We start from the raw sequence: 44076 nt of genomic DNA, 5'->3' as shown, positions 1-44076 counted from the left end.
GGAAAATCTGGAGGCGAATTCTTCACTCCCCAAGATGTTTCGGAACTGATAGCCCGGCTAACGGTGCTCGGCAAAACTCGGGTGGGCAGGGTTTATGACCCCGCCTGCGGTTCTGGTTCTCTACTGTTGAAGTTTGCGAAAGTATTAGGGCGCGAAAACGTGGAGGAAGGTTTCTTCGGACAAGAAATCAACCTCACCACCTATAACCTGTGCCGGATAAATATGTTTTTGCATGGGGTGAACTTTTCTAAGTTCGATATCGCCCTGGGAGATACGCTCACGGAACCGGCGCATTGGGATGATGAACCTTTCGAGGCGATTGTTTCTAACCCGCCCTATTCCACGAAATGGATAGGGTCGGATTCGCCGACCTTGATGAATGATGAACGTTTTTCGCCTGCCGGGGTATTGGCTCCTAAAGGCAAGGCGGATCTGGCGTTCACGATGCATATTTTGTCTTGGCTGGCCGTTGACGGCACGGCCGCGATTGTCCAGTTCCCCGGGGTGCTTTATCGCGGGGGAGCGGAAAAGAAGATTCGCAAATACCTGGTGGATGGCAACTATGTGGATGCGGTTATCCAGTTGCCGGTGGATTTGTTCTTCGGTACTTCTATCGGCACCTGTGTGCTGGTGTTAAAGAAGTCGAAGAAAGATTCGAACGTGCTGTTCATTGATGCTTCGGAGCTATTTGAACGCTCGGGCACTAAGAACCAGATTACTGAGCCTTTCCGTAACCAGATTCTTGAGGCCTACGAGAAACGAGAGAATCAGGATCATTTCGCGCAGCTGGTTTCAATAGAAGATATTGCCGAGGCCGACTACAACCTTTCGGTATCCAGTTACGTAGAACCCAAGGACACTCGGGAAAAGATTGATATTCACCAGCTCAATAAAGACATTGCCGGCATAGTAGAGCGCCAAGCCAAATTACGGGAAGCCATCGATGCCATCGTCACCGACCTGGAGGGAGCCCCCCGCGAGGTAACGGCATGAGCCAAATAGACGACCTAATCGCGAAATACTGTCCCAACGGGGTGGAGTACAAAGCGGTTTCAGAAGTTGCTGATATTAAGAACGGCAGTGATTACAAGCATCTGAGTGAAGGTTCAATACCTGTTTATGGAAGCGGCGGCATTATGGATGTGTGCGTTTGTGCTGCCGCATATGACAAACCTACTGTTTTACTTCCGCGTAAAGGTTCAATCAGTAACGTTTTTTATGTTGATAAACCGTTTTGGAATATTGACACAGTTTTTTACACCGTGATTGACACAAGCAAGATGACTCCGCGCTATTTTTATCACGTCATGCTTAATGCGCATATAGAGAGATACAGTACCGGGAGCGCTGCAAGGCCTTCACTTACGCAAACCGCGCTCAAAAAGATCAAGATTCCGGTGCCACCACTGGAAGTACAAGATGAAATAGTACGGATTCTAGATTCTTTCACCCAGCTAGAAGCGGAGCTAGAAGCGGAGCTAGAAGCGGAGCTAGAAGCTCGTCGCAAGCAGTACGAGTACTACCGCGCCTCGCTGTTTGACAGTGTGAGACTTTGCGCAGCTTCTACCGAACTTACTCTGGGAGAACTGGGAACCTGGAGTGGGGGTGGCACTCCCAGTAAATCTGTAAGTTCTTATTGGACTGAGGGCTATTTGTGGGTCTCTCCCAAAGATATGAAGCAGACGGTTATCTTCCAGACAGAGGATCAAGTCTCAGAAGAAGCAGTTAAGTCTAGAGGGTTACGGGTATACCCCTCTGAGAGTATCCTGTTAGTTGCGCGTTCGGGAATCTTGAAACATTCGCTTCCGGTAGGAATATTAGAAAAGCAAGCTACGGTTAATCAGGATATTAAAGCCCTCCGAGTTAACAGTAACGTGATGCCAAAGTATAGCCTTTATGCTTTGCAAGACTACTCCCAGGACATTCTGCGTAAGTGCCATAAAGCTGGCGGATCAGTGGATTCTTTAGATATGAAAAAGCTCCTGGCTTTTCAAATTCCTGTGCCGCCTTTGGCGGAGCAGGAACGCATTGTGGCGATTTTGGACAAGTTCGATGCTTTGGTAAATGATCTTTCTTCTGGTTTACCGGCGGAGATTGCGGCTCGGCGTAAACAGTACGAGTATTACCGCGACCGACTCCTAACTTTCACTCCCGCAAAGTAACTGCAAGATTTACACGCAACGCGCGGGGGAGAGATTTTATCCGAGTGGGCGCGGTGGGCATAAGAATTCGGAAAACGACGCTACGTTTTCCGAATTCTTGGGCGGGAGGAAAAATCTCTCTCCCGGGCAAGGCCGAGAGAAGAACTTTAGCCCGTGCGTAACTGCGTGATTCGGGTCGCGGCCGGTAAAAGATACGAGAGGGGATTGACCTGCGCAGCAGGTCATGGGGGCCCCGGAGTGCTTTTACCGAGCCAGACTCGTAACAGGTAGCCCGATAGTAAGGCTTGGCAGGGAGTAACAACTATTACCTCGCGCGGAGCTACTAGAAACCTTGGGCTACCAAAAAACCTTCGGCTAGGTAACCCAAATTTAAAGCACTAGCGCCACTAAGATAGAAACAGTTACCAACTCCAGTTGTTTCCAGGAGGCTTCATGAACACCTATCTACCGATTGCCACCAGTGAAGATGCTACGGTAGTCGCCACCTATGAGCCGGAAGAACGTAAAGAAAAGGCCTATCAAAGCGAAGCCGCCCTCGAGAAAGCGTTAATCGAACAACTCCAGCGGCAAGAATACGAGTATTTACCGATAAAAGATGGCTTCGCCCTCGAAAATAATTTGCGGCGCAGCCTGGAAGCCTTAAATGAGGTTTCTTTTAGTGACCACGAGTGGGAGCGTTTCTTTAAAACGGAATTGGCGAATCCTTCCCGAAGAATTGTAGAAAAAACCGCGATTATCCAGGCTAGCCCCGCGGCCCTGGTTTTAGAGCGGGATGATGGCACCCAAAAGAATATTCACCTGCTGGATAAGGTTAATATTCACCGCAACCGCCTGCAGGTGATTAACCAATACGAAACCGAGGGTACCCACCATAACCGTTATGACGTGACTATTTTGGTAAACGGGTTTCCGCTGGTGCATATCGAGCTAAAACGGCGGGGAGTGCAGCTGCGGGAAGCTTTTAACCAGATTAACCGCTATCAGCGGGACAGTTTTTGGGCGGGCAATGGATTATTCGAGTATGTGCAACTGTTTATCATCTCGAATGGTACCTACACGAAATATTATGCGAACACTACCCGAAAGCAGCATGTTGAAGAGCAGTCCAGATCGGGTAAGCGGGGTGGGGCGGCCAGCTTTGAGTTCACTTCCTGGTGGACTGATGCGCGTAACCGTCACATTACCGAGCTAATGGATTTTGCGAAGACTTTCCTTTCGGGACGCACTTTGCTCAATGTGATCACGAAATATTGTGTGTTTACTACTGAGAAGAACCTGATGGTGTTGCGTCCTTACCAGATTGTGGCAGCGGAGCGGATTATTAACCGGGTGCAGATCGCAACCAACTATAAGAAGCTAGGTACAATTGAGGCTGGCGGCTATATTTGGCACACTACTGGCAGCGGCAAAACTCTCACCAGTTTTAAAACCGCGCAGCTGGTTACCCAGGTGGAAGGGGTAGATAAGGTTCTGTTCGTAGTTGACCGTAAAGACCTGGATCATCAAACAAAGAAAGAATATGAGGCTTTCCAAAAAGGGGCGGTTAACTCTAATCGGTCTACCCGCCAGCTGGCCGCGCAACTAGCGAATGATAAAGCCAAAATCGTGATTACCACCATCCAAAAGCTTTCTAATTTTGTGCGTGCCAATGCCCAACACAAAATCTATGACAGCCATATCGTCATTATTTTCGATGAATGCCACCGCAGCCAGTTTGGCGATATGCATCAGGCGATAAAACGAGCCTTCCGTAACTATCACCTGTTTGGTTTTACCGGTACGCCCCTGTTTAACGAAAATAAGGCTACGGGTTCTTCCCTGGCGATCCGCACCACTGCCCAGGTTTTTGGTGACCGACTGCATTCTTACACCATTACCGACGCGATCAGTGACCAAAACGTGTTGCCGTTTCGTATTGACTATGTGAACACCCTTAAACCTCGGGAGGGGATTAAAGAAGAGGAAGTGCTCGCAATTGCCACCGAGGAGGCTTTGCTGGATCCGCGGAGGATCCGGGAAGTGGTCTCCTATGTGCTGGCGCATTTTGACCAAAAAACTAAACGTAACTCTTACTATTCTTTGAAAGGTAAGCGGGTACGGGGTTTCAACTCTATTTTTGCCGCCGCCTCGGTTAAAGCCACTAAATCCTACTACCTAGAGTTTGCGCGTCAGCAAAGCGAGCTTGCTCCCGATAAGCGCCTGAAGATTGCCACTATTTTCACCTATGCCCCGAACTCAGATGAATATAGCGACGGGCTGCTGCCGGAAGAAGATTTCGATACCGGGGCTTTAGAAATCCCTGACCGCGAATTCCTAGAGGGCGCGATTAGAGACTATAACCAAATGTTTGGGAGCAGTTTCGATACCTCGGCAGATAGTTTCGGTGCCTACTACGAGGACGTATCCGAGAAGATGCGTAACCGCGATCTGGATATGCTGCTGGTGGTCAACATGTTCCTGACCGGTTTTGATGCAAAAACCCTCAACACTTTGTGGGTGGATAAGCATATGCATCACCACGGTCTGCTGCAGGCGTATTCGCGTACTAACCGCATTTTGAACTCGGTGAAAACCTACGGAAATATTGTTTCCTTTAGGAACTTGGAGCAAGAAACTTCCGAGGCCATCGCCCTCTTTGGTAATAAAGAGGCCGAGGGGATCACGGTACTTAAGCCCTTTAAGGTGTATTTTGATGTCTATTTAGAAAAACTAGACCAGTTGTCGCGCTGGGTGCCGGGCGAAATGATTATCGGAGAGGCCGAGCAGGACCTGTTTATACAAACCTTCGGGGAACTGTTGCGACTGCGAAATATCCTCTCTGCGTTTGACGAATTTGAGGAAAAAGATCCGCTCAGCCCGCGTGACCTGCAAGACTATCAGTCAGAATATATTGAGCTTTACCGGCAGCGGCGCGCCGAATCTGAGGGTGAACGTAAACGGATCAACGATGATTTGACCTTTGAAATCGAGTTGATAAAACAGGTCGAAGTAAATGTTGACTACATTTTGATGCTGGTACAAAAATACCGTGACCAATATGAAGAGCAGAGTCGCCAGGAAGTGCGGGAAGATATTCGCCGTACGGTTAAATCCAGTCCTACCCTCCAGAATAAGCTGGATCTGATTGAGCGGTTCGTGGATTCAGTTTCTGCAACTAGCGGCGAGATAAATGAAGAGTGGAAAGCCTTCCTAACTGAACAAAAAGCTCTAGAGCTGGCCGGAATCGTAAAGGAAGAAAACCTGAAACAACCCGAAACCGAACGGTTCATCAACGCCATGTTTAGGCGGGGGCATCTGGAAACTTCCGGATCAGATATTGACCAGATTTTGCCGCGAGGATCGTTGTTTGCTACCGGTGCGGATAGCCGGATTGAACGCAAGAAGCGGGTTATAGAAAAGCTGAAAATCTTCTTTGATCGTTTCCACACCCTCGGATAGTTTCGACCAGATTCTATGCAGAGAAGCGTTGAGCGGCTTGCAATAAATAAAGCGCATCCTCCGGGCAGCGGTAATTGGGATGCGCGCCCGCCTCGCTAGGCGTTAGTAGCTAACGTCCAGCCCGCAAGAGGTATCTGAGCTTATAACCCGGTTGCTGCGATGCTCGTTAATCTTCGGATGAGGAGCATAAGGTCGTATAAAAAGATTTCGCCTCCCGGCATTAACCGGGAGGCGAAATATAGGTTGCTAGTTGGTTACTGGAACCTACGGGCGGTTAGCACACCGCCTGCAAGGAGCAGTAGAGCGGAGATGCCGATTAGGGCAGTGACCTCAGCGCCAGTTGAAGCCAACTTCTTCATAGGCTGAGCCGGCTTGCATGCTGGGGACAATGCAGTATTGTGGCTGTCCCAGGTCCACTTAGTTTGGGCGTTTTCAGCTAGGGCGTAACCGTCCAGCGCGGAGGCCTTAACTTCTACCTTCGAGTTGTACGGGTAGATGTACTTGCCATCCTTGTTAGCCTTCAGCTTAACGCCATTAGAAGTAACGGTGTAGGCAACACCCTCGGTCTGCTTGATTGTCACGTAAGGTTCGACGGTGCAAGAAGCAGGATCATCCGCGGAAGGATTGATCAGCTTCGGAGCAACCGGAGTTGCTAGTTTGCACTGCTTAGGAGCAACATTGAACTCCCACGCGGTTTTGCCCTCAACCACGAACTTGTCCTTGAAATCCTGCTTCAATAGGGCTGCTACCGAAACTTTGGTTCCCTCGGTAACAGTTTCGTAGTCAAAGTACTTGGACTCGGGAAGCTGAACTGTACCCTCAACGCCGCACTTATTAGCCTCTACTAGAGTGGGTGCCTCGGGGGTAATCTTCCGGATAACAGAACTTAGGTTAACTATCCAACCATCGGATTCGTTTCCCTCAACGCTTTCAATACGGAAGAGCTTAGCTTGTTCCGGATCGTCAATGGAAGCAGTCAGTGTGTACTTCTTATAACGACCTACGTAACCAGAGAAGAGATTCAAGTCGTTGCCGATGGAGGCCCGAGTGATGCGAGTATCTTCGCGCTTCGCTCTATCTACTTCAGCGGAAGGTCTATGGCTGGCTCCATCAGCGAAAACATAGCTGTTTACCGCAGGTTTGCTGTCCTTATTTTCAAGAGTGGTGGTCTTACCTTCCTTAGTCAGCTTTAGACCAATGCTCACTTTCGGAGCCTTTCCCTCAGGGATTACCCCAAGGTAGGTTTCTCCATCCCACTCGCCTTCGGTCAACTTAAACTTGAAATCGGTGTTGGCCTGCTGATCCATGGCGAGCTGTTTAACACCATCGCTATAACCAGTTGAAAAAGAGAACTTACTAGGTCCCCACTTCCCGTCGCGATACTGGTAGCAGTCCTCAATGCCGATCTTGTCAACACCCTGGTACTCGGGCTTGTCGAGTTTTATTTTAAGGGGAATTATTTCATCTTTGCCAACAGTGAGTTGGAGCATTGGCCACTCGTAACCAAGCCGGGAACCCGTTTTCTTACCATTTTTAAATTCGTAGACCTCGCAATAAAGGAGCATGTCTACTTTGGAGCCTTTAAGCGCCGGGGCGTACCGATCGACTTTGTCGCTCCAAGTAACCTTGAAGCTCTTAACGTTACTCCCGTCATCTACGCTATTTGCTGCGGTAGCGGTAACAGCGCTCCCCAGTGTCAGAGCCGCCACGCCTGCAAAAGCAACCGTGGTTCGCAACCAATTCTTCATTATTCCTCCCTCAATATGGTGAGATGTTCTTAACGAGTGTATCAAGGAAATTCCCCTACCGGTACCCCTGTTACTGCTAGTCGGGTTGAACGCAAAAAGCGGGTTATAGAAAAGCTGAAAACCTTCTTCGATCGCTTCCACACCCTCGGATAAATCTTTACCTGTAAAGACGGCAAAACTTAGCTATTCCGGAAACTCCCCGCCGCTTTGGGTGGGGCGGGTTTTAGGATTTTGAGTATGTATCATCCATCTTGGGGGCGAAAACTTTGGAAAGATTTGGGGTATAGAACCGGGTTTCGCCCAACCAGGATCCAGATTGCAGACCTCAGGGAGATTAAACGGTGGGCGCTAACCCGGATTCCTCCGGAAAAACAAGACCGCTACTGTATCGATATTGAAGTTTTGAATCAGCACGTGGCGATAACGGAGTATCGTCCCCGTTTTTCGCAGCGAAAGATAAAGCTGCAGGGATCGCAAACTCTAGTTGATGTTTGGGTAGCCGAAAAAGCAAAAAATGGCGCTAGCCAGGTCGAAATTATTGAGCGCTCAGATTGCAACCTTCACTACCATCCCGATCTGGACAAATGGAGTCTTTGCTGTCGGTCTCCGGATAGTAGAACCTGCACGCCCTATTTTTGGGGACCTTACGATCCCGGGTCACTGGCCAAAGCGTTAAAGACAATCGAGGTTGACAAAGCCAGAGATTGGTACGACAGTCTAGGCCATCCCGATTGGACGACGACCCCTCCGCCCACCCTAGAGCAGACGCGGGCGATACTGCTCGGGGCAGCAGTAGGGGAGGCCTACGGGGCGTCAGCAGCAGGTATTCCTACCGCTTCTTGGGGTGTAGATACTGCCAGGGCGGTAGCCATGATGGAGTGTTTTATCCGAAATAGCAGCGACTATTGCGAGTTATATCGCCCAAGAGACGTGGCAAAAAAGTTATTAGCCGCCTCAGAGGGTTTCCAGAGCGGACAGCCGGATCTGAAATCAGCAGACATTCGAGTACGTGACAACGAGGCGCTGCGGCGAACTTTTCCTCTATTGCTCCATATACTGAGTCTGTGACTTGACCGGCGCATAATCTGCGATTGGGGCTGCGAATTAGTCTGCGAGGCTGCGGCATTAACTCACGCCAATGATGTCTCCCAGTTATCTTGCCTCTACTTTTGTGAATTCTTCCGGTTTATTCTTGCTGGTGAAAGTATTGAGCAGGCCTATCGAAAAACTTCGCAAATCCTTTTCCATTATTACCGGCTTGATGACTCGCAGTGGCAAAAAGCCATTTCGATGCATAAACGAATTTTGAGCCCCAACTTCTTAGCGCTAACGCCAGCAGACTTGCATCCCTCTAGCAAGGTGGTGGACACCCTAGAAATCGTCCTCTATTCACTGTTGCACACCACTTCTTTTAGCGAAGCCATCGAAACCGCTGTCAGTTTCGGAGGGGACAGCGCCGCCTACGGCGTTCTAACCGGGACAGTTGCGGGTGTAGCCTACGGAGAAAAGGCGATCCCTGCTGAATGGTTAGCCAAGCTGAAACACCGCGACTACCTAGAAAAAGTAGCCGAACGCTTCCAACAAGTAGATCGCCGCTTCTATCCGTTGTAGACCGATAAGTGCGCTGCCGGTGTCCCCGCCTAGCCCCGCACGGTCTAGTAACACCTGAAACCATATTCTCTGCTTTGAATTTTCCCGTTTACCCATTTGGGTAAACGGGAATCCTGGAGAGAGACTTTATTGCAGTTTTTGGTTCATCTTTTTGACTTCGGCGCGAGCCATTAGCCAATTAAACAGCCAAATCAGCAGATAGATAAGCGCTATTGTGATGATTACTCCGATCATATCGAAGCTAGAGCCCCACCATTTAAGGTAGCTGCCAGCAGCAATCCCGCAGATAAGTATGATCCCGAAATGTATGGCGGTATTGAGGATAAGCGGTCGGGTTTCGTTACGGTAAAGCAACCCCGCGAAGCTACCAATGATGCCGTAGGCTGCATAAATAAGCCGCTCAATTAGTACTGCCACGTTTTCGTTACCAAAAGTATTTAAGAATTCTGGAGCTCCAGGGTAATAGCTAGAGGAGGAAAGAGAAGAGAAAATAAGTTCAATACTGGTGCCGATAATGATCCCAATGCAAGCCCCTACCAGGGTGAGACCAACTATTTTTTTAGTTTTCATGGGTTTTATCCTTTCGTATGAGTTAGAGGTTTTCTGCGGGGGTTAAATCCCGAGTTTGGATTTGAAAGCTGGAAGTTGCCGGCGGGATACGTAATAGCGAGAGCCATCTTTTAGCTGCACACTAATCGTTCCCGAGAAAGAAAGATCAAGTTTCTTGATCGCGGCAATATTGACAATCTCCGATTGCGAAATACGTACGAAATCGCCTGCAGGTAGAGATTCTTCGAGTTCATACATTCGGGCTTTAATTCGCCAATCACCCTTACTGGTGTGGGCATACACCGCCTTCTTTTTAGTAAAAAACGCGAGTATCGCGCGCACTTCCAACACTGTGGCGTCATTCCCACTTGTTCCGATGAGGCGGTGAAGCGGGCGCTCGACTGCGGGGGAGGAGGAACTATCTAGGCTACCGGAAGCAAGCCTTTGAATCGCTTGCACCTCAGCGTCGACCTCCCGCGCCGTTACCGTCACGATAGTTTCGGTTACGGTGGGATCAATCGTGAGCGTGAATTTCATTCCGTTCCAACTCCTTTCTTCTCGCACTTACCGGCGATAATCCGCAAAACGCGAGTGCTTGCGTATCTGGTACTTACAGTTAAAAGCCTCATTGTCGGTAGTACAAGTAATCTGAACTAAGCGGCATAAAACCCGTGCCAAGCGGGAGGGTATCGAGCCTCCCGCACGCCCTCAAAGGCGGGTTTTCCGTGCTAAAAGCACTCCCGGAAAAAGGGGTGACAAATCGGGGGAGGCTCCCTATAATCGAACGTATGTTCGATAAGTTGGCTCAGTTGCAGCGCCTGGAAAAGGCGCGCCAGGTTTTGGGGATGCAGTCTCGCACCCCAAAGCCGCTGGCCAGCGCTTATCAAAAGGTAGCGGGCGGAGCGCAGCTGCTAGAGATGGCCGCCGAAAAAATGGGGGAGAGCGGCTGGGCAGTATTCCTAGATTTTCCCGATCTAGGCTGGCAGCGCGCCTGGCAAATCGGCTTGGACTTAAGGCGGGTAATCACTATTCCCTATACCGGCGGCAGCGCCCTGGCCTGCGCCCAACTTTTCGTCCCCTGCGCGGCAGTGCTGGCTATCGGGATGGTAGATTACGGCCCGCAGCAACAACGGATCTTAACCGCGAAAGCACGCCGCTCCGGCTGCGTAATTCTGTCCGCACCTGCCTGGGCGGGAGCTATCTCCCTAGCAGCTAACGCCCTGCCTGCGACAAGTTCCCTTGGGGTAGCAACCGCCATAAAGGTGAGTGCCTGATGGATGCTCTATGCTCTGCGACCCCGCTACCGGAGTTATTAAGTTTGCGCCTGGTGTTTCGCGTTCTCCTACCTACCCCGATTAAGGCGAGGAGGGCGCGATGAACGATAGATTACTAGCCCTCTATATCCCCGCGTGGCCAGCCCAAGCCGCGAAGCTCCCTCTAGATGAAGCAGTCGCGCTGTGCAGCGGCGGGCGGGTGCAAGCGGTTACTGCTCCCGCGCGCGCCGCCGGAATCAGGCCGCAGATGCGACTAAAGCAAGCGCGCGTCCTCTGTCCCTCCCTCAAAGAAAAACCCTACTCACTGGCAGCTGCGGAACTAGCGTTTCATCCGGTTATCGAGGCCGCAGCCCAGCATCTCTATACCCCTAAATGCTGGTTCCCGGGGCTGGTGACCGCCGCTTTAAGTCGCAGTCAGCGCCGCGCAGAATCTACACTCGCCGAAAAGCTAACCGAAGAATTAGCGCAGGTAGGATACGCGGTGCATATTGGGGTCGCTAGCGGCACTTTAGCGGCGAGCCTAGCTGCCCGCGAGCAGCTGCTGATTGCCGACCCTGGGGTGATGCCTTTTCTGGGCGCAGAGCCCCTAAGTAGCCTGGGATTTTTCTTACGTCCGGGGATAAAAATAAGCGGATTTGATTTCTCCGACCAGTACCTAACAAAAATGACAGACAGTCTAACTCACTTGGGAATCACCAGCTTGGGGCAAATGTGCGCCCTGGGACGTCCGGCGTTGATCCGGCGTTTCGGCATTTTGGGGGCGCTTAGTTACGACTTAGCGAGCGGGGAAAACCTAGAGGACGCTGCCCGGGTGAAAACCGCGCCCGCCTCACCCGGTCTCTACCAATTCTTCACCCCGCCCGCCAGCTCCCTTACCCAACTATTGCTGCCCGCCCGGGCATTAGTGGTGGAAATGTATGCCCGCCTGCGTGTAAACGGGCAGGTGTGCACCCAGGTGCAGTTTATTTGTCGCTGTGAAAACGGAAAAGTGCTTAGTCGCAGCTGGAATCTGGGGGTAGAGGTCAGCAGTAAAGACCTAGTAGAAAGGATAAAACACCAGTTAGAGACGGTTACAGTTGGAGGTAGCGGCAACGAAGCCCTGGGAGCGGTCTCCCAGATAGAGCTGCATCCCTTGCAGGCGGTAGATGCCCGCCAGGCAATGACCCCGCTTTGGGGACGAAACGCCGATCCTCCCCAGGAACTAGATCAGGCAGCCCGCAGTGCCAGCTCTTTATTAGGTAAACGCGGGGTACGCGTACCTCATTTAACCAGCGGATATGATCCGCGTTCGGTGATTGAACTGAAACCTTGGCAAGAACGGGGCAGTCAAAAGCGATCGCCGCGCCCTAGAGTGGGGGCGCTTACCGGGGTGGCACCGGAAATAGTGTTCATGCACCCCAAACCGGCCAGAATTATCGATAGTCGCGGCCGTAAAATCCTGCCCGGACGAGACGGACAGTTAAACGCCCCGGTCAAATGGGTGCAGTTAGCCGGACGGAAAATCAAGGTACAGAAAACCGAAGGCCCCTGGCCGATAAACGGACAGTGGTGGCGTTCCGGGGCGCCCAATCACTTAGGGCCGCGAATTTTCCTGCGAGTCTACGGCGAGCAAGAAACCTTACTACTGGTGTACCGCAAATCCTCCTGGTGGCTAGATGCCTGGGAGGGGCAAAAATGAGCGGCTATATCGAGTTACACGCCCATTCGGCATATTCCTTCGCAGTGGGGGCGTGTTCGCCGCGCGAAATGGTACGCGGGGCGAAAAAGCTGGGGCTATCCGGATTAGCGTTACTCGATTATGACGGAGTTTACGGGTTGATGGAGGCGCGCGCCGCCGCCCGGGAAGCCGGTCTCGCTTTTCTGCCGGGGTGCGAATTTACTTTAGAGGACGAAACCCATCTGCCGGTTATCTGCCGATCTGACCAGGGCTATTCTGCTTTAACTGGGGCAATCAGCGCCCATCATCTAGCTGCTGGTAGGCGGGAGCCAGACCGGCAAAACCTAGACACACTGGCCTCCTGGGCAAACGGGCAGTGGCTAGTATTAACCGGCACCCGCGCCGGACCGTTGCGGCGCGTACTTTACCGCTCCGGAATCGCGGCAGCTGCGCGCTTCCTCGAGCAACTAAAAGAGGCGTTTGGGGCAGAAAACGTTGTGGTAGAGGCCGCCATAGCTGGTTTCGATGGGGAAGAGCGTCTAGCGGCGCAACTAGATCACTTGGCGCGCAAAACCAAGCTACCCTTAGTAGCCACCAGCGCTGCCCGCTGCGCAGACCCCGCCAGTCAGCGCCTGGCAGACGTAATGACTGCCACCCGCCACCGCCTGCCCCTAGATAAAGTCCAAGACCACCTCCCCGCCTCCCACGCCATGTTGCGGTCTCCAGAACAACTGCGCCGTATCTACCAGCAGATTCCCCACGCCCTCGAAAATGCTGCCGCAATCGGAAAAGATCTGATTTTTGATTTTTCTACCCCCGAGCCGCATCTGCCTTTAGCCCGGGTGCCGCCCGGCTATAGCGCCGATTCCTACCTAGAGCAGCTTTCCTGGCAGGGGGCGCGCAGTCGCTATGGGGATCCGGTGCCGGAAAAAGCCGCAGAGACAATTCGCCAAGAATTGAAAGTGATTTTCCAAAAAGGATTCTCCGGGTACTTCCTAATCGTGAAAGAAATAGTTGACTACTGTTTTTCCTCCGGTATCTATGTGCAAGGACGCGGCTCCGCCGCCAATTCAGCGGTCTGTTACTGCCTGGGAATCACCGCGGTAGATGCAGTGCGCCACCAGATGCTATTCGACCGTTTCCTAACCCCCGACCGTAAAGATCTGCCCGATATCGACCTAGATATCGAATCTAATCAACGCGAAAAAGTGCTGCAGCATGTCTATAACAAATATGGCCGGGAAAACGCTGCTCAAGTGGCTAATGTGATTAGCTATCGTCCGCGAGCCGCGCTAAAAGACGCCTCCCGCGCCCTCGGCTATGACGCCAAGACCGCCGCGAAATGGGCGCGTCTAGACCGAAATGCTTTACCGGAAAACGTGCGAAATATAGCTAGGCAGTTACAAAAACTTCCGCGTCACCTGGGGATCCACTGTGGAGGCATGGTGTTATCCGATAAGCCGCTTACCGAAGTGGCTGCGATTAACTGGGCAAATATGCCGGGGCGAACCGTGGTGCAATGGGATAAAGATAGCTGCGCCGAAGCCGGGTTAGTGAAAATCGATTTACTCTCCCTGGGGATGATGGGTGCGCTGCGTACTGCTTTTGAAACTCTGCAGGCTCATGGCGAAAAATCACCCTCCGGCGAGCCCTGGCGCCTGCATAACCTTCCCCCGGAAGATCCCCGCGTCTACCAGCTTTTACAAGCAGCCGATACCGTCGGAGTTTTCCAGGTAGAGTCCCGTGCTCAAATGTCCACTCTGCCGCGCCTGAAACCAAAATGTTTCTATGACCTGGTAGTCGAAGTGGCTTTGATTCGTCCCGGCCCCATCCAAGGGCAAGCCGTAAACCCTTATCTGGCACGCCGCCTAGGGCGTGAAAAAGTTACCTACCTGCATCCGCTACTAAAACCCGCGCTGGAACGCACCTTGGGGGTGCCACTTTTCCAAGAACAACTAATGCGAATCGCCAAAGACGCCGCCGGGTTTAACGGTTCCCAATCAGATAACCTACGCCGGGCGATGGGACGCAAAAACCCGGGAGAACACCTAGCCGACTTGCGTACCGAGTTTTTTCAAGGCATGGAAAAGAACCAGATTCCGCCGCCGGTACAAGAAAAAATCTGGGAACAAATGTCCGGTTTCGCCGAATTCGGTTTCCCGGAATCCCACGCTTTTTCCTTCGCCTACCTGGTGTATGCCTCCGCCTGGCTAAAAGCCTATTATCCCGCGGTTTTCTACGCTGCGATCCTTGCTAACCAACCGATGGGATTTTATTCCCCGCAATCATTAATCTCTGATGCGCGCCGCCACGGCATAAAGATCATGCGTCCAGACGTGAATACCTCCCAGAAAGATTCCGTTCCCGGGGAGGGACTGACCTCCCTAAACCTGGGGTTAGCGGAGATCCGCGGGATGCGCCCGGTATGGATAGAAAGCATCCTAGCTGCCCGCGCAGCCGGGTCCTTTAAAACCCTGGAGGACTTTACTTCCCGCGTCCGCTTGCCCACTGCGGCGCTAGAACTTCTGGCTGGCTCCGGTGCGCTATCTTCCCTGGGGATCACCCGCCGGGAAGGACTCTGGCGCGCGCCCCTGCTATCTGCCCCGCAAAACCAGTTCTACCAGCCGGAACTACCGGGATTAGCTCTCACCGAAACTACCCCGTCTTTCGCGCCCTTAAGCACCGGGGAGCAGGTAGAGTGGGACAGCTCTGCCCTGGGAATTAGCCTGTGGGGATATCCCACAAAACTGCTGCGACCAGAGCTTACCCGGCGCGGAATCCTCCCGGCAGCGCAGCTACGCCCAGCTTTAGCCGGCAAACGTATCCGGTGCGCGGGGATAGTTACGCACCGCCAACGCCCCCACACTGCTAAAGGGGTAGTGTTCCTATCTTTGGAGGACGAAACCGGGCTAGTCAACGTGATCTGCCAAGTTGGTTGCTGGCAGCGTTACCGCAGCCTCGCCCTCAGTCAAAACGCCCTCATCGTGCGGGGAGTGCTGCAAGCTAAAGACGGAGCCCTAGCGCTACTAGCCGATAAAATCGAGTCGTTAAATCTGCCGGTAGAAAGCAAATCTAGAGATTTTCGTTAGCGGCGGCTGACCAGGTTTAGCTGACCGCTCTTAGCGGGATGTTTTCAAAACTAGCCAGCCGCCCCTATGCGAAAAACTTATTTACCGGTGCGAGCCCGCTTAGAGCGCCGCGCTCCATCTAGTTCTTCTAGTACCAGGCGGCGCAGCGCCTTATCGGCATCCGGGTTCTCTGCCAACCAACGCTCCGTCTGCTCTACCAGGTCAAAGCCTTCCCGACTTTGTACAGCTAAGGGGTAAAGCCCGCCCACCAGAGACTCGGCCATATGCATAGTGCGGGAGGACCAAATATCGTTCAGCGCCGCAAAATAGGGCTCGATCATATCGGCGGCATCGGCTGGTTGCAGCCACAGGGAACGCGCAATCCCGGCGGTCAAGGCATCAATCTGCCCATTGGTGAGGCTAGTGTCTTCCAGAACTCGCTGTGCCCACTGCGTCTTGTTTTCCCGACCCGGCAGCGCGGCACGCGCCAAGAAAGCGTTCTCCCGGCCGGTAATCGTATCGTCGCTTTCTGCCATTTTGCGGATCATATCTGCGCTGGCCTGGCCGTTAGCAGCCAAGGCGAAGATCATATCCCAACGCAGATCGGTATCTACACTCACGCCTGCAAGCACTTTGCTGTCCGCAAACCAACGCTCGATTTCCGGGGCTTCTTTAGCTCCTGCAACCTGCAAGAATGCCCGTACCAATTGGCGTTGCCGATCCGAGCCCGCTTCCGCCTCCTCTGCCAAAGCCAAAAGTGCCGGAGCCAGCAAGCGATGAGCGCTAGCGGGGTCGGTAGCATAGTAGAGCAAGGCGCCCTGGATATGCCGGAGAATCCCGTTCAACACCGAAGAATTAGTTTCGTGTTTGAGCGCTCCCAAAGCCATCTCTAGATATTTCGAAGCGCTCAGATCCCCGTCGCGCACCATATCCCAGGCGGCACACATAATCACTGCTCGCGGCAAAGAATCCGCGAAATCGCCCACGCGATTACGTAGCACCTCCCAGGAGTCAGCATCAAAACGGATCTTCGCATACGCTAAATCTTCGTAGTTCAGCACATAGACGTCATGGTTGGTGCCCACCAAGCCAGGAACCGCGGTGACCTCACCTTTAACATCTACATCGGCGCGGCGCACCAAAACCAGTTTCCCGCGGGAATCGAAATCATAGGCGCCTACGCTAGTGGCGTGGGGACGCAAACTGGTGCCTTCCTGCGGCAAAGACTGGATAATGTTAAAGCTGGTGACTTTACCGCTGGGGTCGCGTTCGATTTGCGACTCCAACTGGGTAATCCCCGCCTCTAGTAGCCAAACCTGACTCCACTGCTTCAAATTGCGTCCGCTGGCGTTCTCCAGTTCCCCCAGGAAATCGGCCAAAGTAGCATTGGAATATTCGTGGCTGGCGAAATAGCTACGCAAAGCCGCTAAGAAGTTACCTTCTCCCACATAAGCCACTAGTTGCCGCAGCACGCAAGCGCCCTTGGAATAGGTGATGCCGTCGAAGTTAACTTCCACATCTGCCAGGTCGGATATAGGCGCCACAATCGGGTGAGTAGTGGGCAGCTGGTCGCAGTTGACTCCCCACACTTTGCGCATCGTGAACCCGGTCCAGGCATCCTGGAAGCGGGTGCCTTCCGCCATGCACCAATACGACATAAACTCCGCAAAAGATTCATTCAGCCACAGGTCATCCCACCATTTCATGGTGACCAGATCCCCGAACCACATATGAGCCAGCTCGTGCAGAATCGTGTTGGTTAGTTGTTCCAGCTGGGCCCCAGAGGGCTTAGTGCGGAAAATATATTCATCACGGAAAGTAATACAACCGGCATTTTCCATCGCTCCCGCGTTATATTCGGGAACAAAAATCTGGTCATACTTGGTGAAGGGGTAGGGGCGACCGTAGTGGGATTCATAAAAACGGAATCCCGCAATGGTTTGCTCGATTACAAAATCTGCGTCCAGATATTTAGCTAGCGATTGCCGGCAGTAAACCCCCAAGGGGATAGAGCGGCCATCGATGCTGGTAAGTACGGATTTAACCCGGTGATAGGGGCCAGCAACCAGGGCAGTGATGTAGGTGGAAATTAGCGGAGTGCGTTCAAAATGGAAAACATGTTGCTTAGTGTCCCCGGCACGCTCCACCTTTAAAGATTGCGGACGCGGAGTATCCATATTTGACAGCACCGTCCAGCTTTCCGGAACGGTCACCGAAAACTGGTAGGTCGCTTTCAGATCGGGTTGCTCAAAACAAGCAAATACTCGCCGGGCATCCGGCACCTCAAACTGGGTGTAAACATAGGTGAGGCCATCGGCGGGATCAGTAAAGCGATGCGCGCCCTCGCCGGTGTGCATATAGGCGCAGTTAGCCGCCACTTCCAGCCGGTTTTCTGCCTGCAGGTTGCTAAGCTCAATCCGGTTATCGCGGTAACAATCAGTACCCAAATCTTGCCCATTTAGCTGAATAGACAGCACCTCGGGGGCGATTAAATCCACGAAAGTACTGGCGCCCGCTTGGGCGGTAAAATCAATCACCGTGCGGGAGGCAAAAGTGTCTCCGCTTTCCGATAGTTCCACCTGAACGGTGTAAGCGACTTTCCCGATAACGTTCTTGCGTTCTTGTGCCTCAATCTTGGTCAGATTTGTACCCGGCATAACCTCTCCTGTTTTTAGACCTATCCTAATGCTTACTTTTCAAGTGTTACTATTCCCAGATTCTCACTCGTGCCTCCGGCTCCATCCAGAGTTTATCCGCGGGCGTAGTCTGGAAAGTGTCGTGGAAAGCATCCAGGTTGCGTACTACCCCGTTACAACGGAATTCGGCGGGGGAGTGGGGATCGACCACCAGGCGTTGGCGGGCGGCCTCCGGGCGAATCGCGGTGCGCCATACCCGAGCCCAAGAATAAAAGAACTCGGGTGCCAAGTCGCTTTCTTCCGGATGCGTCTGCTTCCAAGCCTTAAAAGCAATCGCCAGTCCGCCCAGGTCTCCGATATTTTCCCCGATAGTGAGGGCGCCGTTGACGTGTACGTCCTCGCCCGGCAGTTCGCTGGGGCGGTAGCTATCGTATTGCGCAATTAGCGCCGCGGTGCGTTTAGTGAACTCTTCCCGGTCGGCCTCGGTCCACCATTCGGTAAGCTTGCCGTCACCGTCATAGTGGGAGCCTTGATCATCGAAACCATGCCCGATTTCGTGACCAATCACCGCTCCAATGCCCCCAAAGTTGGCGGCATACGAAGCCTTAGGATCAAAAAATGGGGGCTGCAAGATCGCGGCGGGAAAGACGATTTCGTTAGTGAGCGGAGAATAATAGGCGTTCACCGTTTGCGGGCTCATATGCCATTCTTCTCTATCTACCGGTTTTAAGATCCGCGCCAGCTGGAAGTCAGTTTCAAAAGCACTGGAAGCCCGAATCATATCTACCAGGGTGTCGCCCTCGTTAAAGCGAAGGCCGCTATCGTCGCGCCAGTGGCGCGGATACCCGATTTTATAAGTAAATTTGGAAAGCTTTTCGAGGGCGCGCGTGCGGGTTTCTTCCCCCATCCAAGCAAGTTTTTCGATTCCCTCCCGATAGGCGTCCAAAAGCGACCCCACGAGTTTCTCCATCTCATCGCGGCGCTCCGGCGGGAAATGGTAGGCCACGTAGGCACGCCCGAGGGCTTCATCCAAAACCGATTCCACGGTTCCCACCGCCCGCTTCCATAGCTTGGGGCGCTGGGGAGTGCCCGACAGGGTAGTGCCGTAGAAAGAAAAGCGGAGCTCTTGCAGCTGGGGAGCCAGGTAGGGAGCGAAGGCTAAAACCACTTTCATCTGCAGGTAGCGTTTTAAGATCGCTAAATCAGTCTGCGCCCATAGCTGGGCAAAACCCTCTTGATAGGAAGGTATATAGACGTTAATCGGGTCAGCACCGGCCGCAAGTTTCACGCCTAGACCCGCTGCCCAAGCTGCGTAGGCAAACCCGGTATTTTTACGGCTAAACTCCGCAAAAGTAGTGGGATTATTGGTGGCTTGCGCATCGCGGCTACGCACCGCATCCCAATGGTGACCCGCTAACGCGGTTTCAAAATCGAAAATCTGCTGGGCGAACTCGGCTTCCGTTCCCGCGGCAGCAATCCCGCTTTCTAAGGCCATTTGCGTCAAAAATTTCCGGTATTTTTCCCGAATTTCCTGGTGTTCATCCTGATGATAATAGGATTCATCAGGCAATCCCAGCCCCGCCTGATAGAACTGTCCGATATAGCGTTCGGGATTTTCGGCATCGATACTGACCAGGAAAGCTACTGGGGAATCAATGCCTTCGCGCTCCAACTCTCCCAGTACCTGGGCTAACTCCTCCCGGCTTGCGCAGGAGTCCACTTTTTCTAGCAGGGGAGCAATCGGGGCAGTTCCCTGCGCGGTGAGCGCTTCTTGATCCAGATAAGCCTCAAAGAGCTGTCCAATCCGGCTGGCATCAAAATCCCAACGCTCACTGCTGGTTTCACTTTCCTGCGGGCGTTCCAGTTTCCCGGCCGCCGCATTTTCGCAAAGGGTGCGGCAGTGCGCCAAAGCGTCCTCTACCAGGTCGCGGAAAGCCCCATCAACTGCACGGTCAGCTGGGATTTCATAGCTATCTAACCAAGCGCCATTGATATGGCGGTAAAGGTCATCTTGAATACGCGGGGTCTGCCCGCCGGAATTTTCGCTCATACTTCAAGCCTAGATATTCCCGGCGGTTTGGCAAACGAAGCCCCCTAGGCAAGAATTGCCCTATGCCAGAGGGACATTCTATTCACCGTTTAGCCATCGCTTTTACCGAGTTAGCAAAACTCGGCATCGCGCGTGCCTCCTCCCCGCAGGGACGTTTTGCTGAGGGCGCGGCCGCCCTCGATAACGCAAAAATTACTCGCCCCTGGGCGTGGGGTAAACACCTGTTCCTAGATTTTAATGTTCCCCAGCCAGCCACTTTACATGTACACCTGGGACTATATGGTTCCTGGAAGTTTCAAGCTGGGGAAGGAATAGCTCTGCCTGGGCATATCGGCGCTCCCCGGATGGCGGGTGAACATCCCGGCGATACCTATAAACATTTTTCGGGGCAGTTCCAGCCGACTCCTCCCGGGGAAAACGTGCGACTGCGACTAGAGTTTTCACGGGCAGTAGCCGATCTGTCTGGCCCGAACCAATGCGAACTGCTCGATAAAGCGGGGGTAGAGAAAATTTTGGCTCGCCTGGGGCCGGATCCGCTGGTGGATTCTTGCAGCTCCCAGGAATTTATTGATCGCGCCCGCAAAACTACCCGCCGGATTGGGGAAGTGGTAATGGATCAATCCTGTATTGCCGGTCCCGGTAATATTTACCGCGCCGAATGTTTATTCCGCTGCGGGATTAACCCTAACCGGCAGGCCGCTAAAGTCTCGGTAACACGTCTGCAAGCGCTGTGGGAAGACTTGCGCTCCCAGATGCGGCGCGGCCTCAAAGAAGGTCTTATCTGCACCACTGATGATCCCTCCCAAGGACGCTTTTGGGTTTACCAGCGCTCGGGGGAGCCTTGTCGGCATTGCGGAGCAATTGTTCGCGAGCAGATCGTTGCCGGCAGGCGCAGCTACTGGTGTCCTAAGTGTCAAAAGTAAGACGTATCTGAGAGGGCGCGCCCGCGAAAACGCGCCGGGCGGATCCCTTTAGAAGCGTCCTATTCGAAAACCACGGTGCGGTTACCGTTTAGCAGGATTCGCCGCTGGGAATACCAGGTGACGGCCTGTGCCAGCACCCGTCGTTCCACGTCCTGTCCTTTTTGCACCATAGAGGCAGTGGAGTCGCGGTGAGAGACCGGAATCACCTCTTGGGCAATAATCGGACCTTCGTCTAGATCCGGAGTTACGAAATGGGCAGTTGCCCCGATTAGTTTCACTCCCCGCTGATGCGCCTGATGGTAGGGGCGCGCTCCCTTGAAAGAAGGTAGGAACGAGTGGTGAATGTTGATGACTTGGCCGTGTAAACGTTCGCAAACCTTATCGGACAAAATTTGCATATAGCGCGCCAGCACCACCAATTCCACATTTTCCGCATCGATGAGGGCAAGCAGCTCTGCTTCGGCCTTGGCTTTGGTGTCTTTAGTCACCGGGATACATAGGAAGGGGGCATCATAGAACTGGGCGAGGGGTGCCAAATCTGGATGGTTGCCAATGACCGCCACCACTTCTAGTGGTAGATTCAAATTGCGGCGGCGATATAGCAGGTCAGAGAGGCAATGACCCTCTTTAGAAACCATGATGATGGTACGTACCTTTTGGCCGACCTCATTTACACTCCAACGCATCGCATATTGTTGCGCCAAGGGAGAAAAAGCCTCCCTAACTTCCTGGACGCTGCGCCGGGTGTGAATCTCTACCCGCATAAAGAAGCTTTTAGTTTCCGGGTCATCAAACTGTTGCGAATCGACAATGTTGCCCTCTACCTCGACAATCACTTTAGTGACATCATGGACAATGCCAGGACGGTCAGGACAGGACAAGGTCAAAACAAGATGTGATACGGGTTCGGTCATGGCGCAAACTATACCAGCGTCAGCGCACGTCCTATATTTTCGACTCCGAAATTTTTGTTACCAATATGTGACAAACTGGTGAGTCGGAAAACGTTTTGCGCTAACATTGAAAAGCCTGTCAGGATAGGTAGGTCAGGAACTAGCAAGAGGAGGACTCCATGAGCGATAACGGCTTGGCAGATCCCATAACTACCGCAGTTATTGGTGCTATTAGGGATGATGATCTGGTTGCTGGCAGTGCGCTCTCGGAAGATGCTCGCAATACCATTGCGCAGCTTCCAGAGGGGTCAGCTTTGCTGGTAGTAGTGCGCGGCCCCAACGTAGGCGCCCGCTTCTTACTGAATGCGGAAAAAGTCACGGTAGGGCGCAAACCCAAATGCGATATTTTCCTGGATGACGTCACGGTTTCTCGTAAACACGCTAATTTTGTGCGTGAAGAGGGCGGTTACGTGGTTCGGGATGCCGGTTCTCTTAACGGCACCTATGTAAACCGCGAACGGGTAGATTCCATCCAGTTGAAAACTGGCGACAGTGTACAAATCGGTAAATACCGGATGGTTTACTATGCTTCGCGGAGGGATTCCTAGAGTTGCGGGCGGCAGCGTCAAGGCGGAACGGGCAATCAGAGGAAAAAACGGCGCCCTGGCCGGCGGGGGTATCCACTAAACCAGTTTTTTCGATCGGTAAAGTGGTCGATCGGGTAAAGGGAGAATTCCCTACGATCTCGGTCTCCAAGCTGCGTTTTTTGGAAGAGCAAGGAATAGTTATCCCGGCGCGTACTGCCTCGGGATACCGTAAATACTCGGCTGCTGATATCGAGCGGGTGCGCTTTTGTCTTTCTCGTCAACGCGATTCCTTTTTGCCGCTGCGGGTTATTCGGGAGCAGCTAGCGCAACTTGATGCGGGGCATACTCTCAGTGAGGTTCCCCCTCCGCAACAGGCGGCGCGACTGATTGCTTCCGAAGGACAATTGGTTACTGCGGCAGCGCCGGATGGGGCGCTTACGACCCGGGAGCTTTTGGATTTAACTGGGGTTTCCACTGCCGAATTAGACTCTTTTGTGCAAGCAGGGCTGGTTTCGCCGGATTTGGCGGGGCGGTTTCCTCCTCGCAGTCACCAAATCGTTAAGCTGGCCAGCCTGCTGGTGGAACAGGGGATCCCTCCACGTCAGCTGCGATTTCTAAAAACTGCGGCTTTGCGGTTGCTGGATCTAGTCGAGAGGGCGGCTACCCCGGTAGGTTACCGCGCGAGTAGCGTGGCGAAGGCGCGCCACTTGTCGGAAACGCAAGAACTTTCCGAAGCTGCTGCCCAAATGTTTTTGCAGATGGTACGAGTTTCTGCGGAAAAGCTGAATTAAACCTCAAGTAAAGCTTGAGACTTTCCGTAAAAGGTTCTTGACCGACCAGGGCAAAGAAAATACCGTTAAGACTGTAGTTAAACCAATCGTCAGGGAGTTGTCCATGGATAGGCAGCCGCGCCCGCAGCGTTCGCAAGGCATGTTATTTGGAGATACCTTAGCGGATCTGGATACCGAGACCGGCTATCGCGGCCCTATTGCTTGTAAAGCGGCGGGGATAACCTACCGGCAACTGGACTATTGGGCACGCACTGGACTGGTGGAGCCGACGATTCGCTCGGCCAAAGGTTCCGGTTCTCATCGCCTCTATTCTTTCCGCGATATTTTGGTGCTGAAAATTGTCAAGCGTCTACTCGACACCGGAGTATCCCTGCAACAGATCCGAATAGCGGTCGATGCCCTATCTAAGCGGGGGGTAGAGTCTCTTTCCTCCATAACCCTAATGTCTGATGGAGCCTCGGTTTACGAATGCACCTCCACCGACGAGGTAATCGACTTGGTGCAAGGGGGACAAGGCGTATTTGGGATTGCGGTAGGGCGCGTATGGCGCGAGATCGAAGGCACCTTAGCGGAACTGCCAGTAGAGTCGGCCAAGCAAGAACTGAAAGTGCCCGATGAGCTTGCGGCTGCCCGGGCGCGGCGAAATGCCGGATAACGGTGGAAATCCTAGTTTTCCTAATTGGTTTAGCTGCCGGAATCTTAGGTGGTTACGCTCTACATAAATGGATTTGGCATCTGCCTCGGCGCAGAGCGAACCTGCCCAGCGAGGCTACCAACACCGATATTTTGTCCCATGAAATCCGTACCCCTTTGGCGCTGATTTCTGGGGCGGCGGAACTTTTAGAATCAACTCCTTTGGATGAGCGACAAAGCCGCCTGTTGCACACCGTTACCACTAACTCTGCCCACGCGATTCGCTTAGCGGAAACCTTTTTAACCGGTGCCAAGATTCGCGGCTCGGGGCTAAGACTAGAAAAAGAAGATGTGGATTTGCGCGCGCTCGTGCGGGAGGCAGCCTCACAGGTGCGAGAAATCTTAGCGGTAGATATTTTGCTAACCGATCCCGGCGCCCCACTTTATGTTTACGGGGATCGGCAATTACTCTCGCAGGTTATTTGGAACCTAATCAATAACGCGGCTCGGCACTGCCGGGAAGGAGTAAAAATTGTGGTGCGTTCGTTTTCGGACGGATCGCAAGTGATTTTAGAAGTCACCGATAATGGCGCCGGAATCTCTAAGAGTCAGCGCCGCGATTTGTTTACCTATTATGGGGGACAAACCACTCAGGCCGCCACGGCGAACTCCGGGGCGGGACTAGGACTGGGCGTAGTTTCCCAGATTGTTCGCGGTCATGGGGGAGAAATAATGGTTGACACTCTAGAGGAGAGAGGAACTACATTTGTAGTGAGTCTGCCCAAGGGAGGAGCAAAGTGAAACCATTGGTGCTGGTAGTCGATGACGAATCGCAAATGCGCGAAATTGTTCGTTACACCCTGGAGGAAACCGGTTGCGAAGTCCTAGAGGCCTCCGGTGCAGCCTCGGCCTGGAAGCTGGTGAAATCTTCAGATTTAGCGCTGGTGATACTGGATTTAATGTTGCCGGATGGATCGGGAGTAGAGCTGGCAAAACGTATTAGGTCAGCGGTAAAAGTTCCGATTCTAATGCTTACTGCCCTGGGGGATCCACAGCAGCGCATCGAAGGGTTGCAGGCGGGTGCCGATGACTATTTACCTAAACCCTTTTCCCCTCGGGAACTATCTTTGCGGGTAGAAGCGATTTTGCGGCGTACCCATAAAATGCGACAGGTAGAACCCCGGCGGGAAATGGGACCCCTGTCGCTCGATACCGCACGGGGACGCGCCTACTACCAAGCTAAAGATTTAAAGCTTTCAGAAACTGAATTTAAGTTACTGCGAGTATTAGCCGAGGCAAACGGGGGAGTAGTAACCATTCGGGAACTACTAAACCAAGTTTGGGAAACCACTTCTACCTCCGGGGGGCGCGATATGGTAAAAACTACTATTTACCGCTTACGCGCCAAACTGCGCTCTGCCGGCAGTGATGAAATGATTCATACCCTGCGTGGCGGCGGATATATTTTGGAATATCTAGGGCGGGAAAACTAATCCTGGGTAACAACATCGTTACTGGGTGTCACTGCTAAGTCGGCTGGTTGTTACCAATAAGCAGGGAAACTAGACTCTGTAAGTTTCCATAAGGCGGTTCTGGCCGCCAAGAACACAGCGGAGTGAATATGGCATCCCCCAAAGGTTTTTCCTGGCTTAAGGCGCCGGCACCGGCGCCACGACTACCGGAAAATAAAATCAAACAAATGTTCCCTCGCCTGCGAATGCAGGTTTTCCTGGGTATCTTCATCGGCTATGCCGGTTTTTATCTGATCAGAAACAATATCTCCTCCATTGCCCCCTTGCTGATGGATGAGACCGGCATCGATAAAGTCGGAGTGGGGATTATCGCGAATGCGGTTCTGTTTGCCTATGGGCTCTCCAAGTTCTTCTCCGCGATGATCTCTGACCGTTCTAACGCCCGCTATTTCCTGGTGATCGGCCTCGCGTTATCAGCATGTACCAACCTAGTAGTAGCGTTCGTGCCTTGGGTAACCGCCTCAGTAGGTATCTTTGCCACCGTCATGTTTTTAAACGGTTGGTTCCAAGGTATGGGATGGCCGCCATGCGGAAGGGTATTAGTACACTGGTTCTCCACCAATGAACGCGGTACCATCACCTCTATTTGGAATACTGCCCACAACGTCGGAGGCGCCCTGCTACCCACCTTGGTAGGTATCGGTCTCGCCTGGACTGCCAATGACTGGCGCTCGGCCTTCTGGCTGCCTGCAGTAATCGCCTTGCTAGTAGCGTTTATTGGATTCTTGTTGATCCGGGATACTCCCGAATCTCTAGGGCTTCCCCCCATTGAGGAATACCGCAACGACCCGGCCAAAGTAGAAGTTGCCGAGGGCGAAAAGATGTCCGCCAAGGAGATGATTTTCAAACACGTCCTCACCAACCGCACGATCGTAATGCTGGCAGTGGCTAACGTATTCGTCTATGCCCTGCGTTACGGGGTACTCAACTGGATCACCGTCTACATGCACGAAAAGCATCACGCCGAGATTGGTTCCGGCCTAGCGGGCATCTTCGCCTATGAAATCGCAGGGATCGTCGGTACCCTGCTGTGTGGCTGGATGTCAGACAAAGTCTTTAAAGGCTACCGCTCGGGGGCAGGGATCTTCTTTACTATCTGCACCGCCTTGGCAATCCTGGGCTACTGGTTGGCGCCGGTAGGAACCCCCATGTGGGTATTAATCCTGCTAGTAGCCTTAATTGGGGGACTTATCTACGGTCCGGTAATGCTGATTGGCTTGCAGGCTATTGACCTTTCACCTCGTAACGTTGCTGGCACCGCCGCTGGATTTACCGGTCTGTTTGGATACCTGTTGGGAGCTACTTTGGCTTCCACTGGGGTAGGGATTCTGGTTCATAACTTCGGTTGGAACCTCACCTTTATGGTGTTTATCGTCTTTTCGGTGTTGACAATCTTAATTTTCGCGATTGTGGGACGCGATGAACGGCAGATTATGAGCGCCCATAAACAGAAACTGGACGATATGGCATAAAGATTCTCGAAGCGCGCCTAAGCGTAGAATCTAAACCAATTTCCCAAAGCAGGCTGGCGGAAACCGAAATGTTTCCGCCAGCCTGCTATCGTTACTGACATGCGGTCCCGCTTATTAGTACTACTAACTGTGCTCTTTAGCCTAGTTTTAAGCGGATGCCATCCCGCCGCAAAAGAACAACTAGCGTTTATCTGTTCCAACGAAGAATCAATCTGTAAAAATTGGCGAGATGCCTATGCTGCCGCCACTGGAAAAAATATTTCCTATCTGCGCTTGCCGACTGCCCAAGCCCTAACCCGGATTGCTTCCAGTCCCAAAACCCTAGAGTTTGATGTCTGGGTGGGAGGCCCGGCAGAAAACTATGTGCTAGCTAAGCGTCGCGGCCTCCTAGCTGCATATAAGCCGACAGGAATCAGCGATATTCCCGCCGCTATGCGTGATCCCCAAGGTTACTGGTTTGGGGTATATGGCTCTTTACTCGGTTTTTGTTCTGATCAAAAAGCCCTAGCCTCCCGGGGATTACCGGTACCTAAATCGTGGGAGGAGTTAGCAAACCCGCAATATCGCGGTTTGGTAGCGGCCTCTTCTCCGCTTACTTCCGGAACCGCTTTTACCGTAGTACGGGTACTGGATGAAATCTATGCAAACCAGGCCAGTACCGCCATCCGCCAGATTTACGACAATGTACCGCGTCTGACTAACTCGGGAACAGCTCCAGTAAAAATGGTATTGGCAGGCGAAGCCGCCATCGCGATTACCTTTACCCCCTATTGCGCTGGCAAGAGCCAGGCCAGTAAGACCGTAACTATTTCCTATCCACGGGAGGGCACCTCCTATGAGATTGGTTCAGCAGCCCTGTTGAAAAACGCACGCCACCGCGGGGAAGCAAAAATGTTCCTGGATTGGCTCTCACAAAAACCCGGCCAAGAGGTAGCCGTTAAATCGGCCACCCCGCAATTGGCGATTACTCGGGATATCCCCGGGTCACTAGCTTCGCGTTTACAGCAAGCTGATCCCTATATTTTGCCGGCACGTCCGCAAAAATCCGCGGCTGACCGCGACCGCTGGTTAACCTGGTTCGCCCGGCAAGGGTGGCAGAAATGAAAAAAATATTACTGCGCTCCCTATGTTGGTCAATCATTATTGGCTTTTGTATTCTCGCAGCTATTTGGCCGCTTGCCTTTGTAGTTCGTGCGGCGATCGTAAAATCTAGCCCCGGAGAAGAAGCCATTACTGCCGCCATTCGTCTGTCCTTACTAGAGGCTATCGGTTCAGCGATTCTGGCTACTGCCTGGGGGAGTGGAGCCGCCTTAGGAACCCGTTTTCTGCCGGATCCTTTTCGGCAACTAGCAACCATGCTGTGCCTATGTCCCATCGCGATTCCCCCCTTTATTGTTGCCAGTTGTCTGCGCTCCTTCGCGGGCTCATCCGCGAGCATCCTGGTCGGGCCGCTACCGGTCATCGCGGTTTTTGCCTTCTCACTTGCTCCCTTAGCCTATTTTTCAGCGCGCTCGACTTTGCAAACTATTCGTCCAGACCAGCTAGACCAAGCACGAATCTTAGGATTAAGTGACTGGCAGGTTTTTCGGCTGGTAATTGCTCGCCCCCTATTGGTCTCGGTTCCTTTATCGTTAGGGGTTACTTTTTCTTTAGCGCTTTCCGACCCGCTAGTGCCTGACCTGGTGGGCGGAAAAACTATGAACGCCGCCCACTCGTTGTGGCTGCGATCCACCGGCAGTTTCGAAACCGCATTTCTAGGACGAGCCTCCCTGGTATTAACCGCTCTCTGTCTATGTGTAGCCGGGATTCTAATCGGCCTTTACTTCACCACCTACCGCCGGTTTTTCCCCGCTTCCTCCCTAGGGGAACGTGGCTTTTCTTTAGGACCTTCCCGCCCACTCCCACTTTTAGCGGTAACCCTCTATGTCGTAGCCTCGGCCTGCCTGCTTCTTTACCTGTGGTTACACGCGACATTTTCTTTCGATAAGTTGGAATCGGTTATAAACACCTGGTTGCTGTCTGCCTTTGCTGCCGGTCTGTGCCTAATGGTGCTAGCGGCGACCAGAGGGGCCGGAGAAAAAAGACGAAATTTGGGCGTGGAAGCCTTGTTTATCGTGATCTTGTCTCTGCCCGGAGCCGCCATTGGTGCTGGCTGGATGCTTTCGCGTCAACAGGGCTTGCCCTGGCCTTGTTCCAGTGGAGGATTTTTATCTCTATGTTCCTTCCTCCTAATTGGCATGCCAGTTACCTATTTTTTGGCGGCGCGTTTTAGAGCCAGCGGTCACGCCGAATTTGAGGCGGTAAAAGTTTTAGGTGTCGGTAGGGTAGAAGCGGCCCTGAAAATACTGCTTCCTGCGGTTAGACGCTATTTTAGTTTGACCCTCGCCACCGTAGTCGCGATCTCCACCACCTTATCGGCACCGCTGATGTGGGTGGCAGCTCCCGATACTCCGGTAGTGGTGCCGCAAATGTTTGCCATGGTTGATGAAGCGAACTATGCACCAGCTTTCGGACTAGCACTTGCGGTATTAATCGTCTCTATTTTGCTATTTATCCTGGTACCGAAGGAGGAGGGAAAATGGAACCGTCCGCGCTAACCGTACAAGACCTCCAGGTTTGGCGTTCTGCCCACTGGGTGCTCGGCCCGGTCTCCTTTAGCGTTGACCCCGGGGAACTGGTGGTGATTATCGGACCTTCGGGAGCGGGAAAAACTACTTTATTACGCGCCATTGCGGGACTACAGCCCAGTAGCGGCAAGATCTTTTGTGGGGACGAGGACGTATCTGAGTTTTCTCCCGGCGCCCGTGCCAGCGCGCTGGTAGCCGATAGGGATGGTCTGTTTCCCCATCTGACTGTACAGGAAAATGTGGCCTTAGCCGGGGGGAATGCGGAAGACCTGCAGGTAACCCTAACTGATCTGGGTTTAAGTTCGCTTGCGCGCCAATATCCGGGTTCACTATCTACCGGGCAGCGGCAAATGGTAGCTTTAGCGCGAGCGCTGCTGCGGCGACCTCGCTGGCTGCTTTTTGATGAGCCGCTAGCCCATGTCGACCCCTATTCGCGCCTGCGGCTGCGCGGAGAAATTCTTCGGATCCACCGGCGGATTGGGGCCGCATCTTTGTATGTTACCCATGACCTGCCGGAAGCCTATGCTATTGCCGACCGGATTATCTTGCTGCGCGAGGGAAAAATTATTCAGGACGATTACCCGCAAGATCTGGTATCCCATCCGGCAGACCTACAAACTGCCCTCTACCTGGGAGCCACCACCCAAGTTAGCACTACCGCGCTGATTAATACTGACCGATTTGGGCAAGTTAGTGCCCAGTTCACCGCTTTTGGGCAGTCTCTAGAGGTTCCCGCTGCCGATAGCTTAGCCACCGCCCATGGGCAGACCCGGAAAATAGTGGCGCTTGGCTCGCCCTATTCGGTTGAGATTAGTAGCCTCCCGCCAGAGCGAAAGAAAGATTCCATCCAAGGGGATGTGGGACAAGTAGTGGGATCTTTTTTCGAGGGAGATACCTACCTTTTGCAGATAGAAACCGAGTTTGGGGTACTTGCCAGTCGCCGGCAAAGCGGGGATGAACCATTCATTGTGGGGGATCGAGTGGCAGTTAAGGCGCTGCCCACTCACCTTTGGGCGGTGCCGGCTTAACCCTTAGGTCGAGGCTTTTTCGGGAAATTTAAGGAATATACCAATTTTTTAACTACCCGCTAGGGCGAGTATATTTAAACAGGTTTCGGGAAGTCTCTTCCCCGTACCTAGTCAAAGCTAGGCGCTAATCCGCCCCATCATGAAGGAGTAAGCTATGCCGATGTCGGCCTCTAAAGAATCTCTAACTGCGTTTGAACAGTGGAATGAGACAATTTCCGGCCTCCTCGATACTGCCTATAACAATTCGGTGGTGTGGCTGTTGATGCTTACCCTGCTGGGGGTAGGCATCTGGTTAACCATCCGCACCAAAGGCATGCAGCTGAGCATGTTTACCCACATGCTGAAAGTAATTACTCGTTCTCGCGGTGGGTCCGAAGGGGGAATTTCTTCCTTCCAAGCGTTTGCGATCGGGCTGGCCGACAGGGTAGGTACGGGCTCGATTACCGGGGTAGCACTGGCGGTAGTTGCCGGCGGCCCCGGCTCGGTTTTTTGGATGTGGATAGTGGCACTAGTCGGTATGGCCACTGCTTTTGTCGAAGCTACCTTGGCGCAGCTATTTAAAGTTCGTAACGGAGACGGCACCTTCCGGGGCGGTCCCGCCTTTTATATTCAACGCGGCCTGGGCTCGCGTACCTGGGGGGTTGTCTTTGCGGTGCTACTAATCTTTGCCTACGGATTTAGCTTCGAAATGATCCAGGCGAACTCGATTTCTCAGCTAGCCAACTCAGAATATTTAGGGTTCCCAGTTTGGGCAACTGCCTTGATCCTAGTGCTTTTAACCTTGCCGCTAGTAGTGGGCGGGGTACGCAAAATTGCTGAATTCTCGGAATACCTGGCTCCGGCGATGGCGCTGCTTTATGTAGGCATGGGGATCTTGGTGATTATCCTCAACTACGAGCGGATTCCTTTTGTTTTCCGGGAAATCTTCCTGGGAGCATTCGGACAGTCAAACACCTATCTGCCGCCGGCAGTTGCGGGAGCCGGGGGAGCGTTCATTGCGGCGATTACTACCGGTACTAAACGCGGCTTGTTTACTAACGAGGCCGGTATGGGCTCGGCTCCGAACGCGGCTGCTATTGCCACTGTGCGCCACCCCGCCACCCAGGGAATGATTCAAGCACTTGGAGTTTTCGTTGACACCATGCTGGTGTGCACCTCTACCGCCTTTATTATTTTGATGTCAGCGCCCTTCTGGGATAAGCAAAACCATGTCGATGGGGCAGTGCTAACCATGGATTCGATCGTTACCTCTTTGGGATCCAATAACACCACGCAAACGGTGGTATTTGTGTTCGTGATGGTAATGATGGTTTGTTTCGGTTATTCCACCATCCTGGGGAACTACACCTACGCAGAAACCAATTACAAGTTTATTGTGGGTGTAGACCGCTCCGCTTTACCCTTGAAATTGCTAGTAATAGCGTCTACGGCGATTGGGGCGATTCTGCCTTTGAAATCAGTGTGGTCGATTGCTGACTGGGCGACCGCCCTAATGGCGCTGGTTAACTTGGTAGCCCTAATATTCTTGGGGAAGTGGGCAGTGGGTGCCCTGCGCGACTACCGGGCGCAAATGAAGACTAACGATCCGGCAGGGCCGATCTTCTGTTCGAAAGATAACCAATACCTGCCGGGGGAGCTCCCCACCCGGGTTTGGACAACCCCCGGTGGGTTCGATCCCGCTTGGGATACTGCTAGTTCCCCGGCAGGCACGGTTAAATAACTATTTTCTGCCCGCTTAGTCGAGCTGCTCGAACTTGCGGCTCCAAGCCGAACGGATGGGGTTGGCATCCGCCATCATGATCTCTAAACGATCATTGGCAACTTCTACCACCTGTCCTAGAGCGACTACCCGTTCATGTCGCGGCGAATTCTCTAGCCGGTGCAGGCCGTCTTTAATGATTTCGTCCACGCTATCCATCCGCGACAGTAGTGCCACTAGCGGCAAATTGAACTTTTCATGGTAGGAACTTTCCAAAGTGTGCAGCTGAGCTTTTTGTTCTTCGGTGAGTTGACCCAAGGCCAAAGAACCCACATCCTGCGAAATTGCTTTGGCTTCGCTTTCGCTGGCGGTCAACATCGCGGTTACATCCGGATAGGCAGCAATCAGCTGATCCTGAGCGTCTTTACCCGCTACCATCACCGCGTCTTGCAGCGCTTCTTTAAGTTCGCCTACATCCTGGAAGGGACGCATCTCCGCTGCTGCCTGTAGCGGCCAAGTTACCCCATTGAATAAGCGAGAGAAGGTGTTTACAAACTCTTCTTCGCTCATTTTGTTAACTGCCCGCAATGAGCGGCGTTTGCCGGTAGCACCTAGCGCTACGTCCTCGCCCTTGGCTCGCGGCCCGACGTGGAAGAACAACAGGTTGAGCAAAATCGCGGTAATCGAGCCGAGAGTTACCCCGGAGGCAAAGAAAATCCGTGCCCAAGCGGGGAAGGTATCGGCGATTGCCGGTTTGAAGGAAACTAGCATCGCCAGGGCGATCGAGGTAGTCAGAATAATCCCGTTGCGGGTATCCGAGAGGTCAACACGAGAGAGGGTTTGAATCCCCACCAAGGTTAGGTTGGCAAACAAAGCCATGGAGGCTCCGCCCAGCACCGGGGCGGGGATCGAAGCTACAATCGCGCCCGCCTTGGGAATAACTCCCAAAATGATCATAATTCCACCGGCACAAGCCACTACCCAGCGAGAATGAACTTTAGTTAGCCGCACCAAACCAATATTTTGCGCGAAACAGGTGTAGGGGAAAGAGTTCAAAATTCCCCCTAAAGTAGTGGAGAGGCCATCGGCACGCAAAGCCGCGGTGATCTCTTTCTTTCCGATACGTTTGCCCACGATTTCACCGGTGGCAAAGACATCGCCAGTAGTTTCTACCATGGTCAGCAGCATGACCACGATCATAGAGATACAGGCAGTTAAAGAGAACTGCGGCCAGCCAAAATAGAACGGGGTAGTGACCGCTACCCAGGAAGATTTGCCTACCTCGCTAAAGGAGGCGTCGCCGAGCGCGACCGCCACTCCGGTACCAATCACTAGGCCCGCTAGCACGGCCAGGGTGCCCATAAAGCCTTTAAAGAAGCGTTGGATGAGGACGATTAGCGCTAAAGTTCCCAGGCCATAGGCCAAAGAGCGCAGGGTTATCGGCATCGGCGGTACCTGTTCATCAACGCGTCCAATCACGTCAGCGGCAGATACGCCCAGCAAAGTGGTACCCATAGTGGTTAGTACGATCCCGATAACTAGCGGGGGGAAGAAACGAATTAATTTGGCAAAAATTGGAGCCGCGAAGAAGGTGAATAGCCCGGCTACAATGACCGCTCCGTAAATGGTGGGAAGAACTCCCACGCCGCCCTCTTGATTAACGGCGAGACCGATCGCAATCATCGGAGAAATCGCCATGGTGGTGACGCCTTGAATAATCGGCAGGCGCACCCCGATACGCCAAAAACCAATCGACTGAATCAAGGTAGCAAGTCCACAGGTAAACAAGTCAGCGTTAATCAGGTGCACCGTGGTAGTGGGATCTAGTTTAAGTCCGCCCGCAACTACCAGGGGAACAACCACCGCGCCTGCGTAAAACGCTAAAACGTGCTGCACGGAGAGCAATAGCGTCCGAGGAGCCGAAGGTACTTGGTCAACCGGATGTTTTTTAGTTTTTCTATCTTTAATTTCGGCTTCTAGGGAATCACCTAGAGCTTTCAGTGGTGGATTTAGCGGCTCATCAGCTGCCATCGTGGATATTCTCCTTTGTGCTAATACCGGAAATACTTCCACAGCTAATTCAAGCGCTTGCCAACCTAGAACTCAAAACGGCAGGAGGGGGGTATGTGGGAGTAGATAACAGTGGAATCGCCTAAACCGTTTAGTTGACATAATGTACATTATCGGATCGAGGTTCGAAAGTGTTTGTGGGCGCATATCTCAACTTGATAGCCGCTTACAAATACCGCCTGCTGATTATCTGCGCCAGGAAATCAGCAGGTCCGATCCTGATTTCCTGGAAATAACTCCTCTTGTGGTGAGCGTGCCTGCGCGTGTGACTGCCCTCGAAAATTAGGGTTACCGGCTGTCAATTTGCACTTTTGTTAGCAAAACGCTCTTTGTCCGATTTTTATGCAGGCCAACTGTTAACATCAAGAGCAGAGTAAATACCCAGTAAATCCAATGATGGAAGGGAAAAATATGAGCACTGAATGGAATGAACTCGATCAACGCGCAGTTAAAACGGCGAAGCTCCTAGCCGCCGATGCGGTAGAAAAAGCCGGAAGCGGACACCCGGGAACCCCGATTTCCCTAGCTGCGGCGGCATATTTGCTTTACCAGCGGCACCTGCGTTTTGATCCGCAAGATTCAGATTGGTTAGGACGCGACCGCTTCGTCCTCTCTGCTGGACATGCTTCGCTCTTGCAATACATTCAGTTGTATCTGGCAGGGCAAAATATGGAACTTGACGATCTAAAGAAGTTCCGTACCTTTGGTTCCTATACTCCTGGTCACCCCGAGTACGGACATACTAAGGGTGTAGAAGTAACCACCGGACCGCTGGGATCCGGCTTTGCGGTCGCGGTCGGCTTTGCGATGGCCTCCCGGCGGGCGCACGGCATGTTAGATGCGGACACTCCCGTGGGTGAAAGCCCCTTTGACCATAATGTTTACGTAATCGCAGGCGATGGCTGCCTACAGGAAGGAATCTCTGGTGAAGCTTCCTCGCTGGCCGGAGTCCAAGATCTGGGCAACCTCATAGTGATCTGGGACGATAACCATATCTCTATTGAGGACGACACCAATGTGTCTTTCCAAGAAGATGTGTTAAAGCGCTATGAATCTTATGGCTGGCACACCCAGCGCGTTGATTGGCTGGCAGAGAACGGTAAATACGAAGAGGACGTAAATGCGCTTGACCAAGCAATAAATGCGGCTAAAGCCGAAAAGCATCGGCCTTCCATCATTGCCTTGCGCACGATTATTGGTTGGCCTTCGCCTAATAAGCAGAACACCGGGGCGATCCATGGCGCGAAACTGGGTGAAGCAGAACTTAAGGAATTCAAGAAAGTTCTGGGCGCTGACCCGGAGAAAACGTTCGATGTTGATGAAGCAGCCGTAAAACACTCCCGGGAGAATGCCGCTGCGCGTGCTCAGGAAGCTCATGCTGATTGGGATGCTCGCTTTGACGCCTGGAAGCAGGCTAATCCGGATAAGACTGACCTGCTAGAGCGGATTCTTGCTGGCAAACTTCCCGAGGGTATCGAGGATGCGCTTCCGGTATTTACTGCCGGAGAATCCCTTGCGACTCGCGCGGCCTCTGGGAAAGTTATTTCCGCAATCGGCGCAGTAATGCCGGAATACTGGGGCGGATCCGCAGACCTCGCAGGTTCAAATAACACTACGATTGCCGATGCACCCAGTTTTATCCCCGAATCGGCGCAAACCGACATGTGGAAAGGTAACCCCTTCGGTCGGGTGCTGCACTTTGGGGTGCGCGAACACGGTATGGGCGGAATTATGAACGGGATTGCCCTGGATGGCCTTACCCGCGTGTTCGGGGGAACCTTCTTTGTATTTAGTGACTACATGCGGGGCGCAGTCCGTTTAGCTGCCCTGATGGATATCCCCGTAACTTATGTTTGGACTCATGATTCGATTGGTGTTGGGGAAGATGGACCTACCCACCAGCCGGTGGAGCATCTGACGTCCTATAGAGCAATCCCCAACCTGGCGATTGTGCGGCCTATGGATGCCAATGAAACCGCCGCCTCCTGGCTGGCGATTCTGCGTCAACACGGGCCGGCCGGTTTGATATTAACTCGGCAAGGTTTACCGATCGTAGAGCGCGAAGACATGGAAGGTGCGGGAGCGCAGGCTCTGGCTAGCGCCAAGAATGTAGAAAAGGGCGCCTATGTATTGGCCGATACCGCAGGGCAGCCGGACGTAATCCTAATGGCCTCCGGATCCGAGGTGCAATACGCTTTACAGGCGCGCGAAACTTTGGCAAAAGAATCCATTGCTGCCCGCGTAGTATCGGTTCCCTGTATGGAATGGTTTAAAGCTCAAGACGCTGACTACCGCGAGCAGGTACTGCCGGCAGCGGTAAAAGCCCGAGTCTCGATTGAAGCTGGTTTAGTTGATCCCTGGCGCGACCTAGTCGGTGACAACGGAGAAAGTATCGGCTTGGATGATTTTGGGTTACCGGGGGCGGCCGGTGAGCTATTTGCCCATTACGGACTAGATAGTGATCACGTGGTTGCTGCTGCGAAACGCTCGTTGGAGCGCGTGCGCTCATAAGTGCAGGTTTACAGAACTGGTAGGGAGAATATCCCTAAGTGGTATAGAAAGAATTTAGGTCATCAATGCTGATGACCAGAGGAGGAAAATAATGGGACTTCGAATAGTAATCGGAGCAGATTCAGCCGCTGTCGACTATAAAGAAATAATCAAAAAAGATTTAGAGGCAGACGAGCGCGTAGAAAAAGTAATTGACATTGGGCTTAAAGCCGGCGAGGACGTTGACTACCCCCATGTGGGTATCAAAGGTGCGCGCATGGTTGCTGCCGGAGAAGTAGATCGTGCCTTGCTGCTGTGTGGTACCGGAATTGGGATGGCGATTGTCGCCAATAAGGTTCCCGGTATTCGCGCTAGCGTGGGACATGACTCCTTCAGTGTGGAACGCCTGATTAAGTCCAATAACGGACAGGTTTTAACTATGGGACAGCGCGTGATTGGCATCGAACTCGCGCGGCGCTTAGTTAAAGAATGGCTAGGTTACGAGTTCGACCCGCAGTCTAACTCGGCACGGAAAGTCCAGGAAATCTGCGACTACGAAGTACCGCAGACCGATGGAGAAACCACTCCCGGTAGCTGCAGTTAGCTACCACTCCCCTAACTTCTCGGCTCGGAAAGGGCCAAGTTTGGGATATTTGAAGCTTGGCAATTTTTGCCAAACCCTATCTGAATAAAGGTAAAAAAGACATGATCGAAACAATACAAATGGCGGCGCAAGCGAGCGACTTTGTTAACTCCTTTGGCCCCTCAGCTGGATTCTCGCTGTTTTGGGCAATCTGTGCCATTGGCGGGGGAATGATCGGGGCCGGAATCGGTGGTAACTGGGCCTTCGTAATGACCGGTTTCTCCGTGTTCCTAGGCTTTGCGGTAGCTGCCACCACGGGAAGCGATGTTGTCCTTAACTATATGGCGTTCGGACCGGTATTCGGTCCCCACATTTGCTTCGCAGGTGCAGTAGCTGCTCATGCCTACGCCGGAAAACTGGGGCTATTAGGAGATAAGAAGGGTAAGGATATTGATACCTCGCCCGCCGGTTTTGGTAATCCGACCATGCTCTGGATCGGTGCTGCTTTCGGCTTGGGTGGCTACCTGGTAGAACGCTGTATCCGCTTGATTCCTTGGTTTGGTCACAACACCGACACCGTAGCATTAACGGTTTTGTTGTCTTCCCTAGTAGTCCGGCTAGTCTTCGGTAAGAGCGGGATCTTTAACTGGACTTCCCAGCTTACCGATAAGGAATGCTGGCTGCGCTGGCAGGAGAAGCCTTCCCAGTGGATAACTATCGGGGTGGCCGCTTCGGTATTGTCCGGGGGGCTGACCTTAACCGTCGCCTACTTGCTTCCGCATGTGAGTCCCGAAACCGAAAAGGTATTGCTGGCTAATGCCCAGACTCTGCCCTTCGGTATTTCTGCTATCACCATTTTGATGCTGATTCTCGGCTTCAAGATTCCGGTGACGCACCACATTACGATTACCGCTGGTCTAGCAGCCATGGTTTGGTTCCCAATTTTAGGAAACAGCCTGCTTTTGGCACTGCTGGCCGCCGTGGTATTTGGATTGATGGCCGCGGGTCTGGCCGAATTCGCTCAAAGGTTGATGTATGCCCGCGGCGATACGCATATTGACCCGCCCGCCTCATCTATTTGGATTTCCCACACCATCGTGCGCGGTTTGGGATTACTGGTAATGGCAGCAATGGTCTGAAAATAACTAAGCGTTGGGGTGGAAAGCGAAGTTGCTTTCCACCCCAACCTCAAAAACTGCTGGAGAGGAAAACAGATGCAAACAGGAAATGGTTTAAAGTTCCCCACCGAGTTTTATGATGCCTATATCTTCGATATGGATGGCACCATTTATCTGGGAGACCACCTATTACCCGGGGCGAAAAGACTAATCGAGGAACTGCGGCGTCGCGAGATTCCGGTGCGTTTCCTGTCGAATAATCCCACCAAAGACCCCCATCTTTATGTAGACAAACTAGAAGGAATGGATATTCCCACTCCCCTAGAAGATATTGCCAACACGGTGGTCACGATGACCCGTTGGCTAAAAGATCACCACGCTGACAAAACCGTCTTCCCGATTGCGGAGCAGCCTTTGATTGATGCTCTGCATGATGCGGGCATCAAAATCAGTGATGATCCCGAAAAAATCGATATTGTGATCGCGTCCTACGACCGCACCTTTGACTATCGCAAGCTGCAGATAGCGTTTGACGCCATCTGGTTCCATAAACGGGCCATTTTGGTGGCTACTAACCCTGACCGCTACTGCCCCTTCCCGGGCGGGCGCGGCGAACCAGATTGTGCCGCCATTATTGCCGCGATCGAAGCCTGTACTCAAACCAAGTGCCAGGTTATTACCGGTAAACCAGAACCGGTGATGCTAGAGGTGGCCATTGAAGGCCTTGATGTTAATCCCCGCCACTGCATGATGGTGGGCGATCGCCTTTACACCGATATCGAGATGGCCAAGAAAACCGGGATGTTTTCGGCGATGCCGCTTACCGGAGACTCCACAATGGAAGAGGCACTGGCGCTACCGAAAGAACATCAACCCGACTTCATACTGGATCGCGTTGACCGCTTGATTCCTGCCGCGGTGTGGGAAGAAAACGGTTGGACCGCAGAGGACGACTAAAGACGATAACTAAATAAAAAAAGGCTTAGTACCCTAAAAACCAGAAAAATGCGCTCACCGCTGCGCGCAAAAGTCGCCGACAATGATGCCGGCGCAAAGTTTAAGGAGAGAACAAATGGTAGCACCGGGTTATGAAGGTCCCTACCTACTGGGAATCGACTACGGCACCGAATCGTGCCGAGCCGCGATTTTTGATTTGCGGGGCACCCCGATTGGCTTTGCCGCCACCGGATACCCCACCTATCATCCCCATCCAGGATGGGCAGAACAGGATCCCTCCGACTGGTGGGAAGCCCTGGTAGCTTCGGTTCGCAAAGTGCTAGACCAAACCGGCATTCCCGCCCGTCATATTGCGGGTATTAGCTATGATGCCACCACCATGACTGTGGTCCCCATCAACAAGGAAGGTAAAGAAATCCGCCGCGCCATTATGTGGATGGATGTGCGTGCCACCAAACAGATGGAACGGGTAATGGATATGGATCACTGGGCGCGCCTATATAACGGAGGTAAGACCACTCCCCCGACCGCGGAATGGTATCCCTTCAAGGTGGCCTGGCTACAAGAAAATGAGCCCGAAATCTTTAAAGAGGCCTACCGGATTGTAGATGCTCCCGACTGGCTCACCTATCGTCTAACCGGCGAATGGACAATTAACATTAACTCCGCTTCTATGCGGATGAACTATAACCGCGACTATGGCGGGTGGCCGGTAGAATACTACGAGGCAATCGGGGCCGGCGATGCTTTTGAAAAGATGCCGGAACGGGTAGAAGACCTGGGGGTCCCTCTCGGCGGACTATTGCCATCGGTAGCGCAAGAACTAGGGTTGCTACCGGGTACTCCGGTAGCTCAGGGCTGCGCTGATGCTTGGGCAGGACAGATCGGCTTGGGCGCCGTACAGCCGGGACGAGTATCCCTAACTACCGGATCATCTCACGTTATTGCAGGACAGTCCGATAAGCCCGTTTATGGTAACGGCTTTATGGGCTCCTACACTGACGGAGTTCTTCCTGGTCAATACACTTTGGAAGGCTCACTAGTATCTTCCGGTTCTGTTTTGAAATGGTTTAAAGAAGGTTTTTGTGAGCACCTGGTAAGGAGTGCCGAAACCGTGGGAGTTAACCCCTACGAGATTTTGGATCGTAAATGCGCTGAAATCGCACCGGGCTCAGACGGGCTAATTATTAACGAGTACTTCCAGGGTAACCGTACTCCCTATACCGACTCCAAAGCCCGGGGAATCATGTGGGGGCTGTCGCTTTCGCATACTCCGCTACATGTTTACCATGCGATTATGGAGGCAGTGGCCTTTGGTACTGCCTTCAACTTTAAGAAGATGGAAGATGCCGGATTTAAGTTTGACCAGGTAACCGTGTGTGGTGGTGCCACCAAGTCGCCGCTGTGGATGCAGATGCACGCCGATGTTTCCGGAAAGCCGCTGGTAAAGACCGAAGTTGGCGACGCGGTCGTGCTCGGTACCTGTATTTTAGCGGCCGTGGGATCTGGGCAATATGCCAATATCCAAGAGGCTGCCGCCAATATGGTGCACGAGACCGAGCGGATTGAACCCAATCCGAAAACCCACGAAGAATACCAATTCTACCTGCAAAAATACATGGAAAGCTACCCGGCGATGCAAGAGCTGACCCATGAGGTAGTTGACCATGTGGCCGCCGGTGAATAATCCAAAAAAATAAAGAAAGAAGTATCAATGACAAACGAATTGATCGCAACCGCACTAGAGACTGCTAGCGACACTAAAGATATCGAGTTCGGCGTTGGGGTACTAAAGGAAACCGGCCCGCTGTTCGCCCGCCTCTTTCCCGGGAAAACAGCCCTGGTAGTAGCGGATGAGAACACCTTTGGCGCAGCCGGAAAGGGAGTAGTAGACTCCCTCAAAGCGGCAGGGGTGCCGATGCACGACCCCTACGTTTTCCCCGGTAAACCTACTTTGTATGCCGGTTACGAGAATGTAATTAAAGTTCGGGAAATACTACAAGATCTCGATGACACCGTGATCTGTTCCATTGCCTCCGGAACCCTAAATGACCTGTGTAAACTGGCCAGTGGAGAACTGGGACGTCAGTATATGAATGTCTGCACCGCGGCCTCGGTAGATGGCTACGCGGCATTTGGCGCCTCCATCACCAAAGACGGTTTCAAGATTACTCGCGAGTGCCCAGCTCCTGCGGGGTTGGTGGCTGATCTAGATGTAATCGCCGCGGCCCCCCAGCGCCTGACCGCTACCGGTTACGGGGATCTGATTGAAAAGATCCCCGCCGGAGCCGACTGGCTGCTGGCCGATCGCCTCGGCGTGGAAGCTGTAGATGACTACACCTGGTCCTTGGTGCAAGGACCCTTGCGGGGGGCCCTATCCGATCCGGAAGGTGCTGCCAAGGGTGATCGGGATGCCATCGAAGGGTTAGCCGAAGGCAATATTATGTCCGGGCTCGCCATGCAGGCCCTGTCATCGTCTCGCCCCGCCTCGGGGGCTGGTCACCAGTTCTCCCACACCTGGGAAATGGAAGGACACGGCCTCGACTGGGAGCCGCCGCTGTCTCACGGCTTCAAAGTCGGAGTCGGCACCGTAGCCTCTCTGGCGATTTGGGAAGAGTTCTTGGCGATGGATATTCCCAACCTGGATATTGACGAAGTAGTAGCCAATGCCCCCAGCGAAGCCGAGGTCTTAGCCAAGGTAGAACAACTAATCATTCCCAGTATCCAGGGTGAAGCGAAGAAACACTCCCTTAACAAGCACTTAGAAGGGGAAGAACTTCGTAAGCGCTTAGAACTGCTGAAAGAAAAATGGAGCGAGATCAAAGAAATCTGTTCTAAGCAGCTGATCTCACCGGAGGAAGCGCAAGAAAACTTGCGTAAAGCCGGTGCGCCCTATCACCCCGAAATGATCAAGATCGATTGGGATCGTTTCCGCAAGACCCACCGCCAGGCGCAGATGATTCGTTCGCGCTACACGGTGTTGGATATTCTGATGGATCTCAACGCTCTTGACGAGGTAATCGATCGTTTGTTTAGCCCGGAAGGATTCTGGGGGAAACATCGGCACGCTAACTAGTTAAATAGTTAGTTGTCAAGTATCAAGACTCTTCGAAAATCGCAAAGCAATGGAGCCTGCAATGGAAAATAAATATGTAATCGGAATAGATTTCGGTACCCTGTCCGGACGCGCGGTAGTGGTGCGGGTAAGTGATGGCGAGGTATTAGCTTCCGCCGTCACCGAGTACGCCCACGGAGTTATGGATAAGACTCTCACCGCGGGCGATGGACAGGCGCTACCTCCCGAGTTCGCCCTGGAGGTGCCAGCTGATTATATTGCGGTGCTGGCCAGTGCGGTTCCGCGGGCAGTCAAGGAATCTGGGGTTGATCCTAAGGACGTGGTGGCTATCGGTCTAGACACTACCTCCGCTTCCCTGGTCGTTACCGATGAGGAAGGCGCCCCGCTTTGCGAAAAGGAAGAGTTTAAAAACAACCCGCACGCCTATATTAAGCTGTGGAAACACCACGGCGGCCAAGACCAGGCAGACCGGATCGTAGCGCTGGCAAAAGAGCGCAACGAACCCTGGCTTGGCCGCTATGGCGGGGTGCTTTCTTCCGAACTGGCACTACCCAAGATGCTGGAACTGTATGAGAAAGCCCCCGAGGTATACCAGGCAGCCGAAGTAATTACCGATATCATGGATTGGCTAACCTGGAAAATGACCGGGGTGCACACTCAAACTGCTGGAGCCAGTGGGTATAAGCGGATGTACCAGGATGGAAAGTACCCCGATAAAGCATACTTGGAGGCGCTAGCTCCCGGATTCGGCGAGGTCTTCGAGCAAAAAATGTCGGCACCGATCGCGCCATTGGGCTCCAAAGTCGGAGAGCTTACCGAAAAGGCTGCCTCTCTAATGGGACTAAAAGCGGGGATCACCGTCTGCTCCGGCAATATTGATGCGCATGTGCATGCGGCCGGCGTGGGAGCTACCGAAAACGGGGTGTTAACCGCAATTGCTGGTACCTCTACTTGTTTCGTGGTTTCTGCCCATGATTACGCGGATGTACCGGGAACTTTCGGGGTAGTCGATGGCGGTATCGTGGATGGTGAGTGGGGCTTTGAGGCTGGTCAAACCGCGGTGGGAGATATTTTCTCTTGGTTTACCACCCAGTGTGTACCCGCCAGCTACCGCGAGGAAGCCCAGAAACGGGGCATTAATATCCATGACCTGCTTACTGAAAAAGCCGCGGAACAAAGAATCGGGGAACACGGCCTCTTAGCTTTGGATTGGTGGAACGGAAACCGTTCCATTCTGGCCGATGCGCGCCTGTCGGGAATGATGCTAGGGATGACCCTCACCACTACTCCCGAGGAAATGTATCGCGCCCTGCTGGAATCCACTATTTTCGGGGCGAAGGTCATTATCGACAACTTCATCGAACACGGGGTCGATATTAACGAGATCGTAGTAGCCGGAGGGCT

33 protein-coding genes (1 of these 33 running past the window's edge) are annotated in these 44076 nt (G+C 53.0%); 26 read left to right on the top strand and 7 right to left on the bottom strand.

What is annotated here, in order from left to right:
* The 3 genes from F605_RS0107500 to F605_RS0107490 all read left to right on the top strand — a co-directional run.
* A partial coding sequence (locus tag F605_RS0107500; RefSeq protein WP_022865270.1) for a type I restriction-modification system subunit M occupies positions 1-993 on the top strand: 993 nt, incomplete at its 5' end.
* Complete coding sequence (locus F605_RS11325) at positions 990-2162, top strand: restriction endonuclease subunit S (protein WP_022865269.1); 1173 nt, start codon at positions 990-992, stop codon at positions 2160-2162. The genes F605_RS0107500 and F605_RS11325, both read left to right, overlap by 4 nt.
* Before the next feature lie 432 nt (positions 2163-2594).
* Complete coding sequence (locus F605_RS0107490) at positions 2595-5600, top strand: type I restriction endonuclease subunit R (RefSeq protein WP_022865268.1); 3006 nt, start codon at positions 2595-2597, stop codon at positions 5598-5600.
* 254 nt (positions 5601-5854) lie between these two features.
* On the opposite strand, the gene F605_RS0107485 is transcribed toward F605_RS0107490, so the two are convergent.
* Positions 5855-7348, bottom strand: a complete 1494-nt coding sequence (locus F605_RS0107485; RefSeq protein WP_022865267.1) for a hypothetical protein — start codon at positions 7346-7348, stop codon at positions 5855-5857.
* 237 nt (positions 7349-7585) lie between these two features.
* On the opposite strand from F605_RS0107485, the gene F605_RS0107475 reads away from it, so the two are divergent.
* Positions 7586-8416, top strand: a complete 831-nt coding sequence (locus F605_RS0107475; RefSeq protein WP_022865265.1) for a hypothetical protein — start codon at positions 7586-7588, stop codon at positions 8414-8416.
* Between the two features lie 12 nt (positions 8417-8428).
* A complete protein-coding gene (locus tag F605_RS11320) occupies positions 8429-8959 on the top strand; it encodes an ADP-ribosylglycohydrolase family protein (RefSeq protein WP_081639170.1) in 531 nt (176 codons plus the stop codon).
* A 126-nt stretch (positions 8960-9085) separates the two neighbouring features.
* On the opposite strand, the gene F605_RS0107465 is transcribed toward F605_RS11320, so the two are convergent.
* Together F605_RS0107465 and F605_RS11105 are read right to left on the bottom strand one after the other, a co-directional pair.
* The gene (locus tag F605_RS0107465; RefSeq protein ID WP_022865263.1) at positions 9086-9529 is read right to left on the bottom strand and encodes a DUF3021 domain-containing protein; all 444 of its coding nucleotides are present in this window, start codon (positions 9527-9529) and stop codon (positions 9086-9088) included.
* Between the two features lie 42 nt (positions 9530-9571).
* Complete coding sequence (locus F605_RS11105) at positions 9572-10045, bottom strand: LytTR family DNA-binding domain-containing protein (RefSeq protein WP_022865262.1); 474 nt, start codon at positions 10043-10045, stop codon at positions 9572-9574.
* 251 nt (positions 10046-10296) lie between these two features.
* Between F605_RS11105 and F605_RS0107455 the strand changes: the two genes are divergently transcribed.
* The 3 genes from F605_RS0107455 (at position 10297) to F605_RS0107445 (ending at position 15528) form a co-directional block, all read left to right on the top strand.
* Entirely contained in the window at positions 10297-10782 is a 486-nt protein-coding gene (locus F605_RS0107455) for a hypothetical protein (RefSeq protein ID WP_022865261.1), read from the top strand.
* Positions 10783-10882: 100 nt separating this feature from the next.
* The gene (locus tag F605_RS0107450) at positions 10883-12460 is read left to right on the top strand and encodes a Y-family DNA polymerase (protein WP_022865260.1); all 1578 of its coding nucleotides are present in this window, start codon (positions 10883-10885) and stop codon (positions 12458-12460) included.
* Complete coding sequence (locus tag F605_RS0107445) at positions 12457-15528, top strand: error-prone DNA polymerase (protein WP_022865259.1); 3072 nt, start codon at positions 12457-12459, stop codon at positions 15526-15528. Before F605_RS0107450 ends, F605_RS0107445 begins: the two co-directional genes overlap by 4 nt.
* A gap of 77 nt (positions 15529-15605) precedes the next feature.
* On the opposite strand, the gene pepN is transcribed toward F605_RS0107445, so the two are convergent.
* Entirely contained in the window at positions 15606-18164 is a 2559-nt protein-coding gene (pepN, locus tag F605_RS0107440; RefSeq protein ID WP_022865258.1) for an aminopeptidase N, read from the bottom strand.
* 49 nt (positions 18165-18213) lie between these two features.
* On the bottom strand, positions 18214-20193 hold the full coding sequence (locus F605_RS0107435; protein WP_022865257.1) for a M13 family metallopeptidase: 1980 nt from the start codon (positions 20191-20193) through the stop codon (positions 18214-18216).
* A 62-nt stretch (positions 20194-20255) separates the two neighbouring features.
* On the opposite strand from F605_RS0107435, the gene F605_RS0107430 reads away from it, so the two are divergent.
* A complete protein-coding gene (locus tag F605_RS0107430) occupies positions 20256-21116 on the top strand; it encodes an Fpg/Nei family DNA glycosylase (protein WP_022865256.1) in 861 nt (286 codons plus the stop codon).
* Positions 21117-21175: 59 nt separating this feature from the next.
* On the opposite strand, the gene purU is transcribed toward F605_RS0107430, so the two are convergent.
* Positions 21176-22030, bottom strand: a complete 855-nt coding sequence (purU, locus tag F605_RS0107425; protein WP_022865255.1) for a formyltetrahydrofolate deformylase — start codon at positions 22028-22030, stop codon at positions 21176-21178.
* A 158-nt stretch (positions 22031-22188) separates the two neighbouring features.
* Between purU and F605_RS0107420 the strand changes: the two genes are divergently transcribed.
* From F605_RS0107420 to F605_RS0107375, 10 genes are all read left to right on the top strand, one after another.
* Complete coding sequence (locus F605_RS0107420; RefSeq protein ID WP_022865254.1) at positions 22189-22617, top strand: FHA domain-containing protein; 429 nt, start codon at positions 22189-22191, stop codon at positions 22615-22617.
* Positions 22618-22718: 101 nt separating this feature from the next.
* On the top strand, positions 22719-23387 hold the full coding sequence (gene ftsR, locus F605_RS0107415) for a transcriptional regulator FtsR (RefSeq protein WP_162138280.1): 669 nt from the start codon (positions 22719-22721) through the stop codon (positions 23385-23387).
* Positions 23388-23490: 103 nt separating this feature from the next.
* Positions 23491-24042, top strand: coding sequence for a MerR family transcriptional regulator (locus tag F605_RS0107410; protein ID WP_022865252.1), 552 nt, complete (start codon positions 23491-23493; stop codon positions 24040-24042).
* Positions 24043-24044: 2 nt separating this feature from the next.
* Positions 24045-24821, top strand: coding sequence for a sensor histidine kinase (locus tag F605_RS10500; protein WP_022865251.1), 777 nt, complete (start codon positions 24045-24047; stop codon positions 24819-24821).
* Entirely contained in the window at positions 24818-25513 is a 696-nt protein-coding gene (locus tag F605_RS0107400; protein ID WP_022865250.1) for a response regulator transcription factor, read from the top strand. Before F605_RS10500 ends, F605_RS0107400 begins: the two co-directional genes overlap by 4 nt.
* Before the next feature lie 128 nt (positions 25514-25641).
* Complete coding sequence (locus F605_RS0107395; RefSeq protein ID WP_022865249.1) at positions 25642-27024, top strand: MFS transporter; 1383 nt, start codon at positions 25642-25644, stop codon at positions 27022-27024.
* Between the two features lie 99 nt (positions 27025-27123).
* On the top strand, positions 27124-28128 hold the full coding sequence (locus tag F605_RS10495) for an extracellular solute-binding protein (protein ID WP_022865248.1): 1005 nt from the start codon (positions 27124-27126) through the stop codon (positions 28126-28128).
* Positions 28125-29621, top strand: coding sequence for an ABC transporter permease (locus tag F605_RS0107385; protein WP_022865247.1), 1497 nt, complete (start codon positions 28125-28127; stop codon positions 29619-29621). Before F605_RS10495 ends, F605_RS0107385 begins: the two co-directional genes overlap by 4 nt.
* Positions 29603-30679, top strand: a complete 1077-nt coding sequence (locus tag F605_RS10490) for an ABC transporter ATP-binding protein (RefSeq protein ID WP_022865246.1) — start codon at positions 29603-29605, stop codon at positions 30677-30679. Before F605_RS0107385 ends, F605_RS10490 begins: the two co-directional genes overlap by 19 nt.
* A gap of 154 nt (positions 30680-30833) precedes the next feature.
* On the top strand, positions 30834-32399 hold the full coding sequence (locus F605_RS0107375) for an alanine/glycine:cation symporter family protein (protein WP_022865245.1): 1566 nt from the start codon (positions 30834-30836) through the stop codon (positions 32397-32399).
* 15 nt (positions 32400-32414) lie between these two features.
* On the opposite strand, the gene F605_RS0107370 is transcribed toward F605_RS0107375, so the two are convergent.
* Positions 32415-34409 (bottom strand): solute carrier family 23 protein, encoded by a 1995-nt coding sequence (locus F605_RS0107370; RefSeq protein ID WP_022865244.1) that lies wholly within the window; start codon positions 34407-34409, stop codon positions 32415-32417.
* 450 nt (positions 34410-34859) lie between these two features.
* Between F605_RS0107370 and tkt the strand changes: the two genes are divergently transcribed.
* From tkt to F605_RS0107335, 7 genes are all read left to right on the top strand, one after another.
* Positions 34860-36959 (top strand): transketolase, encoded by a 2100-nt coding sequence (gene tkt, locus F605_RS0107365; RefSeq protein ID WP_022865243.1) that lies wholly within the window; start codon positions 34860-34862, stop codon positions 36957-36959.
* Positions 36960-37050: 91 nt separating this feature from the next.
* Entirely contained in the window at positions 37051-37542 is a 492-nt protein-coding gene (locus F605_RS0107360; protein WP_022865242.1) for a ribose-5-phosphate isomerase, read from the top strand.
* 101 nt (positions 37543-37643) lie between these two features.
* Entirely contained in the window at positions 37644-38660 is a 1017-nt protein-coding gene (locus F605_RS10485) for a DUF7973 family transport facilitator (protein WP_231725814.1), read from the top strand.
* A gap of 75 nt (positions 38661-38735) precedes the next feature.
* Entirely contained in the window at positions 38736-39596 is an 861-nt protein-coding gene (locus F605_RS0107350) for an HAD-IIA family hydrolase (RefSeq protein ID WP_022865240.1), read from the top strand.
* A 115-nt stretch (positions 39597-39711) separates the two neighbouring features.
* Positions 39712-41283, top strand: coding sequence for an FGGY-family carbohydrate kinase (locus F605_RS0107345; protein WP_022865239.1), 1572 nt, complete (start codon positions 39712-39714; stop codon positions 41281-41283).
* A 27-nt stretch (positions 41284-41310) separates the two neighbouring features.
* Positions 41311-42672 (top strand): sn-glycerol-1-phosphate dehydrogenase, encoded by a 1362-nt coding sequence (locus F605_RS0107340; RefSeq protein WP_022865238.1) that lies wholly within the window; start codon positions 41311-41313, stop codon positions 42670-42672.
* Positions 42673-42733: 61 nt separating this feature from the next.
* Positions 42734-44076, top strand: the 5' portion of a protein-coding gene (locus F605_RS0107335) for a ribulokinase (RefSeq protein WP_022865237.1). It continues 322 nt past the right edge of the window; 1343 of the gene's 1665 nt are visible here — the first part of the coding sequence; it begins with the start codon at positions 42734-42736; the stop codon falls past the right edge of the window.

Source organism: Varibaculum cambriense DSM 15806 (assembly GCF_000420065.1).
GTDB classification, from domain to species: Bacteria; Actinomycetota; Actinomycetes; order Actinomycetales; family Actinomycetaceae; genus Varibaculum; species Varibaculum cambriense.
This window is presented reverse-complemented; position numbering and strand designations above follow the sequence as displayed.

What these genes read in the sequence shown, in the direction of transcription:
- F605_RS0107370 (WP_022865244.1), bottom strand. Translation starts at nt 34,409, where the DNA reads ATGGCAGCTGATGAGCCGCTAAATCCACCACTGAAAGCTCTAGGTGAT.
- F605_RS0107465 (WP_022865263.1), bottom strand. Translation starts at nt 9,529, where the DNA reads ATGAAAACTAAAAAAATAGTTGGTCTCACCCTGGTAGGGGCTTGCATT.
- tkt (WP_022865243.1), top strand. Translation starts at nt 34,860, where the DNA reads ATGAGCACTGAATGGAATGAACTCGATCAACGCGCAGTTAAAACGGCG.
- F605_RS0107475 (WP_022865265.1), top strand. Translation starts at nt 7,586, where the DNA reads ATGTATCATCCATCTTGGGGGCGAAAACTTTGGAAAGATTTGGGGTAT.
- F605_RS11325 (WP_022865269.1), top strand. Translation starts at nt 990, where the DNA reads ATGAGCCAAATAGACGACCTAATCGCGAAATACTGTCCCAACGGGGTG.
- F605_RS0107485 (WP_022865267.1), bottom strand. Translation starts at nt 7,348, where the DNA reads ATGAAGAATTGGTTGCGAACCACGGTTGCTTTTGCAGGCGTGGCGGCT.
- F605_RS0107385 (WP_022865247.1), top strand. Translation starts at nt 28,125, where the DNA reads ATGAAAAAAATATTACTGCGCTCCCTATGTTGGTCAATCATTATTGGC.
- F605_RS0107395 (WP_022865249.1), top strand. Translation starts at nt 25,642, where the DNA reads ATGGCATCCCCCAAAGGTTTTTCCTGGCTTAAGGCGCCGGCACCGGCG.
- F605_RS10485 (WP_231725814.1), top strand. Translation starts at nt 37,644, where the DNA reads ATGATCGAAACAATACAAATGGCGGCGCAAGCGAGCGACTTTGTTAAC.
- F605_RS0107450 (WP_022865260.1), top strand. Translation starts at nt 10,883, where the DNA reads ATGAACGATAGATTACTAGCCCTCTATATCCCCGCGTGGCCAGCCCAA.
- F605_RS0107435 (WP_022865257.1), bottom strand. Translation starts at nt 20,193, where the DNA reads ATGAGCGAAAATTCCGGCGGGCAGACCCCGCGTATTCAAGATGACCTT.
- F605_RS0107340 (WP_022865238.1), top strand. Translation starts at nt 41,311, where the DNA reads ATGACAAACGAATTGATCGCAACCGCACTAGAGACTGCTAGCGACACT.
- F605_RS0107445 (WP_022865259.1), top strand. Translation starts at nt 12,457, where the DNA reads ATGAGCGGCTATATCGAGTTACACGCCCATTCGGCATATTCCTTCGCA.
- F605_RS0107455 (WP_022865261.1), top strand. Translation starts at nt 10,297, where the DNA reads ATGTTCGATAAGTTGGCTCAGTTGCAGCGCCTGGAAAAGGCGCGCCAG.
- F605_RS0107410 (WP_022865252.1), top strand. Translation starts at nt 23,491, where the DNA reads ATGGATAGGCAGCCGCGCCCGCAGCGTTCGCAAGGCATGTTATTTGGA.
- pepN (WP_022865258.1), bottom strand. Translation starts at nt 18,164, where the DNA reads ATGCCGGGTACAAATCTGACCAAGATTGAGGCACAAGAACGCAAGAAC.
- F605_RS0107375 (WP_022865245.1), top strand. Translation starts at nt 30,834, where the DNA reads ATGCCGATGTCGGCCTCTAAAGAATCTCTAACTGCGTTTGAACAGTGG.
- F605_RS11105 (WP_022865262.1), bottom strand. Translation starts at nt 10,045, where the DNA reads ATGAAATTCACGCTCACGATTGATCCCACCGTAACCGAAACTATCGTG.
- F605_RS0107490 (WP_022865268.1), top strand. Translation starts at nt 2,595, where the DNA reads ATGAACACCTATCTACCGATTGCCACCAGTGAAGATGCTACGGTAGTC.
- F605_RS0107360 (WP_022865242.1), top strand. Translation starts at nt 37,051, where the DNA reads ATGGGACTTCGAATAGTAATCGGAGCAGATTCAGCCGCTGTCGACTAT.
- F605_RS10495 (WP_022865248.1), top strand. Translation starts at nt 27,124, where the DNA reads ATGCGGTCCCGCTTATTAGTACTACTAACTGTGCTCTTTAGCCTAGTT.
- purU (WP_022865255.1), bottom strand. Translation starts at nt 22,030, where the DNA reads ATGACCGAACCCGTATCACATCTTGTTTTGACCTTGTCCTGTCCTGAC.
- F605_RS0107420 (WP_022865254.1), top strand. Translation starts at nt 22,189, where the DNA reads ATGAGCGATAACGGCTTGGCAGATCCCATAACTACCGCAGTTATTGGT.
- F605_RS0107350 (WP_022865240.1), top strand. Translation starts at nt 38,736, where the DNA reads ATGCAAACAGGAAATGGTTTAAAGTTCCCCACCGAGTTTTATGATGCC.
- F605_RS10490 (WP_022865246.1), top strand. Translation starts at nt 29,603, where the DNA reads ATGGAACCGTCCGCGCTAACCGTACAAGACCTCCAGGTTTGGCGTTCT.
- F605_RS0107430 (WP_022865256.1), top strand. Translation starts at nt 20,256, where the DNA reads ATGCCAGAGGGACATTCTATTCACCGTTTAGCCATCGCTTTTACCGAG.
- F605_RS0107345 (WP_022865239.1), top strand. Translation starts at nt 39,712, where the DNA reads ATGGTAGCACCGGGTTATGAAGGTCCCTACCTACTGGGAATCGACTAC.